The sequence below is a fragment of the Halosimplex amylolyticum genome (assembly GCF_051414035.1).
Lineage (GTDB): Archaea > Halobacteriota > Halobacteria > Halobacteriales > Haloarculaceae > Halosimplex > Halosimplex amylolyticum.
Genome location: NZ_JBLKNW010000012.1, coordinates 1 through 55,896 on the forward strand (window position 1 = coordinate 1; position 55,896 = coordinate 55,896).

General features: G+C 67.0%; 53 protein-coding genes, 3 tRNA genes and 3 rRNA genes. 34 read left to right on the plus strand and 25 right to left on the minus strand.

Translation table 11 applies throughout. The features are described 5' to 3' along the window. The 6 genes from ACMGFE_RS24435 to ACMGFE_RS24460 all read left to right on the plus strand — a co-directional run. Window positions 1-111, plus strand: a 16S ribosomal RNA gene (locus ACMGFE_RS24435); the annotation flags it as partial. A 91-nt stretch (window positions 112-202) separates the two neighbouring features. Further along, window positions 203-274, plus strand: a tRNA-Ala gene (locus ACMGFE_RS24440). 287 nt (window positions 275-561) lie between these two features. Beyond that, window positions 562-3,481, plus strand: a 23S ribosomal RNA gene (locus ACMGFE_RS24445). Between the two features lie 115 nt (window positions 3,482-3,596). Then, window positions 3,597-3,719, plus strand: a 5S ribosomal RNA gene (gene rrf, locus ACMGFE_RS24450). 278 nt (window positions 3,720-3,997) lie between these two features. Continuing rightward, a complete protein-coding gene (locus tag ACMGFE_RS24455; protein ID WP_436927885.1) occupies window positions 3,998-4,351 on the plus strand; it encodes a hypothetical protein in 354 nt (117 codons plus the stop codon). A gap of 84 nt (window positions 4,352-4,435) precedes the next feature. Next, a tRNA-Cys gene (locus ACMGFE_RS24460) sits at window positions 4,436-4,511 on the plus strand. A 380-nt stretch (window positions 4,512-4,891) separates the two neighbouring features. Here the strand turns inward: ACMGFE_RS24460 and ACMGFE_RS24465 are convergent. Next, entirely contained in the window at window positions 4,892-5,542 is a 651-nt protein-coding gene (locus ACMGFE_RS24465) for a hypothetical protein (protein WP_436927886.1), read from the minus strand. 2 nt (window positions 5,543-5,544) lie between these two features. After that, window positions 5,545-6,945 carry a permease gene (locus tag ACMGFE_RS24470; RefSeq protein WP_436927887.1) on the minus strand — a complete coding sequence of 467 codons (1,401 nt, stop codon included), beginning with the start codon at window positions 6,943-6,945 and terminating at the stop codon, window positions 5,545-5,547. A gap of 619 nt (window positions 6,946-7,564) precedes the next feature. Here ACMGFE_RS24470 and ACMGFE_RS24475 point away from each other — a divergent pair. The 3 genes from ACMGFE_RS24475 to ACMGFE_RS24485 are packed head-to-tail and all read left to right on the plus strand — an operon-like array spanning window position 7,565 to window position 9,863. Further along, window positions 7,565-8,386, plus strand: a complete 822-nt coding sequence (locus ACMGFE_RS24475; protein WP_436927888.1) for an ABC transporter ATP-binding protein — start codon at window positions 7,565-7,567, stop codon at window positions 8,384-8,386. Next, entirely contained in the window at window positions 8,383-9,129 is a 747-nt protein-coding gene (locus ACMGFE_RS24480; RefSeq protein ID WP_436927889.1) for a hypothetical protein, read from the plus strand. Before ACMGFE_RS24475 ends, ACMGFE_RS24480 begins: the two co-directional genes overlap by 4 nt. Then, window positions 9,129-9,863 carry a hypothetical protein gene (locus ACMGFE_RS24485; protein ID WP_436927890.1) on the plus strand — a complete coding sequence of 245 codons (735 nt, stop codon included), beginning with the start codon at window positions 9,129-9,131 and terminating at the stop codon, window positions 9,861-9,863. Before ACMGFE_RS24480 ends, ACMGFE_RS24485 begins: the two co-directional genes overlap by 1 nt. Window positions 9,864-9,874: 11 nt before the next feature. On the opposite strand, the gene ACMGFE_RS24490 is transcribed toward ACMGFE_RS24485, so the two are convergent. Continuing rightward, on the minus strand, window positions 9,875-10,081 hold the full coding sequence (locus tag ACMGFE_RS24490) for a hypothetical protein (RefSeq protein ID WP_436927891.1): 207 nt from the start codon (window positions 10,079-10,081) through the stop codon (window positions 9,875-9,877). 246 nt (window positions 10,082-10,327) lie between these two features. On the opposite strand from ACMGFE_RS24490, the gene ACMGFE_RS24495 reads away from it, so the two are divergent. Continuing rightward, window positions 10,328-11,386 carry a DUF8231 family protein gene (locus tag ACMGFE_RS24495; RefSeq protein WP_436927892.1) on the plus strand — a complete coding sequence of 353 codons (1,059 nt, stop codon included), beginning with the start codon at window positions 10,328-10,330 and terminating at the stop codon, window positions 11,384-11,386. A 230-nt stretch (window positions 11,387-11,616) separates the two neighbouring features. Here ACMGFE_RS24495 and ACMGFE_RS24500 read toward each other — a convergent pair whose 3' ends face one another. From ACMGFE_RS24500 to ACMGFE_RS24520, 5 genes are all read right to left on the minus strand, one after another. Next, entirely contained in the window at window positions 11,617-11,823 is a 207-nt protein-coding gene (locus ACMGFE_RS24500) for a DUF8123 family protein (RefSeq protein ID WP_436927893.1), read from the minus strand. A 50-nt stretch (window positions 11,824-11,873) separates the two neighbouring features. Further along, window positions 11,874-12,470 (minus strand): hypothetical protein, encoded by a 597-nt coding sequence (locus tag ACMGFE_RS24505; RefSeq protein WP_436927894.1) that lies wholly within the window; start codon window positions 12,468-12,470, stop codon window positions 11,874-11,876. Window positions 12,471-12,807: 337 nt separating this feature from the next. Beyond that, window positions 12,808-12,881: transfer RNA gene (locus ACMGFE_RS24510), tRNA-Lys, on the minus strand. 40 nt (window positions 12,882-12,921) lie between these two features. Further along, entirely contained in the window at window positions 12,922-13,593 is a 672-nt protein-coding gene (locus ACMGFE_RS24515) for a DUF7119 family protein (protein ID WP_436927895.1), read from the minus strand. 106 nt (window positions 13,594-13,699) lie between these two features. After that, the gene (locus ACMGFE_RS24520; RefSeq protein ID WP_436927896.1) at window positions 13,700-13,837 is read right to left on the minus strand and encodes a DUF8595 family protein; all 138 of its coding nucleotides are present in this window, start codon (window positions 13,835-13,837) and stop codon (window positions 13,700-13,702) included. Window positions 13,838-14,034: 197 nt separating this feature from the next. Here ACMGFE_RS24520 and ACMGFE_RS24525 point away from each other — a divergent pair, with 197 nt between their 5' ends. From ACMGFE_RS24525 to ACMGFE_RS24535, 3 genes are all read left to right on the plus strand, one after another. Continuing rightward, a complete protein-coding gene (locus tag ACMGFE_RS24525; protein WP_436927897.1) occupies window positions 14,035-14,373 on the plus strand; it encodes a DUF8134 family protein in 339 nt (112 codons plus the stop codon). A gap of 90 nt (window positions 14,374-14,463) precedes the next feature. Next, window positions 14,464-16,281, plus strand: coding sequence for a nitrite/sulfite reductase (locus ACMGFE_RS24530; RefSeq protein ID WP_436927898.1), 1,818 nt, complete (start codon window positions 14,464-14,466; stop codon window positions 16,279-16,281). 116 nt (window positions 16,282-16,397) lie between these two features. Then, window positions 16,398-16,685: a DUF6360 family protein gene (locus ACMGFE_RS24535; RefSeq protein ID WP_436927899.1), complete on the plus strand. Its 288-nt coding sequence runs from the start codon at window positions 16,398-16,400 to the stop codon at window positions 16,683-16,685. Between the two features lie 12 nt (window positions 16,686-16,697). Here the strand turns inward: ACMGFE_RS24535 and ACMGFE_RS24540 are convergent, their stop codons facing one another. Further along, window positions 16,698-17,126 (minus strand): DUF6069 family protein, encoded by a 429-nt coding sequence (locus tag ACMGFE_RS24540; RefSeq protein WP_436927900.1) that lies wholly within the window; start codon window positions 17,124-17,126, stop codon window positions 16,698-16,700. Window positions 17,127-17,224: 98 nt separating this feature from the next. On the opposite strand from ACMGFE_RS24540, the gene pheA reads away from it, so the two are divergent. From pheA to ACMGFE_RS24570, 6 genes are all read left to right on the plus strand, one after another. Next, window positions 17,225-18,031, plus strand: coding sequence for a prephenate dehydratase (gene pheA, locus ACMGFE_RS24545; RefSeq protein WP_436927901.1), 807 nt, complete (start codon window positions 17,225-17,227; stop codon window positions 18,029-18,031). 121 nt (window positions 18,032-18,152) lie between these two features. Beyond that, on the plus strand, window positions 18,153-18,557 hold the full coding sequence (locus ACMGFE_RS24550; RefSeq protein WP_436927902.1) for an Hsp20/alpha crystallin family protein: 405 nt from the start codon (window positions 18,153-18,155) through the stop codon (window positions 18,555-18,557). 113 nt (window positions 18,558-18,670) lie between these two features. Beyond that, on the plus strand, window positions 18,671-19,126 hold the full coding sequence (locus ACMGFE_RS24555; protein WP_436927903.1) for a peroxiredoxin: 456 nt from the start codon (window positions 18,671-18,673) through the stop codon (window positions 19,124-19,126). Window positions 19,127-19,346: 220 nt separating this feature from the next. Next, window positions 19,347-19,982: a protein sorting system archaetidylserine decarboxylase gene (locus ACMGFE_RS24560; protein ID WP_436927904.1), complete on the plus strand. Its 636-nt coding sequence runs from the start codon at window positions 19,347-19,349 to the stop codon at window positions 19,980-19,982. Window positions 19,983-20,117: 135 nt separating this feature from the next. Beyond that, window positions 20,118-22,202, plus strand: a complete 2,085-nt coding sequence (locus tag ACMGFE_RS24565; RefSeq protein ID WP_436927905.1) for a bacterio-opsin activator domain-containing protein — start codon at window positions 20,118-20,120, stop codon at window positions 22,200-22,202. Between the two features lie 35 nt (window positions 22,203-22,237). After that, window positions 22,238-22,579 (plus strand): DUF7344 domain-containing protein, encoded by a 342-nt coding sequence (locus ACMGFE_RS24570; protein WP_436927906.1) that lies wholly within the window; start codon window positions 22,238-22,240, stop codon window positions 22,577-22,579. A gap of 129 nt (window positions 22,580-22,708) precedes the next feature. On the opposite strand, the gene leuS is transcribed toward ACMGFE_RS24570, so the two are convergent. Then, a complete protein-coding gene (gene leuS, locus ACMGFE_RS24575) occupies window positions 22,709-25,462 on the minus strand; it encodes a leucine--tRNA ligase (RefSeq protein WP_436927907.1) in 2,754 nt (917 codons plus the stop codon). A gap of 136 nt (window positions 25,463-25,598) precedes the next feature. On the opposite strand from leuS, the gene ACMGFE_RS24580 reads away from it, so the two are divergent. Together ACMGFE_RS24580 and ACMGFE_RS24585 are read left to right on the plus strand one after the other, a co-directional pair. Continuing rightward, window positions 25,599-26,540: an ABC transporter substrate-binding protein gene (locus ACMGFE_RS24580; protein ID WP_436927908.1), complete on the plus strand. Its 942-nt coding sequence runs from the start codon at window positions 25,599-25,601 to the stop codon at window positions 26,538-26,540. A gap of 49 nt (window positions 26,541-26,589) precedes the next feature. After that, complete coding sequence (locus ACMGFE_RS24585; protein WP_436927909.1) at window positions 26,590-26,862, plus strand: hypothetical protein; 273 nt, start codon at window positions 26,590-26,592, stop codon at window positions 26,860-26,862. A gap of 231 nt (window positions 26,863-27,093) precedes the next feature. Here the strand turns inward: ACMGFE_RS24585 and ACMGFE_RS24590 are convergent, their stop codons facing one another. Both ACMGFE_RS24590 and ubaA read right to left on the minus strand, forming a co-directional pair. Further along, window positions 27,094-27,471, minus strand: coding sequence for a DUF5658 family protein (locus ACMGFE_RS24590; RefSeq protein ID WP_436927910.1), 378 nt, complete (start codon window positions 27,469-27,471; stop codon window positions 27,094-27,096). Window positions 27,472-27,594: 123 nt separating this feature from the next. Then, window positions 27,595-28,407 (minus strand): SAMP-activating enzyme E1, encoded by an 813-nt coding sequence (gene ubaA / locus ACMGFE_RS24595; RefSeq protein WP_436927911.1) that lies wholly within the window; start codon window positions 28,405-28,407, stop codon window positions 27,595-27,597. A 92-nt stretch (window positions 28,408-28,499) separates the two neighbouring features. On the opposite strand from ubaA, the gene ACMGFE_RS24600 reads away from it, so the two are divergent. Beyond that, window positions 28,500-29,105 (plus strand): Yip1 family protein, encoded by a 606-nt coding sequence (locus ACMGFE_RS24600; protein ID WP_436927912.1) that lies wholly within the window; start codon window positions 28,500-28,502, stop codon window positions 29,103-29,105. 36 nt (window positions 29,106-29,141) lie between these two features. Here the strand turns inward: ACMGFE_RS24600 and ACMGFE_RS24605 are convergent, their stop codons facing one another. The 5 genes from ACMGFE_RS24605 to ACMGFE_RS24625 form a co-directional block, all read right to left on the minus strand. After that, window positions 29,142-30,119 carry a methyl-accepting chemotaxis protein gene (locus tag ACMGFE_RS24605; protein ID WP_436927913.1) on the minus strand — a complete coding sequence of 326 codons (978 nt, stop codon included), beginning with the start codon at window positions 30,117-30,119 and terminating at the stop codon, window positions 29,142-29,144. Between the two features lie 74 nt (window positions 30,120-30,193). Further along, window positions 30,194-31,699 (minus strand): carboxypeptidase M32, encoded by a 1,506-nt coding sequence (locus ACMGFE_RS24610; protein ID WP_436927914.1) that lies wholly within the window; start codon window positions 31,697-31,699, stop codon window positions 30,194-30,196. A gap of 560 nt (window positions 31,700-32,259) precedes the next feature. Further along, on the minus strand, window positions 32,260-32,877 hold the full coding sequence (locus ACMGFE_RS24615) for a hypothetical protein (protein WP_436927915.1): 618 nt from the start codon (window positions 32,875-32,877) through the stop codon (window positions 32,260-32,262). A 219-nt stretch (window positions 32,878-33,096) separates the two neighbouring features. Next, window positions 33,097-33,750 (minus strand): DUF192 domain-containing protein, encoded by a 654-nt coding sequence (locus ACMGFE_RS24620; protein ID WP_436927916.1) that lies wholly within the window; start codon window positions 33,748-33,750, stop codon window positions 33,097-33,099. Between the two features lie 94 nt (window positions 33,751-33,844). Next, window positions 33,845-34,984, minus strand: a complete 1,140-nt coding sequence (locus ACMGFE_RS24625; RefSeq protein WP_436927917.1) for a M20 family metallopeptidase — start codon at window positions 34,982-34,984, stop codon at window positions 33,845-33,847. A gap of 656 nt (window positions 34,985-35,640) precedes the next feature. On the opposite strand from ACMGFE_RS24625, the gene ACMGFE_RS24630 reads away from it, so the two are divergent. The 3 genes from ACMGFE_RS24630 to ACMGFE_RS24640 all read left to right on the plus strand — a co-directional run bounded on the left by ACMGFE_RS24630 (window position 35,641) and on the right by ACMGFE_RS24640 (window position 38,013). Continuing rightward, a complete protein-coding gene (locus tag ACMGFE_RS24630; RefSeq protein WP_436927918.1) occupies window positions 35,641-36,663 on the plus strand; it encodes a DUF368 domain-containing protein in 1,023 nt (340 codons plus the stop codon). Window positions 36,664-36,765: 102 nt separating this feature from the next. Then, complete coding sequence (locus tag ACMGFE_RS24635) at window positions 36,766-37,326, plus strand: DUF6438 domain-containing protein (RefSeq protein WP_436927919.1); 561 nt, start codon at window positions 36,766-36,768, stop codon at window positions 37,324-37,326. A gap of 81 nt (window positions 37,327-37,407) precedes the next feature. Further along, window positions 37,408-38,013, plus strand: coding sequence for a DUF6438 domain-containing protein (locus tag ACMGFE_RS24640; protein ID WP_436927920.1), 606 nt, complete (start codon window positions 37,408-37,410; stop codon window positions 38,011-38,013). 7 nt (window positions 38,014-38,020) lie between these two features. On the opposite strand, the gene ACMGFE_RS24645 is transcribed toward ACMGFE_RS24640, so the two are convergent. From ACMGFE_RS24645 to ACMGFE_RS24675, 7 genes are read right to left on the minus strand one after another with little or no spacing between them, the layout of a single operon-like run. After that, window positions 38,021-38,710 (minus strand): urease accessory protein UreF, encoded by a 690-nt coding sequence (locus ACMGFE_RS24645; protein WP_436927921.1) that lies wholly within the window; start codon window positions 38,708-38,710, stop codon window positions 38,021-38,023. Next, the gene (locus ACMGFE_RS24650) at window positions 38,707-39,354 is read right to left on the minus strand and encodes an urease accessory protein UreE (RefSeq protein ID WP_436927922.1); all 648 of its coding nucleotides are present in this window, start codon (window positions 39,352-39,354) and stop codon (window positions 38,707-38,709) included. Before ACMGFE_RS24650 ends, ACMGFE_RS24645 begins: the two co-directional genes overlap by 4 nt. Then, entirely contained in the window at window positions 39,354-40,361 is a 1,008-nt protein-coding gene (locus tag ACMGFE_RS24655) for an urease accessory protein UreD (protein ID WP_436927923.1), read from the minus strand. The genes ACMGFE_RS24650 and ACMGFE_RS24655 overlap by 1 nt, the downstream gene beginning before the upstream one ends. A 1-nt stretch (window position 40,362) precedes the next feature. After that, the gene (gene ureG / locus ACMGFE_RS24660; protein WP_436927924.1) at window positions 40,363-40,986 is read right to left on the minus strand and encodes an urease accessory protein UreG; all 624 of its coding nucleotides are present in this window, start codon (window positions 40,984-40,986) and stop codon (window positions 40,363-40,365) included. Beyond that, window positions 40,983-41,375, minus strand: a complete 393-nt coding sequence (locus ACMGFE_RS24665; protein ID WP_436927925.1) for an urease subunit gamma — start codon at window positions 41,373-41,375, stop codon at window positions 40,983-40,985. The genes ureG and ACMGFE_RS24665 overlap by 4 nt, the downstream gene beginning before the upstream one ends. Before the next feature lie 10 nt (window positions 41,376-41,385). After that, the gene (ureC, locus tag ACMGFE_RS24670) at window positions 41,386-43,104 is read right to left on the minus strand and encodes an urease subunit alpha (protein WP_436927926.1); all 1,719 of its coding nucleotides are present in this window, start codon (window positions 43,102-43,104) and stop codon (window positions 41,386-41,388) included. Further along, complete coding sequence (locus ACMGFE_RS24675) at window positions 43,101-43,544, minus strand: urease subunit beta (RefSeq protein ID WP_436927927.1); 444 nt, start codon at window positions 43,542-43,544, stop codon at window positions 43,101-43,103. Before ACMGFE_RS24675 ends, ureC begins: the two co-directional genes overlap by 4 nt. Window positions 43,545-43,905: 361 nt before the next feature. Here ACMGFE_RS24675 and ACMGFE_RS24680 point away from each other — a divergent pair, with 361 nt between their 5' ends. The 9 genes from ACMGFE_RS24680 to ACMGFE_RS24720 all read left to right on the plus strand — a co-directional run bounded on the left by ACMGFE_RS24680 (window position 43,906) and on the right by ACMGFE_RS24720 (window position 53,736). Continuing rightward, window positions 43,906-44,739 (plus strand): HoxN/HupN/NixA family nickel/cobalt transporter, encoded by an 834-nt coding sequence (locus ACMGFE_RS24680; RefSeq protein ID WP_436927928.1) that lies wholly within the window; start codon window positions 43,906-43,908, stop codon window positions 44,737-44,739. A 364-nt stretch (window positions 44,740-45,103) separates the two neighbouring features. Then, window positions 45,104-46,408 (plus strand): urea ABC transporter substrate-binding protein, encoded by a 1,305-nt coding sequence (locus tag ACMGFE_RS24685; RefSeq protein ID WP_436927929.1) that lies wholly within the window; start codon window positions 45,104-45,106, stop codon window positions 46,406-46,408. Window positions 46,409-46,410: 2 nt separating this feature from the next. Beyond that, window positions 46,411-47,361, plus strand: coding sequence for an urea ABC transporter, permease protein UrtB (gene urtB / locus ACMGFE_RS24690; RefSeq protein WP_436927930.1), 951 nt, complete (start codon window positions 46,411-46,413; stop codon window positions 47,359-47,361). Then, complete coding sequence (locus ACMGFE_RS24695) at window positions 47,351-48,496, plus strand: ABC transporter permease subunit (RefSeq protein WP_436927931.1); 1,146 nt, start codon at window positions 47,351-47,353, stop codon at window positions 48,494-48,496. The genes urtB and ACMGFE_RS24695 overlap by 11 nt, the downstream gene beginning before the upstream one ends. A gap of 161 nt (window positions 48,497-48,657) precedes the next feature. Then, complete coding sequence (locus ACMGFE_RS24700) at window positions 48,658-49,368, plus strand: ABC transporter ATP-binding protein (protein ID WP_436927969.1); 711 nt, start codon at window positions 48,658-48,660, stop codon at window positions 49,366-49,368. Next, on the plus strand, window positions 49,365-50,066 hold the full coding sequence (locus ACMGFE_RS24705) for an ABC transporter ATP-binding protein (RefSeq protein WP_436927932.1): 702 nt from the start codon (window positions 49,365-49,367) through the stop codon (window positions 50,064-50,066). The genes ACMGFE_RS24700 and ACMGFE_RS24705 overlap by 4 nt, the downstream gene beginning before the upstream one ends. 147 nt (window positions 50,067-50,213) lie before the next feature. Continuing rightward, window positions 50,214-50,528 carry a DUF8106 domain-containing protein gene (locus ACMGFE_RS24710; RefSeq protein ID WP_436927933.1) on the plus strand — a complete coding sequence of 105 codons (315 nt, stop codon included), beginning with the start codon at window positions 50,214-50,216 and terminating at the stop codon, window positions 50,526-50,528. 64 nt (window positions 50,529-50,592) lie between these two features. Continuing rightward, window positions 50,593-52,515 (plus strand): PINc/VapC family ATPase, encoded by a 1,923-nt coding sequence (locus tag ACMGFE_RS24715; protein ID WP_436927934.1) that lies wholly within the window; start codon window positions 50,593-50,595, stop codon window positions 52,513-52,515. A gap of 312 nt (window positions 52,516-52,827) precedes the next feature. Further along, entirely contained in the window at window positions 52,828-53,736 is a 909-nt protein-coding gene (locus ACMGFE_RS24720) for an acyl-CoA thioester hydrolase/BAAT C-terminal domain-containing protein (RefSeq protein ID WP_436927935.1), read from the plus strand. A gap of 307 nt (window positions 53,737-54,043) precedes the next feature. Here the strand turns inward: ACMGFE_RS24720 and ACMGFE_RS24725 are convergent, their stop codons facing one another. Then, a complete protein-coding gene (locus ACMGFE_RS24725) occupies window positions 54,044-55,687 on the minus strand; it encodes an outer membrane protein assembly factor BamB family protein (protein WP_436927936.1) in 1,644 nt (547 codons plus the stop codon). Window positions 55,688-55,896: the final 209 nt, after the last annotated feature.

Sequence of the window (55,896 nt, forward strand, 5' to 3'; positions counted from 1 at the left end):
CCGAGTGGGGTCCGGATGAGGCTCGGATACCCGAGTCGAATCTGGGCTCCGCAAGGGGGATTAAGTCGTAACAAGGTAGCCGTAGAGGAATCTGTGGCTGGATCACCTCCTACTGACCGGGACTGGGGCGACGCCCCAGCCCACACGTAGCGTCCGCCGACCGTTCGCAGTCCGGGCACCTACGAACTACCAGGGCTAACACGGGCCCATAGCTCAGCGGCAGAGCACCGCCTTTGCAAGGCGGAGGCCCTGGGTTCAAATCCCAGTGGGTCCATGTCACGTACGGCGATTCGAACCGTGCCCCTTAAGTGGGACACGCCGTTCGAACCGTAGTACGAAGACCGGTGCACCATCCCGTGCGAGCGCGGATGGGAAGGGTCGATGCAGACACCACCTCACCCGTGGGTGTGCAGATGAGACTGTGTGTACGTGCGATCCAGGCGTCCACTGGACTCGTTCATCGAGTCCAACGATGACGTAGGAGATCCATCCGGATCTCCACACACTCGGAGGTCCCACGCGGGACCTCCACATTGAAGGTCCCTCACCGGACCTTCTCCACTAACGTGGCTGCTATGCCACCTGGTGAATAGCTCGGCTCGAGAGCCGACGAAGGACGTGCCAAGCTGCGATAAGCCTGCGGGAGCTGCATGGAAGCGAAGAACGCAGGATCTCCGAATGGGAATCCCCACCGCAATTGCTTCGCGCAATGGGGAACGCCGGGAACTGAAACATCTTAGTACCGGTCGGAAAAGAAATCAAACGAGATGTCGTTAGTAACCGCGAGTGAACGCGATACAGCCCAAACTGAAGGCTTCGGCCGATGTGGTGTATTGGGCCGGCGATCATCGTCGGACCGTTTCTGTGAAGTCTCCTGGAACGGAGCGCGACACAGGGTGAAAGCCCCGTAACAGAAACCAGTACGACGTGAGCCGGTTCCGGAGTACCGGGGGTTGGAAATCCCTCGAGAATACGGCAGGCATCTACTGCCAAGGCTAAATACTCCTCGAGACCGATAGCGAACAAGTAGCGCGAGCGAACGCTGAAAAGCACCCTCAGAAGGGAGGTGCAATAGGGCTTGAAATCAGGTGGCGATGGAGCGACGGGGCACGAAAGGTCCCGTGGAAAACGACCTATCCGCGAGGATACAGTAGGACCCACGGGAAGCCGGTGTTCCGTCGTACGTTTTGAAAAACGAACCAGGGAGTGTGCTTGTTTGGCGAGTCTAACCCGTTCATCGGGGAAGGCACAGGGAAACCGACATGGCCGCAGTGCTTTGCACCAGGGCCGCCGTGTTCAAGCGCGGGGAGTCAAACGGGCACGACCCGAATCCGGACGATCTACGCGTGGGCAAGGTGAAGCGTGCCGAAAGGTACGTGGAAGCCTGCTAGGGTTGGTGTTTTACAACACCCTCCCGTGACCTACGTGTAGGGGTGAAAGGCCCATCGAGTTCGGCAACAGCTGGTTCCGACCGAAACATGTCGAAGCATGACCTCTGCTGAGGTAGTTCGTGGGGTAGAGAGACTGATTGGTGTGACCGCCCTCGAGAGAGGTCGGCACACCTGTCAAACTCCGAACCTACGAACGCCGCTGACGCAGGGAATCCGGTGCGCGGGGTAAGCCTGTGTACCGTGAGGGAGACAACCCAGAGTCGGGTTAAGGTCCCCAAGTGTGGACTAAGTGCGATCGAAGGTGGTCTCAAGCCCTAGACAGCCGGGAGGTGAGCTTAGAAGCAGCTACCCTCCAAGAAAAGCGTAACAGCTTACCGGCCGAGGTTTGAGGCGCCCAAAATGATCGGGGCTCAAGTCCACCACCGATACCTGACCACGCCCGTCACAGGGCGATTGCGTAGGTCGGCGTTCTGATCGGGTGGAAGCACGGCCGAGAGTTCGTGTGGACCGATTAGAAACGAAAATCCTGGTCATAGTAGTAGCGAAAGTCGGGTGCGAATCCTGACGGCCAAAAGGGCAAGGGTTCCTCAGCACTGTTCGTCAGCTGAGGGTTAGCCGGTCCTAAGATCTATCGTAACTCGCGTAGATCGAAATGGGAAACAGGTTAATATTCCTGTGCCACCGTCCACTCAAAGTCGACGCCCTGGGGTAGACCGAGCCGGGCAATCGCCCGGTCGAACCGTCCAACTCCGTGGAAGCCGTAATGGCACGAAGCGGACGAACGGCGGGACAGAGCAATTCGGTTCAACCTGGGGCCCGTGAAAAGACGAGGACGGTGTCCGTACCGAGCACCGACACAGGTGCCCATGGCGGAGAAAGCCTAGGCCTGTCGGGAACAACCGGCGTTAGGGAATTCGGCAAGTTAGTCCCGTAAGTTCGCGATAAGGGATGCCTGCCCCGGGAAGGGGCAGGTCGCAGTAACTCGGAGGCTCCGACTGTCTAGTAACAACATAGGTGACCGCAAATCCGCAAGGACTCGTACGGTCACTGAATCCTGCCCAGTGCGGGTATCTGAACACTCAGTACAATGAGACGAAGGACCCGTTAACGGCGGGGGTAACTATGACCCTCTTAAGGTAGCGTAGTACCTTGCCGCTTCAGTAGCGGCTTGCATGAATGGATCAACGAGAGCCTCACTGTCCCAACGCTGGGCCCGGTGAACTGTACGTTCCAGTGCGGAGTCTGGAGACCCCCAAGGGGAAGCGAAGACCCTATGGAGCTTTACTGCAGGCTGTCGCTGGGACATGGTCGCTACTGTGCAGGGTAGGTAGGAGACGCTACACAGGTGCGTGCGCCAGCACGTCGCCGAGTCACTCATGAAACACTACCCGGTAGTGACTGTGACCCTCACTCCTGGCGGAAGACACCGATAGCCGGGCAGTTTGACTGGGGCGGTACGCGCTTGAAAAGATATCGAGCGCGCCCCAAGTCCATCTCAGCCGTGTCGGAAACGCGGCGAAGAGTGCAAAAGCAAAAGATGGACTGACAGTGTCATTCCCAACGAGTGACGCTGACGTGAAAGCGTGGTTTAGCGAACCCATTCACCCGCTCGATGCGGGCAATGGCTGACAGAAAAGCTACCCTAGGGATAACAGAGTCGTCACTCGCAAGAGTACATATCGACCGAGTGGCTTGCTACCTCGATGTCGGTTCCCTCCATCCTGCCCGTGCAGAAGCGGGCAAGGGTGAGGTTGTTCGCCTATTAAAGGAGGTCGTGAGCTGGGTTTAGACCGTCGCGAGACAGGTCGGCTGCTATCTATTGGGGGTGCATGGTGCTTGACGGGAACGTCCGTATAGTACGAGAGGAACTACGGATGGTGGCCACTGGTGTATCGGTTGTCCGAGAGGGCAGTTGCCGAGCAGCCACGCCACACGGGGTAACGGCTGAACGCATCTAAGCCGGAAACCCACCTGGAAAAGAAGCACCGCTGAGGTCGCTCGTAGAAGACGAGTTCGATAGACTTGGGGTGTACGCACCGAGGCAACGAGGTGTTCAGCCCGCGAGAACTAACTGACCGAAGCCACCAATCATACCGCATTGTGACTCGACAGAACGAGTCCAGGCGCAATCTGGATCGCACGTACACACGGTCTCGGAGACCACCGATCGCAGGCCACGCGCGGTTCGATTCCGCGGATCGGCGTTAGGGCGGCCATAGCGGCGGGGTTTACACCCGTACCCATCCCGAACACGGAAGTTAAGCCCGCCTGCGTTCCGGCGAGTACTGGAGTACGAGAGTCTCTGGGAAACCTGGTTCGCCGCCTCCATTCATCTCCGGCCACATCCGGCCGGACATCACTCATTACCCTCGACTAGTTTCACCGCTAGTCGGGGGTTTTCGTATTTATCGACGAGTGCCGACAGCGCGGCGTTCGGTCACTGCGTAGCGCGGATCAGAGACACTCTATTAGTCGCCGATGCAGATGGGGGTGCGGTGAATACATGTTACGAGCGACTCTGTCTCCAAACCGGGCTGACGTTCTGCCCTTCTTGCCACCCGGAGACGGGGACAAAGAACTACTGCTCTGAAACAGAAGACGGGCACATGGAGATCGAATCGGGGTCGATATACGACCATCGGGAGTATGGCGAAGTTCTCGTTCTCGGGATCCATCGACGGTACGAATCGTACGACCTGGATACTGATACAGGTGTAGAGTCAGGCGTAGTCGTCAGGTACGCCAGGGATTGGGATGAATACGGACCGATGCCGAGCGCCACAACTGTCGATCCGATCGACCAGTTCACGAGGGCAGCCGAGGAGAAAATTCGCGACGACGGGCGCACAGCGACGGGACCCGCAGAGTCCATCACTGAGTTTCGAGGGTCCGTAGACGCGGATGAATCGGCTCGGGATCTACTCCGAGAAGGGCGCGGTGAATCGGAAAACAATAATTGAGGCGGTACCGCCGGGAAACCACGAGAGAGCGGGGCAGTACTGTTCCGCTATGCTTAAGCGGGACAATCGAATAGGAGTACGTGCGCCAAGGTGGCAGAGTCCGGCCGAACGCAGCGGCCTGCAGAGCCGCCCATCGCCGGTTCAAATCCGGCCCTTGGCTTGTAACCTTTCGCACACAATCCGTGACAATAGGCGGGAGTGCATCCGGTTATTTCGGCATCCTCAGCGGGAAATGTGTGGCGTGGCCCGTCACTGTCCCCACTATGGGGTGCGTGTCAGGTTTGTATCGATCACCACGTTCGTCACTGCAGTGCATCGGGGCTGTGCGTGTGACACCGAACCGGAATTGATCGGTCCTGAAGATTCTGACCTCGAGTGGTCCCCTGCACAGGTAACGGCCCAACGCAAATCGACGGACTTCGAGCGAAGACGCTACCGGCGATCGGTTCGACGAGACTCACTAGCCCGCGCGTCGGGGCATATGGAGCGATGCAGTGACCCTCGCGTATCAGCGGTCCACTAGGGGGCGTCACGATTAGATTACCGTTGACCCGTCGTCGCTCGCCGATACGCGTCGAACAGCGCCGGCAGACCGAGCGGTAACGCCAGCGCGCCGAACGTAGCCTCCGCAGCGACGGAGAGTGACGACCCCCGAACGAGCATGCCGAATGCGATGACGCCGACGGCCGCGATAGCATACGCGAGATTGCTCCAGAGCGGATCGTAGGTGGAGCAGTACGCCCAGCAGACGAACGTGTAGGCCGGGGCGTTCCACGTCGCCGGCTGCGGTTTCGGCCAGAAGAAGCGGCAATACGTCGTCAACGCGATCATCGCGACGGTCGGTAGGCCGACGAGCCACGCCGTGGGACCGTACTGCCATCGTCCCGCGAATCGTTCGTATCCACGGAGAAAGAGCGCCGGTGCGCACGTGATCCACAGCCAGATCCCAACGGTGTAGCTCACCGGCCAGTGTTCGATCCGTGGCTGGGTGATCGGAAGGCCATACACTTCGGGCAGCGAGAACCATGGAAAGGACGGGTCGGGGACCGGGTTCGTGAACAGGGCGAGGAGACAGAGGACAGTCCCGACGCAGAGGCCGTAGAGGCCGAATTTCGTGTACGTTTCCAGCCAATCTGGGAGCGAACGGCCCGTGCGTGCGTCGGTCGGCGGTTCGGAAGTTCTCCCCTGCATGGTCAGTGGTGCTCGTGTCCACCAGACGCCGCGTTAGCGACGGGTTCGGTGGTCGCAAACTTCTCAGGCGTCTGCTCGAACGCGCGCTTGCAGGTGCGCGAGCAGAAGCGGTACGTCTCGCCGTCGTGGGTCGCGGTCGGCCCGTCGTCGTGGGTTCGCATCCCGCAAACCGGGTCGCGATACTGCCCGGGCGCTCCCAGTCCGCGCCGATAGACGTAGAGGAGGAACCCCGACAGAGCGAAGGCGATCAGATTGAGGTAGAACGTGTAGTTCAGTTCGAAGTAGGTCTGTTCGGTCGCCGTCTGGCCGCCGGCGAGGTTCGGGACGATGCCGAGCGCCTCGAACAGCTGTTCCATGAGGAAGCCCGTGAACGCCATCGTCACGAAGAACACGCCGAGGATGTACGCCATCACCTTCCAGCCGTAGTACTTGCGGTAGACGTTGAGGACGGGCACGGTGATGAGGTCGGCGTAAACGAACGCGATGACGCCGGCGAAGCTGACGCCGCCGCCCCACAGCGCCACGGCGAAGGGCACGTTGCCCATGCTCCCGACGAAGCTGATCACCGCGATGGCGACGCCCATGACCGCGTTTTCCGCACTCGCGAGTAAGCCATCGCCCTGGATGAACAGCGCGTTCCAGACCCACTGCGGAACGAAAACGATGACGAACCCAGAGACGAGAAAGCCCGCGATCACGTCCTTGTAGAGCATCGACCACTCCTTGCGGTACTGGTTGCCGACCTTGTACCACCCGCCCCATGACAGGAGTTCGTCCCGCCAGCCGCCAGTGCTCGCTACTTCTTGGCGATAGGTCTCCAGGCACCCTTCCGAGCAGAATCTCAGTGTCTCGCCGCCGTCGGTGACGATGGAGTATTCGTCTTTGCCCTCCATTCCGCAGGTCGGGTCCTCGGAGACGCCGTGCTCGTGGTCGCGCTCGTTGAGTTCCTCGCGAACGCGGTCGAAGAGATTCTCGGGAAGGGTCAGGTGGACGATGACCGCCATGACCGCGATGAGGATCACGCCGCCGAGCAGTTCGGCGACGAGGAACTCCCAGCCCAGTAGGAGCAGGATCATCAAGCCGAGTTCGACGATGAGGTTCGTCGACGCAAACATGAAGGCGAGGAAGTTGACGACGTGAGCGCCCTTCTTGAACAGGCCCTTGCCGATGGCGACGGCGCCGAAACTACAGCCGCTACTGGCTGCACCGAACAGCGTCGCCTTCGTGATACCCTCGATATCACCTTCGCCGAGAACCGCCGCCATCCGCTCTTTGGAAACGTAGACCTGTACGAGGCTAGTGATGACCAAACCCATGATGATCGCCCATACGGCTGTCCAGAGAAACCCGAACCCGATCCGAAGGGCCTCGAACAGTTGCGACCCGAGCGCCCCCTGCAGCATCAGCCCTCGACCTCCTGTTCCGGCCGAAGGATGCCCCGATCGTTCAATTCCTCGCCCGGTCCCGCGTAGTCTCCTACAAGTCGGCGCCGCTCGAAGTCGATACGATTGAATTGACGAGTTGTGTCTCCAGTGGTCATCGTTTCCCTCGTCCGCTCGATAGCGAACCCTGTTCGAAGAGACGCAACCATATTTCAATGCGATTCCTGTTTCGAGACCAAGGTCGAGGTGCGGGGAAGTCGTTGGAATACAAAGTGACTCTTCGGACTATACATTTCTGCAGCCGTTCTCGGGACGTATCCTGATTGTCACTGAAACGGCCAGAAACCGGCTGACAGCGGCGATTTCCTGTTAATCCACCCCTCGGGTGTGTACTCCGGGGAACGCGAGAGGATGTGGACGAAGAATCGAAAGCGAGCATAGCGGCAAGTCAGTCTCCATTCAGACCACTGAACTGGCGTCTTGAAGCGGGTCTTGTCGCCGAGAATCCATAACAGTGGCCCGCTCCGAGTAGCGAAACCTCCGGGACGGGATTTCATTCAAATCGAATGTATGGCTGGCCCCTTTCTAATGTTTCTTAAGGGAAATCGCATTAGAACATGTGTACGTCTATACGAGTGTAATGAACGAAGAACCCGATCGAAGAGACGCCGCCGCGGGTACCGCGATCAATCAGGGCGACGCCGTCGTCAGCGCGAACGGAGTCGAGAAAGCCTACGACTCCGCTCTTCCGTTCACTCGGTCCGTGGAAGTTCTCGACGGCGCGACCCTCCGGGTCGAACGCGGACAGGTCGTCGGGATCATGGGCGAGAATGGAAGCGGCAAGTCGACGCTTATGGGAATTCTCGCCGGCGTTCTCGACCACGATGCTGGCGAGGTCGACCGCGCTGGCTCGGTCGGCTGGTGTCCGCAGGAACCGCGGCTGTACGACCGGTTGACCGTCGACGAGACGTTCGAACTGTTCGGAACGGCCTACGGGATGAGCGACGACGAGATCGTCGAAGCCAGGGAATGGTTGACCGACGTGCTGGACTTCGAACGCTTTCGCGACCGACAGATCCGCCATCTCAGCGGCGGTAACCGACAGAAAGTCAACCTCTCGGTCGCACTGATGCACCAACCCGACCTCCTCCTGCTGGACGAGCCCTACACGGGATTCGACTGGGAGACGTTCCTGGCGTTCTGGGACCTGACCGAAGAGCTTCGGACCCGGGGGGTCGGCGTCGCCATCATCTCCCATATCATCAACGAGCGCGATCGCTTCGACGTCGTCTACGAGCTCCACGACGGCCACCTCCACAAACAGAATGTCAGCGACGGCGAGGGACTGGGCCCGGAGCCGACGGCCGACGACGTCACCTGTAAACGGACCGACTCGTTCGTCGACGGCGTCGGCGCCGGAACTGGCCAGCGGGCGACGGCTAGGCAGGGGGATAGCAAATGAGCGGTGTCAATCGGACCGTCACGGGAGTCCGGGCAAGCGCCCGCTCGTTCGTCCGGGAACCGTTCACCGTCGTCCTCTTAGTCGTTCTGCCAGCGGTGTCGATCCAGATCTACGGCGTCGGCATGGGGCAATTCCCCGACGTGGGTATTTTCGCAGTTGACGGGTCGGTCGCGACGGTCGGACGGATTACCGGCGCCGTGTTTGCTACCGGCGCACTCGCGGGCGTCCTCGGCCTCTTCCAGATGATCAGCGCCCGGTACGCCGACCGCAGGCTCGCGATCTGTGGCTTCCGTGGTCTCGAACTCGTCGCCGCGCGGTTCACGACCGTCGCCGTCGCCAGCGCCGTCGTCGGCATCGTCTCCACGGTCTCTCTGATGGCTCTCGTCGACGACCCGGTCGGAGCACCGGTCGTCGCGTTCGCGGGGCTCGCACTAGCCGGCGCCGTGTACGGCTTGCTCGGCATCGTCGTCGGGAGCGTGCTCCCCAAGGAACTGGAGGGGTCGCTCCTGCTCGTCATCCTGGCGGACGTGGACAACGTCTTCGCGAGCGGTCTGTTCCGCATCGAAGACAGTATCACGCAGTTCGCGCCGCTCGCGCACCCCCACGCCATCGTGACACAGGCCGTCGTCGAGGGCTCGCTGGCGACCGAACATCTGATTCCGGCCCTCGGGCACCTCTCGCTGTTCGCACTGCTGAGCGTCGCCGCCTACACCTACCAGGTCGAATCCGGAGGTGACGCCTGATGAACCGCCGCGTTACGACCGCCGTGACGATGGGCGTCCGGGAGTTCCGTCGGACGCCCGTCCTGCTCGCGCTGCTCGCGTTCCTGCCGGCGTACATCATCGGTGCGTTCGTCCTGCTCGTTCCAGACGTGGACGTTCCGGCGACGATCGAGGGGACGACCGTTGCAGTTCCCATGGCTGAGTTCGCGGCGGCGTTCATGACGCCCGTGACCGTCGCCATCCTCTCGGGCATCGTCGGGTTGTTCCTCGTCCAGACGTCGCAAGCGGCCGACGACAGGCTCCGCCTCGCCGGCTATAGCGCGGCCGATCTCGTCGTCTCGCGGGTCGGAACCCTCGGACTCGGAACCGTCGTCGTGACGGCGGCGTCGGTGCTCGTCGCCGCGCTGGCGTTCACTCCCGAAACCATCGTCCCGTTCGTCGCCGCGACGCTACTCGTCGGGCTCACGTACGGCATTCTCGGCGTCGTCGTCGGCATCGTACTCGGTCGACTGGGTGGCGTCTACGTGATGCTGTTCTCGCCGATGGTAGACGTCCTCATGTTCCAGAACCCGCTCGCGACCGACGCGCCCGAATGGACGCGGCTCCTGCCGAGCCACTACGCGACGAACGCACTCTTCGACGCGGCGTTCACGTCGAGCGCCGACGCGTTGGACTTCGGCGCTGCCGTCGCGTATGCCGCCGTCCTCCTCGCTATCGGCGTTCTGGTCTTCTATCAGGCGACGGACGTCGAGTGATCGAAAGTCGATCACTCAGGTGTCCACTCGCATGCGTTGCCAGCTGTGAGGTCGTTTTCGTCGACGTGAGCCGACAGGCACGCGTAGTTACAGAAGTAGGTCGGTGAGCCGCAATCGTCGGTGCAGTCCCGGACGCAGATCGGGTCGTGGTCGAAGATTCGGGACCCGCAGTACGCACAGGCCTCGTCCGCATCGGGCGTCGAAACCGTCGTGGACATATCTACACTACGGAGACGATTCGGGAAACCGTTTCGACGTCGGCCAGGGACGCCGGGGTAACTCACGCGAGCATCCGCGCGCGCGGTCGCCGAGAGCAGCGACGGCCTTCTCGATCACAGTCGGCGGGGGTGCCGTCGAAGTGGTTATCGGCCCGTGGTACGCGAACACATTCGTGCGGCGGTTCCACCCCCTGGTTTCGGCGGAATTGGTAATCATTATACGCGGGGGCGCCCGACCACCCGGGTATGCAACGACGCGCCGCGGCGATATATCTCGTGTTCTTCCTCGTCATCGGGGCCGGTGCGTACGGCCTGCTCCAGACGGCGGAAGAGCCGACCATCACGATGGACGGCGACGCGTACACCGCGGGCGACACGGTGACGCTCAACGACCGACAGTACACCGTCGCCTCGGCGGATTCGGGGAGCGGCGAGCTCTCGTGGGTCAACGAATCCGCCGTCATCTCGAACACGATCGACAACGGTTCCGAAGTGCCCGTGACCGACGTGCGCTGGGAGGACCAGTCCGCCCGTCAGGAGCAGACCTTCGAAGCCGGGTCGACGGTCGAGTACAACGGCAGCGAGTACCAGGTCAGCGTCAACGAGAGCGCAGGCTCGTTCACGCTCACGAACGCGGACGACGCGTCGATGAACGAGACCTATGCCACGGGTGACACGGTAACCTACCAGGGCAACGAGGCGACGGTGACGAGCGTCGACGCGGACGCGGCGTCGATCGTCTGGGGCGGCCCCTACCAGCTCCTCGTCCGAACCGAGAACGTGACGGACCCGACCGAGGCCGTGTTCGTCGAGCAGCGCGACATCCAGGCGATGGTCGAGGCGGACCCGGCGCTGTACGACGAGACGATCATGCAGGACGGCGTCGAGAAGGTCACCTACCGCGCGAACGACACCAACGTCCCGGTCGAGGAGTACTTCCCTGCGGTCGAGCGCCACACCATCGCTGAAGGCGAGACGCTCCGCTACCAGGGCAACGAGACGAACGTCGACGCGGTGACCAACGAGAGCGTCGAACTGACGCGCCCGGGAGAGGTGACGAACACCGTCAGCTTCGCCGAGGGTGAGAACTTCACCGTCGGCGACCAGCAGTACTTCGCGCACTTCCAGGACAACTCGTCGGTCCTGCTCGAGGAGACCGGCGAACGCTACGACGAGTACCGGGCGGAGGAAAAGGAGATCGAGTCCTACAACGACCGCGTGATCGGGCTCTGGGGCATCGCGGAACTCAGCCTCCTCGCCGCCATCCTGCTGCTCGCGACCGCGTACCTGCCCGTCCGGGGCTGACGTCGGCGGGACGCACAACGGCTACGGTCGCTTTTTCTTTGGTTCTGACGAGTAGTCCGTAGCGGCGCGACGGTGACACGCGACAGTGACCCACCACAGTGACACGCGACAGTGACCCACCACAGTGACCCACCACAGTGACACGCGACAGTGACCCACCACAGTGACACGCGAGAGGAACAGCGAACGGACTGACGGGGGTGAGTGACCGACGAGGAAAGGTGGCGCGCTCAGTCGGTTCGGCTGAGCCAGACGAGCAACACGCCGATGCCGGCGGTGGCGACGGCACCGAGGACCTGAATCGCGGAGGCGAGCATGTCGCCTTTGGTCGTCCACGGGGCGCCGGCGAGCGTCGTGAGGGCGACGAGCACCAGCAGGACGCCGAGGGCGATGCCGATCGGCTCCAGCCGATCCGAAAAGCGGTTCGTGACGTTCATACTCGTCACCTCGCGACTCACCGTGGTAAACTTCGTGGTTCGACGCCGGGTCAGCCCGAGCGGCGGCCGCCGTCGGGCGTCCAGTCAGGCGCGTCGGCGTCTGCTTCCGGTTCGTCGGTCTCGCTCGGGGACGCCGACCGGTCATCCTCGCCGGCGACGCTGTCGGCGACCAGCGCGGCGAGCGGGTCGATTGCGACGGAAAGCCGGGCCGCGACGACCGCCAGCGGGGCGAGCGCGAGCAACAGGAAGGCCACGTCGTACGTCCAGCGGGCACCGTCGAGCAGCGGCGTCACCGCCGGCGCCAGCCCGGCGTGGGCGACGAGGACGGCGACGAGCACGGCCAGCCAGTGGACGACCGACGCGACGTGTTCGACGACCGCGGCCGGTCCGTCGAGCGCCAGTCGGGTCAGCGCCGCCAGTCCGGACGCCAGATACAGCAGCAGGCCGACGACTGCCAGTGTCGCGAGCGCGCCGATGACAGCGGCCAGTGTCACGGGCGTCTCCGGGAGTAATCGGTCCAGTCCCGGCAGCAGGGACGCGAGCAGGAGGACGAAGACGAGCGCCCCCGTCCCGAGGAGAACTTTGCTGGCCGATTCCACCGTCTCCGGTCCGACGGCGCTCCGGAAGGTGTCTCTATCGATGTTCATGTCTGCATCCGATTCGACGTGTCGGGACCGATTATAGGGTCCCGTTCATGAGGCAGGATTTCGGCGGATTAAGGCGATTTAACGGCTAAGGGGCGGGGTCAACTGAGTGGTCGTTTCGGTCGCTCCCACCCCGTTTGTGATGACGCCGCTCGTCACGTCCGTTCACCGGAGTGGCTTCGCCGCTCTGAGCTGTGACTCGCCGTTCGTTCGCGACACAGCAACGGGCCGGGAGGGAGTTGAACCCGAATGCGAGACTCGCTTTCGCTCGTCTCGCGTGGTTCACCTCCTTCCGGGCCGGTTCGTTCACCGTCTCGTTGTCACTCGACGGTTCACTGCACGGGCCGGGAGGGAGTTGAACCCCCGACCATCTGGTTAAAAGCCAGACGCTCTGCCTAACTGAGCTACCGGCCCGCGTTAGCTTGTCCGGGAGTTCTCGATTAAGTCCTTACGATCACCCGCGCTCGAAGCGCCGTTCGAGCGCCGTCGCGACGATGTCGTCGGGGTCGACGTCCTCCAGCGCGGCCCGCCGGCGGAGTTCCCGATAGATCTCCGGCGGGAGCTCCATCGTCAGTTCGCCGAGGGTGATCCCTTCGGCGGCGAGCGCCCGTTCGACGGGGACGCCGTCGTTGACCTCGCTGGCGACCGAGCGGACCTGGCGGACGGTCATGTCGTGGTCGAGGGCGGCCCAGGCGAGCTGGAGGCGGGCCGCGCCGGCGACGCGAGCGATGTGCTTGGCGGCGGTGGGGGCGATCTCGCCCATCGCGACGTGTTTGCGGATCGAGCGGGGCAGGTCGTGGACGCGGGACCACTTGCGGATGAACGCGACGGTGGCCTCACCGCCGGCGCGCTCGGCGGCGGCCTTGTAGGAGCCTTCACCGCGGACGAGGGCGGCACAGGCGGCGGCGCCGCGGAGCATGAAGACGGTGTCTGCCTCGCCAGCTGCGTCGCTGGCGAACTGCCGGACGGTCTGGGCGGCGGTCTCGAGGCTCTCCGGGTCGTCGGGGTCGAACTCGACGGCCTCTTCGGGCCGCTGGCCGGTGACGCTCGGGTCGCCGCGGATGACCGGCGCACCGACCGGCGACTCGCGATCAGTCGGCGGCTCTCCTGGTCCCTCGTCGCTCATCACTCGCTCCTTCGGAATGGTCTGTCAAAAGGGTCCCGTCTGCTGGCACCGCGAACGCACGGCCGCGACGGTCGCCGCCGCGCTGGCATCGGGCTACCCCGCGCCCTCAGTCGTCGGCTTCCGCGCGCTCTTCGGAGAGGTGCTCCCAGACCTCGGCGCAACCGCAGCCGTCCTCCACGTCGTCGAGGTGGCTGGTGTCCGGCTCGGGCGCTTCGTCGTCGTGCGTGTCAGTTGCCTGCGTCATCTGTGCTTCGTGTCCCTCCCTATACCCCCTTCCCCCTTAACGCCGCGCGCTCCCGTAATTGCTACCCGGGCTTCGATGTAGCGGCAATCGCTTCACCTATCTCGGACGCCCGGATCCGGTGGGTGAGCCGGCCGATCCGCCGGCGAGTGTTGTATCGGCCGACAACCTCTGGGTGATCGGGGGCGTAGCGGCGACCAGTGACCACCGACGTTCACCAGCTCGACGACGGCGCCTGGATCAGCGTCAACGACCAGCGCCGGATCAGCGTCAGCGACCTGTGGCCGCTCGCCCGCCAGGACGTCTGTTCCTGCGAGACGGCCGACTTCCTCGTCGAGGGATTCGCCGAGGTCGGCGTCGACCACCCGGACGTCCAGACCCGGGTCGCCGGCCGCTGTATCACGTGCGGCACCGAAGGCGTCACCGGCTGGATCACGGTCGGCCGCGTCATCGACCCCGAGAGCGGCGACTTCTCGCCGGTCGACCCCCAGAGCGTCCGCATTCCGGACAGACGCCACCGCCTCGCTCGGCCCGAATAACCGGCAACACGATCCGGTTTACGCGAGAGGTGGGGTTGCTTGTCGAGATACGCGTTCGTATAAGTACGGATGGCTTTGGGAGAGGTACGAATGCCGACGAAAGTCGAAAACTGGAAAGACGAGATCTATGGGAACGAGATACGCGAGCACCTGCTGGAGTTCGCCGAAGAGGGCTGGGATTCGATCCCCGAGGACGAGCACGACGCCTGGTTCGAGCGCTTCAAGTGGTGGGGGCTGTACCACCAGCGGAAGGGCCAGGAATCGTACTTCATGATGCGCATCGGGACGCCCAACGGCGTCCTCGAACCCGGGCAGCTGCAGGTCGTCGGGGAGATCGCCGACGAGTACGCCCGCGGCCCGGTCGACAACCCGGAGTTCGGCGGCGCCTACTGCGACTGGACGACCCGCCAGTCCATCCAGCTGCACTGGATCAAACTCGAGGACATCCCGGAGATCTTCGAGAAGCTGGAGGCCAACGGACTGGGGACCCAGCAGGCCTGCGGCGACTCGTGGCGCAACATCGTCGGCTGTCCCGTCGCCGGCAAGGACAAACACGAGCACATCGACGCCTGGCCGGTCGCCGAGGAGCTTCACGAGACGTTCAAGGGCAACGACGACTACGCCAATCTCCCGCGCAAGTGGAAGGTCGCCGTCACCGGCTGTGACCAGGGCTGTGGGCAGGGCGACATCAACGACCTGGCCTTCGAACCGGCCACGAAGGAAGTCGACGTCTCCGGCGAAGCCGGAGGCTCGTCGGACTCGTCCGACGGTGGCGAGGAGAAACTCGGCTTCAACGTCCGCGTCGGCGGCGGACTCTCCCGCAAGGAACCCCGCTTCTCGCGCTCTATCGACGTCTGGGTGCCGCCGGAGCAGGCCGCGGACATCGGCGCCGGCATGTCCGCGCTGTTCCGCGAGTACGGCGACCGCGAGGACCGCTTCAACGCCCGTATCAAGTTCCTCGTCGACGAGTGGGGGACCGAGAAGATGCGCGACGTGCTCCAGGAGGAGTTCGTCGACTTCGAACTGAAGACCGCGGGCGAGAACATGCGCGAGAGCTACACGTACAACGCCGGCGGCGAGGAACACGGCGACCACGTGGGCGTCCACGAACAGCCCGACGGCAACTACTACGTCGGCCTCGACGTCCTCGTCGGCCGCATGGGCGTCGACGACGTGCTCGAACTCGCCGACCTCGCAGACGAGTACGGCTCCGGTGAGGTCCGCCTGACCCAGCGCCAGAACGTCATCGTCACGGACGTCGACAGCGACCGACTCGACGAGTTCCTCGACGAGCCGCTGCTGGAGACCTACTCGCCGGACCCGCACCCGTTCATGCGCGGCTCCATCGCCTGCACGGGGACGGAGTTCTGCTCGCTCTCCATCGTCGAGACGAAGAACCGGCAGGTCCGCTACGCCCGCTGGCTCAAGGACAACGTCGAACTCCCCGAGGGCCTCACGGACTTCCACATCCACCTCTCGGGCTGTACCGCCTCCTGCGCCCAGCCGCAGATCGCCGACATCTCCCTGCGCGGGATGAAAACGCGCAAGGACGGCGAACCGGTCGAGGCGCTCGACATCGGCCTCGGCGGCGGCCTCGGCGAGAACCCCCACTTCGCGGACTGGGTCGAGATGCGCGTCCCCGCCGACGAGGTGCCGGGGTACATCGAGAACCTGCTCGCCACCTTCGAGGACGAGCGCGCCGAGGGCCAGACCTTCCGCGACTTCGTCGCCGAGCGCGACGAGGACGCGCTCCAGGACCTGGCCGAGGCGGAGGAGACCGACTACGAGGACCCGTATATGCACAACACGAAGATGACGTGGTACCCCTACGCCGACGAGGACGACATGGCCGACTCGCCCGCCCCGACCGACGGCGAGGGCAAGTCGCTCGCGCCCGCCGACGACTGAGGGCGTCGGCTCGCGGTTCGACTTTCGCCGGGTAGGCCCCTGCTGGGTCGCTAGTTCCGCGCGGTGGCTTTTGCCAGTCGACGGCCGTTTAAGTAGTTGCGTCGCCGAGCGACGGTATGGTCGACCGCATTCTCAAGGTCAACGCCTACACCACCTTCGACCTGCTCGACGGCGTCGTCGAGGGTCACGGGTTCGACGAGGAGGCGCTGGCAGTCCTGAACGTCACGACCGACACCCGCGACGACCCGAACCACGTCGAACTCCAGGTGGAGATGGACAACACCGACCTGGAGGAGGTACAGGCCCACGCCGACAAAGTGGAACTGTCCGCCGAACAGGCCCGCGAACTCGCCGGCGAACTGGAGAAGTACGCCGGCCGCGTCGAGGCCGCAGGCGAGGAGTGAGCGATCGACTCGTCAGAGCGGTGTGTACCGGTCGGTGAGGACGGCCACGGCGACGACCGCGGCCGTCAGGTGCAGCAGCGCGAGGAGGGCCACGCCGGCGGTCGTCGCGCCCGGGAGCGTCGGCGCGTAGGTGGTGTCGGGGACCCACGACACGACGAGTACCACGGCGGCGACGACCACGAACGCCCGGTCGGGGTCGGCGAGCAACCGGTCGAGTAGCGCGTACGTGATCGCCGCGCCGGTGACGCCGACCGCGGTGAAGACGACGACCGGGCCGACGGAGAGCGGGTCGAACCCCGGTGCGACGCCGGCCAGGTCGGTCGCGAGCGTCAGGCCCGCGTTCACGGCGGTCGCGACGGCGACCGCGACGAGGCCGCGCTTGCCGAGTTCGCCCGGGGTGAGCGTCTGTCGGTCCCGCCCCGTCGCACGTTCGGCGCTCATGTCGGTCGATCGGATCCCGCGGGGCTTGAGTCCACGCCCGGCGTTCGCCGGTGCGGGTACCACGAGGCTTTTCACGGCGACCGGCAAATCAGGGGATAATGGAAGCGCTCACGCTCGGTCCGGCGGGGACCTACTCGCACCGCGCGGCGAAGGCGGTCGCCGACGAGGTGTCCTTCGCGGAGTCGAAGACGGGCATCGTCGAGGCGGTCGCCAGCGGCGAGTACGACCGCGGCGTCGTCCCGGTCGAGAACAGCACGGAGGGGTCGGTCACGGAGTCGCTCGACGCCTTCGCCGACTACGAGGTGGCGGTCGTGAAGGAACTCATCACGCCGATCCGCCACGCCCTGCTCGCGCAGGGGCCCGAGTTCGACACCGTCGCGAGCCACCCGCAGGCGCTCGCGCAGTGCCGGGACTACCTCGGCGAGAACTACCCGAGCGCGACGCTAGAAGCCGTGGCCTCGACCGCGCGCGGCGTCGAGCGAGCCCGCGAGGACCCGACCATCGCAGCCATCGGCCACCCGGAGAACGCGGGCGACGAACTGCGCGTCGTCGCCGAGGACATCCAGGACGAGTCGTCGAACGCGACCCGCTTCGTCGTCGTCGCGCCGGCGAGCGAGCGCAGCGAGGCCGGCTCGAAGACCTCCTTCATCGTCTACCCGGACGTCGACTACCCGGGGCTCCTGCTCGAACTGCTCGAACCGTTCGCCGAGCGGGACATCAACCTCACCCGCGTCGAGTCGCGGCCGAGCGGCGAGCGCCTGGGCGACTACGTCTTCCACATCGACATCGCCGCGGGTCTCTACGAGGAGCGCACCCAGGAGGCGCTCGCGGAGATCGAGGCCATCGCCGAGGAGGGGTGGGTCCGGCGGCTTGGCTCGTACGACAGCGAGACGGTCCTGGACTGACGGCCGCGCCCGCGGTCGGCGCGCCTACTCGTCGCGGGTCGCGAGCGGACGCGTCTCGACCTGCTCGCCGCGAGTCCCGGCACGCGCCTTAAGGCCGACGGGGGCGTACGGTCGAAGTGACATGGCACGCGGAACCGATCCCTTCGGCGATATCGAGGAACTGATCGACGTGATGACCGGCGGGTTCGAGGCGGGCGGCGACGTGCCCGTCGACGTGGCCGACGCCGGCGACGAGTTCGTCGTCGTCGCGGACCTGCCCGGCTACGACCGCGAGGACGTCCAGGTGCAACTCACCGACGCGACGACGCTCTCGCTGTCGGCGCGGCGCGAGACCGAGACCGTCGAGGAGGCCGACCGCTACGTCTCCCGGGAGCGGACCAGCCAGTCGGTGAGCCGCAGCGTCGGCCTGCCCGAACCGGTCGTCGAGTCCGAGGCCGTGGCCACCTACGAGAACGGCGTCCTGACGGTCACGCTGCCCAAACAGATCACCGAGTCCGAGAGCGGGACGGACATCCCGGTGAACTGACGGGGCGAGCGAGCCGCGGTCTCGCCGCGACGCTGCGTCGGTACCAGCCCGCATGGCCCGGCGAGGAGGCCCGGAACCGCAAACGGCTTTCACCGGGCGGCCGTCGAGCGGGTATGGCACTCGAACCCGGCGACCCGGCGCCCCAGGTGCGCGCACCGAACCAGGACGGCGACCCCGTCGAGCCCGACTGGACGGGCGTCTCCGTGGTCTACTTCTACCCGAAAGACGATACGCCCGGTTGCACCACCGAGGCCGAGCAGTTCCAGGCCGAACTGGCGAGCTACCGCGACGCCGGCGTGACCGTCTACGGCGTCTCGACGGACGGCGTGGACTCGCACGCGGACTTCGCCGACGAGTACGACATCGAGTTCGACCTGCTGGCCGACCCCGACGGCGAGGTGGCCGACGCCTTCGACGTGGACCGGTCGGGCGGCGTCGCGAGTCGGACGACGTTCGTCGTCGTCGGCGAGTCGATCCAGGCGGTATACACCGGCGTCGACCCTGACGGCCACGCCCGGAACGTGCTGGCGGACCTGATCGAGACGGGCGTCGTCACGCTCGACGACTGACGGGCGGGCAACCGCGCGGTCGTGGCCGTCGATGCGGACGCGACAGTCGCGGTCGTCGATGCGGACGCGACGGTCCGCTCTCGGTGCGGACGCGACAGTCGCGGTCGTCGATGCGGACGCGACGGCCCTCTCTCTCTCGGTGCGGACGCGACCGGCCGCCGTCTGTCGATGAGCGTGCGCTCCGGAAGACTTATTGCCGAAACGCGTCGCTATTCTGACAGTGAGGATCGCACGCCCGAGCTACCGGTACGCGCTGCTCGCGGTGGTCGTCGCCGGGATCGCGTTCCCGTTCTCGCGGATCGCGAGCGCGGCCTGCGTCGTCGCGGCGGTCGGCGTCGTCTACTTCCACCGCGACCCCGCGCGCGTCGTCCCGCCGCAGGGGGTCGTCTCCCCGGCCGACGGAGAGGTGACCGTCGTCCGCGAGGAGGACGACGGCCTGCGCCTGGGCATCTACATGAGCGGCTGGGACGTCCACGTCAACCGGGCGCCGATGGACGGCGTCGTCGAAGCGGTCGAACACGTCCCCGGCTCGAACAAGCTCGCGTTCACCAAGGACTCGAAGCACAACGAGCGCCTGCGCTTCGAGTTCGAGGACTACACCGCCGAACAGATCGCCGGCACCTTCGCCCGGCGGACGTACTCGTACGTCGAACCCGGCGACGAGGTGGCTCGCGGCCAGCGCATCGGGCACATCTCCTTCGGGAGCCGCTTCGACCTCGTCTTCCCGCCCGAGTACGACGCAGAGGACCTCACCGTCGACGTCGGTCACCGGCTCTACGCCGGCGAGACGGTCGTCGCACCGCAGCGGGCGGCGGTCGACGACGACGCCGAACGCTCGGTCACGGCCTCGGCCTGAGGGCGCGACCTTCCCGCCGCTTCCTTGCGAGTCACTCCCGGACTGTCTGCCACGTGGGTGCGGCCTGTTCAGATAACACTCATAGCATAATATCCTGACATATTTAGGCGCGGAGCGAGCAGTAGCGGCCGAGTGATGCCTGGGACTGGTGAGGGGGGCAAGCGAGCGCGTTCGAGCGGGGAGTGCGCGTACGACCCGTCCGTGGTCGCGCACGACGACACGTTCTTCCGGACGCTCGTGGAGAGCGCCTCCGACGCGATCGTGACGGTCGACGAGACGGGCGGAATCGTCTTCGCCAACCCGGCGGTCGAACCGACGTTCGGGTACAGCCCGACGGCGCTGGTCGGGCGCTCGGTGACGACGTTCGTTCCACAGGAGCAGCGCGCGCGCATCCGCGGAGCCTTCGAGGCGTTGCAGTCGAACCCCGAGATCGGGACGGAGTGGGAGAGCGTTGAGACCGTCGGTCGCCACCGGGACGGGAGGTTGATCCCGATCGAACTCTCACTGCGCACGCACGAGCACGAGGGGACGCCGTTGCTGACGGCAATCGTCAGGGACGTCTCGGACCGTCACGAAGAGCGCATCGAGCGCCGGCGCGAGCGAGACCTGACCGAACAGATCCTGCGGACGGTGCCGACGGGGCTGCTCGTGCTCTCGACCGACGGCGTCATCGAGCGGATGAACGACCGCGCGGGCGAGATACTCGGGGCGGACCCGGCTGGCGTCGTCGGCGACTCGCGGGAGACGGACGCCTGGCGGCTGCTCGACGCCGACGGCGAACCGGTCCCGCCCAGCGAGCGGGTGTTCCAGCGCGCTCGCGACACCGGCCGTCCGGTCACCGAAGTCGAGCAGCAGGTCGTTCGCGCGGACGGCGGCCGCGTCTGGGTCCAGGTCAGCGCCGCCCCGCTCGCGGGCGGGGAGGGCGGCGACCGCGTCGTGCTCGCCGTCGAGGACATCACCCGCCAGAAAGAGCGCGAGCGCCGCCTGCGCGAGCAGAACGAGCAACTCGAACGACTCGACCGCATCAACGCCGTGATCCGCGAGATCGACCAGGCGCTCGTGCGCGCGACGACGCGACGGGAGATCGACGACGCCGTCTGCGACGCGCTCGCCGCGGCCGACCCGTACACGGCCGCCTGGATCGGCGACGTGACCGCCCGCAGCGACGAGGTCGAACCGCGGGCGACCGGCGGTGATATCGACGCGTACCTCGAGGCGATCACGGTCACCCGGTCGGAGGAACCGCACGGCAACGGGCCCGCGGGGCGGGCCATCCGGTCGCGGTCGGTGCAGGTCACCCACGACGTGGCGACCGACGGCGCCTTCGATGGGGTGCGCGAGGCGGCGGAGGCCCACGGCGTCCGGTCGGCGGCGAGCGTCCCGCTCGTCTACGACGAGACCGTCTACGGCGTGCTGACGGTCTACGCCGCCGACGCCGGCGTCTTCGACGAGACCGAACAGGACGTGCTCGCCGAACTCGGCGCGACGATCGGCCACGCGATCAACGCCGTCGCGACTCGCCAGGCGCTGGTCGCCGAGCGCGTGACCGAACTCACGCTCGCCGTCGACGACGAGTCGAACTTCTTCTCGGCACTGTCGGCCGCGGAGGACTGCGAGGTCGCCTTCGAGGGGGCGACGGTCCAGTCGGACGAGGCCTTCCGCTACTACCTCACCGTCGCGGGGGCCGACCCCGACGACGTAGTCGCGTTCGCCGACGCGCACCGCTCCGTCGCCTCCGCCCGCGTCGTCAGCGTCGGTCCGGAGGGTGACTGTCTCCTGGAAGTGTCGCTCGAAGGGACCACCGTGTTCGGTGTCGTCGCCCGCTACGGCGGGACGGTCCGGTCCGTCCACGCCGCAGACGGCGAGTGCGAGCTCGTCGTCGATCTCCCGCTCTCGGCGAGCGTGCGGACCGTCGTCGACGCCCTGCGATCGCGCTTCGACGGCGTCACGATCCGCGCCCAGCAGGACCGAACGCGCGCCGAGGACGGCCCGCTCCCCTCCCGGGCCACGCTCGGGACGGACCTGACCGACAGACAGCGCACGGCGCTCGAAACCGCCTACTACGCGGGATTCTTCGAGTGGCCGCGCGAGTCGACCGGCGAGGACGTCGCGGAGACGCTCGGCGTCTCGGCCCCGACGTTCCACAAACATCTCCGGGTCGCCGAACGGAAACTGCTCGACGCGCTGTTCGACGGCGAGCGGACTGTCGATCGACACTAACCGTTTAGCCACGCAACTGAAGGCGGTACACGGGTATGGTCGAGACACACATGGGACGAAGCCACCACGATGCCCTCGAACCGGGAGCGGACGCGACCTCCACCGCCGAGACGGACGAACTGTTCGCCGTCCTCTCGGACGCGAACCGGCGATTCGTCCTCTCACACCTCTCCCAGCGGGAACACCCGCCCGCCCTCGACCCGCTCGCCGCCGCGATGGCCGAGTGGAACGACGACCTCGACCGCGAGGACGCCCGGATCGCGCTCCACCACGTCCACCTCCCGAAACTCGAGGAGGCCGGCTTCGTCGAATACGACGACACCGTCGAACTGACTGACGACGCACCCGACTCACTCGACGTCGTCGAGCGGCTGTAGGGCACCGCGGGGGGACGCGGGACCTGCGGCTCGGCCGTTCTTTTCGTGACGCCGCCCGTTCCCAGCGGCGGGTTCGGCCACGCGGACAGCGAGGGTACGGGCCGGCCGACGGGAACCGGAATCCGCGTCTCAGTCGATGCGGATCGCCGGCCGACCGGGCTGGGCATTCCCGGCCAGGTCGCCGTCGGCTTCCTCGGCCGACTGGACGACCACCTCGGCGTCGAACTCGTCTTCGACCAGCCACGCGGCCCGCTCCAGCGCGGCCTCCTCTTCGTCGGGCGCGAGCACGTCGCCCAGCGCCTCGCGCTCGGCCTGCAGGTCCTGTGCGAACGAGGCGGCGGCGTCGCCCTGCTCGCGGATCTCGTCGTGGCCCATCAGGTCGCCGATCAGGTTGTCGGCGTCGGACTCGCGGGCGAGTTCGTGCGCACGCGTCTTCCACTCGGGCGCAACGGCGAGGGTGATCGTCTCGGGGTCCTCGATGCCGACCGTCTCGACGATGTCGCGCACGTCCTCGCGGGTGTTCTCGACGAGGCGACGCGCCACGTCGTAGTCCGCGGGCAGGTCGGCGCTCGGCCACTCGGCCTCGGCGAGCAGGCCCTCGCCGTCCAGCAACTCCCAGACCTCCTCGGTAACGTGCGGCGCGACCGGACCGAGCAGTTTCGCGACCGCGTCGACGCCGCGCTCGACGGTGGCCGGGTCGGCGCCGTCGCGCTCGTGGTAGCGCCGCAGCAGCGAGACGAGGTCGCGGACCGCCTGGAGCGCGTGGTTGAACCGGAAGGCCTCGAACTCCTCGGTCGCGCGTGCGGCGGTCGCCGCGACTTCCCGCTCGACGTAGGCCGCGACAGGGTCCTCGTCGTCGGCGTCGTCCGCCTCGCCCCCGTCCTCGGCGACTTCCTCGGCCAGGCCGTAGACGCTCTGGAGGAACTGGTGGGCCGAGCGGACGCCCTCGGGGCTCCAGGCGAACTCCTTCTCGGGCTGGGCGGCCTCCATGATGAACAGCCGCGCGGTGTCGGCCCCGTACTCGTCGACGATGCGCTGGGGCGAGACGCCGTTGCCCTTGGACTTGGACATCTTGTTACCGTCGGCACCGAGCACCATCCCCTGGTTGGTCAGGTTCGTGAACGGCTCGCGGACACCGTCGGAACGGAGTTCCGACGAGCCCCCGCTCGCTTCGCTCGCGGGGACCCCCTCGAAGAGGCCGATGTCGTCGAGCACCTTCGTGAAGAACCGGGCGTACAACAGGTGCATGACGGCGTGTTCGATGCCGCCGACGTACTGGTCGACGGGCATCCAGTCGGTGGCGCGCTCGGTGTCGAACGGCGCGGAATCGAGATCCGGCGAGAGGAACCGCAGGAAGTACCACGAGGAGTCGACGAACGTGTCCATCGTGTCCGTCTCGCGCTCGGCGGGGCCGCCGCAGTCGGGACACTCGACGGACTTCCACTCCTCGGCGGCGTCCAGCGGGTTCCCCGTGGTGTGGACGAACTCCGGCAGTTCGACCGGCAGGTCCTCGTCGGGCACCTCGACGTAGCCACACTCCTCGCAGTGGATCATCGGGATGGGCGTGCCCCAGTAGCGCTGGCGGGAGATGCCCCAGTCCCGGAGGTTGTACTCGGTGCGGTGCTCGCCGTCGAACTCCCCGACGAAACGGTCGCGAGCCTCTTCGCTGGTCAGGCCGTCGAACTCGCCGCTGTCGACGAGCACGCCGTCCTCGGGGTACGCCGCTTCCTGCACGTCGATATCCGCCGGATCCACGTCTGCATCGGGTTTCGGCTCGACGACCTGTACGATATCGATGTCGTGGGCCTCGGCGAACTCGTGGTCGCGCTCGTCGTGGGCCGGCACGGCGTACAGCGCGCCCGTCCCCACGTCGGTCAGCACGTAGTCGGCCACGTACACCGGGATCTCCTCGCCGGTGGCTGGGTTCACGGCGTACTCGCCGGTGAACACGCCGGAGGTCACGTCGAGTTCGTCCTCGTCGGCGGCCTCGGCCTCGCGGATGTACTCGGCGACCTCGTCGTTCTCCTCGGCGATCTCCTGTGCGACCGGGTGGCCGGGGGCCAGCGAGAAGAAGGTCGCCCCGTAGATGGTGTCGAGTCGCGTCGTGAAGATGTCCACGTCGCCGTAGCCGGGGATCTCGAAGGCGACGCTCGCGCCCTCCTGGCGGCCGATCCAGTTGCGCTGCATCTCGCGGACGTTGTTCGGCCACCCCTCCAGGTCGTCGAGACACTCCAGCAGTTCCTCGGCGTAGTCGGTGATCGTGAAGAACCACTGGTCCATCTCGCGGTGGTCGATGGGGGTGTCACAGCGCCAGCAGATCTCGGCGCCGCCGGGGCCCTCTTCGACCTGCTCGTCCGCGAGAACGGTCTCGCAGGACGGACACCAGTTGAGTTCGGCGCCCTGCCGTTCGACGAGGTCCTCGTCGCGGAACCGTTTAAATAGCCACTGGTTCCACCGGTAGTAGTCGGGGTCGCAGGTGGTGACCTCGCGCTCCCAGTCGTAGCCGAAGCCCATCGACTTGAACTGCTCGGTCATCGAGTCGATGCACTTCATCGTCCAGTCGCGGGGGTTGGTGTCGCGCTCCTCTGCGGCGTTCTCGGCGGGGAGGCCGAAGGAGTCCCACCCCATCGGGTGGAGGACGCTCTCGCCGCGCATCCGCTCGAAGCGGGCGTAGGCGTCCGTGATCGTGTAGTTGCGGACGTGGCCCATGTGGAGCTCCCCGGAGGTGTAGGGGAACATCGCGAGGACGTACTCGGGGTCCTCGGCGTCGTCGGGGATGCGGAACACGTCCTCCTCGTCCCACGTGCGCTGCCACTTGGGTTCGACCTCGGCGTGGTCGAACCCCCGCTCTCGCTCGCGTTGCTCTCCAGTCCCGGCGGTCATGGTCTCACGTCGGACAGCGACGTTGCTATACCTTTCCCTTCGCTGGGACGGGTACACACGGCCGAACCGACCGAACCCGTCGGCCCCACGTCGACAGCCACCGTGGTTTTACGTCCGACCGCTGCCTCGAACCGGTATGCGCGTCGTCTCCCTGCTGCCGTCGGCCACCGAGATCTGTTACGCTCTCGGGGTCGAACCCGTCGGCGTCTCCGACGAGTGCGACTGGCCTCCGTCGACGGAGGGGATCCCGTCGATCAACCGCTCGCGGATCGACCCCGACCAGGACAGTGTGGCGATCAACGAACAGGTCGCCCGGGTCGAGCGCGAGCACGGCGGCGTCTACGAGATCAAACTCGACGCCCTGGAAGCGGCCGATCCCGACGTGATCGTCACGCAGGGCGTCTGCGACGTCTGTGCCGTCGACACCCTGCTCGTCGAGGACGCCCTCGCGCAGACGGACGTTGACGCGGAGGTCGTCACTAGCGACGTCCACAGCCTCGGCGACCTCTTCGCCGACGTGGAGCACCTCGGGGGCGTCCTCGACCGCGAGGAGCGCGCCGCGGAGGTCGTCGACGACCTGCGGGCGCGCGTCGAGGCCGTTCGCGAGCAGACGAGCGGTATCGACCCCGCTGACCGGCCGAGCGTCGCAGTGCTGGACTGGCTGGACCCGGTGATGGTCGCCGGCCACTGGATGCCCGAAGTGGTCGAGGCCGCCGGCGGGACGTACCCGATGGCCGACACCGGCGACCGCTCGCGCCCGCGCGAGTGGGCGGAGATACGGACCGTCGATCCGGCCGTCCTCGTCGCCGCGCCCTGCGGGTTCGGCCTGGACCAGACGCTCGACACCCGCGACGACCTCACCGGGCGGCCGGGGTTCGGGGACCTCGATGCGGTCGAATCGGGCCGCGCCTACGCGATGGACGGCCACCACTACGTCAACCGGCCCGGCCCCCGGCTCGTGGACACGCTGGAACACCTCGCGGGACTGCTCCACCCCGATCGGTTCGACGCGCCGGACGCCGACGTCGCCCGCGACCTGATCGCCGACGAACCGGTTCGAGCGGAGCCGAGACCCTGACGATCGGCGACCGGGAACTACTTACGGCCGCCGGGGGACCGCAGAGTGAATGCCCTCCGCCAAACCGTTCATCGATCCGACGACGGGCGACCCGGACACGGACCAGATCCTCTCGGAAGCGATCCCGCTCGGCAAGCTGATCGGCGTGTTCGTCGCGCTCAGCCTCGTTCCGTTCGGCCTCGCGTTTCTCGCCCTCGGGAACTCGCTCCTGGGCGCAGTACTGGTGGCGATCGGGCAGTTCGTTCTCGCGGTCGGGGCCGTGATCGTGCTCACGTACGCCGTCGCTCGCGGGATCCAGCTGTCGGGCGAGGACGCACCGTGAACTGACCGATCGGAGTCACCTGTCGGTCCGTCGGCACGGCCAGCCGGGAAACAGTGGAGGGGTGTGGTGGAATGGGGAGTGACCCCCGAACGAAGTGGATGGCTTCGTTGACCCGTGTGTGCGGGCATGTTTTCAATTGCCTGCAGTTGGCATCAAGATTGGGCCAATTTACTTAGGTAGTGCCACCAGTCCCACGCCGCCGACCGGTTTCCGGACGGCGAACGCGACCGATCAGACGGCCGCGACCGCGACCAATCCGACGTAGACGTTCGTCAGCACGACGACGGTGCCGAGGCCGATGACGCCGAGGAACCACGCGCGCCAGCCGGGCACGCGCTCGACGACCGACCGGCACTCGAGCAACACGACGCCGGCGTACAGCACGACGGCGGCCTTCAGCGCGACCATCAGCATCGGGTCGTGGACCAGCAGGAGGCGGATCCACGGGTTCGCTTCCAGCGACGGGCCGGCGAACGTCGCGGCGACCAGCGTCGACACGGCGTCGCCGAAGCCCCAGACGATGACCAGCGACAGCACGAGCTCGACGTACCCGGGCGATTCGAACCGTATCTCCGAGAGGTCCAGCGCTTCCGAAATGGTCTCTGTCATGACGTTCGAAACGGGTGCCGCTCCGGTCGCTACTCTCGATTGCCCCCGCATAAATCCTCGCGACGGAGTATCACCGTTGAGAGCCGGGGCCGGTGGCGGGACGGCTGTCCGGGTGCGAACGCGTCAGTCGCCGACAGCGCAGCTCTCGGCGTACTCCACGTCCCGCACGGACTCGATCGGGTCGTCGCCGCAGATGGGACAGTCGGGATTCGGCCGGACGGTCACTTCCTCGAAGGTCATCTCGGCGGCGTCGTAGACGACCATCCGGCCGTCGAGCGACTCGCCCACGCCGACGACGTGTTTGACCGTCTCCGTGGCCTGGATCGCGCCGACGGTTCCGGGCAGGACGCCCAGCACGCCCGTCGTCGCGCAGTCGGGGACCGCGCCCTCGGGCGGGGCCTCGGGGAAGAGACATCGGTAGCACGGCCCCTCGCCGGTGAAGGTCGTCACCTGTCCCTCGAAGCGGTAGATGGCGCCGTGGGAGAAGGGGACGCCGGCGAGCGTGCAGTAGTCGTTGAGGAGGAATCGCGTGGGGAAGTTGTCCGAGGCGTCGACGACGAAGTCGTACCCGTCGACCAGGTCGGCCACCGTCTCCGGCGAGACGGCGGTCTCGTGGGTCTCGACGGTCACGTCGGGGTTGAGTTCGCCGACGAACTCGGCGGCGCTGTCGACTTTCGGCCGGCCCACGTCGGCGTCGCCGTGGACGACCTGCCGCTGGAGGTTCGAGCGTTCGACGACGTCGTGGTCGGCGACCCCGATGGTTCCGACGCCCGCGGCGGCGAGGTACTGGAGGACGGGCGAGCCGAGGCCGCCCGCGCCGACGACGAGGACGCGCGCGTCGAGCAGGTTCGCCTGCCCCTCGGGGCCCACGTCGTCCATGATGATGTGCCGGGAGTACCGATCGAGCTGTTCGGGGTCCAGGTCCGGCGCGCTCATACCCCCGAGTACCGGGCCGAGCGGAATAAGCGGTCCGCTCCCGCGAGCGGGAGCGACGGAAAACTTATCGTCGCGTCGTCACCAATCGGGGTATGGCGCCCTCCACCCCGCTCGTCAGCCCGAGTCGTTACTTTCGCCGCCACGACCGTCCCTCGCTGACCGTCGCTACTGGGGTCGTCTTCGCCCAGGCGATCGGAGTCTCCGTCGCGATGTGGCTGTTCCTCCAGCGCGTGATCGCACACGTCGACGCCCCGCCCGAGGAGAAGGCGCGTGTCCAGGGCGCGCTGTTCGGTGTGCTCGTCGGCGTCTTCGTCGCCATCTTCGTCGGCTGGCTCCTCGTCGCCGCGATACTGCATCTCTTCGTCTGGCTCGCGGGCAGCCAGCGCGGGTTCGGAACGACACTCGCCGTCGCCGGCGAAGCCGAACTACCCGGGATCATCCTGCTGCCGCTGACTGCGGTCGGTCTGTTAACCCTGCTCGGGCAGGCCCCGTCGGAGCCCGCCGCGTTCACGGACTTCTTCGAGCGAGCGACCTCGTTCAGTTCGCCGGTGTTGCTCGCCTCGTCGCTCCTCGGGACGCTCTGGACGGCAGCCCTTCAGGGATTCGGGCTCGCCGAGGCCCACGACCTCCCGGTCGAGAAGATGCTCGCGCTGGCGTTCGTCGTCGGAATCGTCGGGTTCTTGCTGAACCTGATCTGAGGAGGCGCCCGGGCGGTCGAGAGAGCGCGTCCGCGGTCAGTCGTCGACGAGGCGGTCGACCGCTTCGTTGATGTCCGTCACCTGGTCGGTCTGGTCGTCGGCTTCCCGGGCGATCTCCGCGGTCGAGTCGGCGATCTCCTCGGCGGCGCCGGTGGACTGGTCGACCATCGACGCAACCTCCTCGGTGGAGGCGGCCTGCTGGTCGGTCGCGGCGGCGACCTCCTGGATCCCGTCGTTGACCTCTTCGACGGCCCGGTGGATGTCTTCGAGCACGCCGATGGCTTCCTCGACCATCTCGATGCCCTCCTCGATCTGCTCGTTCGACTCCTCGATGGTCTCGACGGCGTTTCGCGTGTCGTCCTGGATCCCCGAGACCATCGTCTCGATGGTCCCGGCCTGGCTCTGGGACTCCTCGGCGAGGCTCTTGACCTCGTCGGCGACGACGGCGAAGCCCTCGCCCGCCTCGCCGGCCCGCGCCGCCTCGATCGACGCGTTGAGCGCCAGCATGTTCGTCTGGTCCGCGATGTCGTTGATCACCTCGACGATGTCGTCGATCTCGCTCACGCCGTCCTGGATGGTCAACACGTCCTCGGCGACGCTCTCGGACGCGCCGTGGATGTTCTCCATCGCCGCCGAGATGTCCGCCGCCGACTCCTGGCCCTCCTCGGCGAGTTCGCGGGCCGTGGTGCTGGCCGAGGACACTTCCTCCGACGAGGAGGCGATCTCCTCGACGGCGGCGCTCAGGTTCGATACCTCGTTGGCGACCTGGGACATGCCCTCGTACTGCTCGGCGGCGTGTTCGCGGATCGCGTCTATCTCCCTGGCGATTTCGACCGAGGAGTCCTGCAACTCCGCGAGCGAGGTCTGTATCTCGCTGGCCGCCGCGGAGTCGTACCCATCGTCGCGGTCGACCCCTTCCGCGATGTCGTCCTGAATGTCCCTGTCGATGTCTTCGTCGATGCCACCCTCGACGTCGAGCTCCGCCTGCGCCGCGGTCGTACCCTGGTCTACCATAGTACTCGGACCGCAGGAGTATCCCTCCTAAAAAGTACGCACCCGATTATTGAGCGTGAAAATGCGACGACCGCTCAGACGTCGTAGAGGGCGCCGAACTTCTCGGTCGCGTAGTCGAGGAAGTAGTCCGCGGTGAACGACTCGCCGGTCGCCTCGCGCACGAGGTCGTCGGTCTCGTAGCGACAGCCGTGGCGGTGAACGTGCTCCGTGAGCCACTCGTGGAGCGGGTCGAACTCGCCGGCGCGGACCTTCCCGTCGAGGTCCGCGATCTCGTCCTCGGCGCTGGCGTACAGCTGCGAGGCGAGCACGCTCCCGAGCGAGTAGGTGGGGAAGTACCCGAGCGAGCCGTGCGTCCAGTGGATGTCCTGCAGACAGCCCTCGCTGTCGGTCTCGGGGCGCACGCCGAGGTACTCCTCCATCTTGTCGTTCCACACCTGGGGCACCTCCGCGACGTCGAGATCGCCCGAGATCAGGTCGCGTTCGATCTCGAAGCGGAGGATGATGTGCATGTGGTAGGTCAGCTCGTCGGCCTCCACCCGGATGAGGTTGTCCGGGTAGATCTGGTTGGCCGCCTCGTAGAACTCCCGGGGCGTCGCGTCGACGCCCAGCGTCTCGTTCACGGTGTCTGCGAAGTGCTCCCAGAACGGCAGCGACCGGCCGACGTGGTTCTCCCAGAGCCGGGACTGGGATTCGTGGACCGAGAGGTCACGCGACTCCCCCAGTGGCGTCCCGTAGTGCTCGTCGGGCAGTCCGAGCGTGTAGGTGGCGTGGCCGAACTCGTGGATGGTCGAGCCGATGGCGCCCATCGGGTCCGCGGGGTCGAAGCGAGTGGTCACCCGCGCGTCGAACTGTGTCCCCGTCGAGAACGGGTGCGCGGCGGTGTCGAGCCGCCCGCGGTCCCAGTCGTAGCCGAGCGTGTCCAGCGCGGCCCGCACCGTCTCCTCCTGCGCCTCGGGGTCGTACTCCCCGCCCGCGAAGGGGTCGGCCAGGTCCGCGTCGCTGTCCTCGATCTCGTCGATGAGCGGGACGAGTTCGTCGCGCAGGCGCTCCAGCACGCGCTCGGCGGTGTCGAGGCCCAGGTAGGGTTCGTACTCCTCGAAGAGCACCTCGTAGGGGTCCCGGTCGGGGTCGATCGCCTCGGCGTACTGGCGTTTGAGGTCGATCATCTTCTCCAGCGTCGGCGCGAAGGCGTCGAAGTCGTCCTCGGCCTTGGCCTCCTCCCAGACGGGCAGCGCGTTCGAGGACGTCTCGGAGATCTCCGAGACCAGTTCCTCGGGGACGTTCACGGCGCGCTCGTGCTGGCGGCGGATCTCGCGGACGACCGCCCGCCGGCCGTCGTCGAGGTCCGCGTCGTCGAGTTCGTCGAGCCACTCGCCGACGCGGTCGTCGGTCAGTCGCTCGTGGGTGACGGCTGAGAGGGCGGCCGACTGCTTCGACCGGGCGGGCGTACCGCCCTCGGGCATCGTCACCTGCTGGTCCCACCCCAGCACCGAGCCGACGTTGTTCAGGTACGTGAGCTGTTTGACGTGCTCCTCGAACTCCGCGTAGGGTTCGGGCGCTTCGGAGGGTTCGGTCGCCATGGTCCTCGATTGCGCCCCATGGCGTATCAATGCCATCTTTTTGCGACCATCTTTTCGCCGGGGGTCGCGAGCACCGCGAGCGACCCCCGTCTGCTCACGGGCGGCGGGAGACGGCGATAGCGAGGGAGCGAAACTCCCTCGGACCGTTGGCGCGGCTGCGCCGCGCCAAGATGCCGTCTCCATCGAGGCGGTTGCACCGCTTCGCAGCGCCCGTTCGCACGGTCCGAGGGACCTCCGATCCCTCGCTAGCCAAAAACAGGGGTGAAAATGCGCGGCTCGTTCGCCTCGCTCACTCGCCGCGATGAACCGCGCCTCACTTCGTCCTCGTGAGCGGAGCGAACGAGGGCACGGAAGTGCAAGATTTTCCGGCGTTCCGCGTCGGATGCTCAGTACTGGAGAACGATGGAACACAGTGACGAGAGGCGTATCCAATATCTGTCAAAGATCGTCTGCGAGATATACGGTGTGTGCAGCATCGGGTACCATTATTGTTCGCAACGATGGCTACTCCGAGGTCGAATTGGAATAGCTGAGATCGACAGTCGAGACCTCACCAGTGATCACCAATCAATTTGTGCAATGCCTCCAGCCAAGACCGATGCGACAGCGACCCCTTTTGAAATAACTGGTTCCGGTACGAATACACATGCCAAGTTTACCGCGCCGAGATAAGCACCGAACTCTTTCACGCCTGGTGATTGGTGACTGTCGAAAACAGATAGAGCGCTAAAGGGTCGCTGCGTCCCGCGCGCATCCTGTTGGAGCTGATCCAGGAAATTCCCCCGATGATCTTCCGCCTTCTCGACCACCTCCACGATATCATCGCGCGTTAGCTGTGACTGGGGGAAATATTCCGTGATGACTTCAGTCTCAATGTCGACAAATTCTTCATTTTCGAAGGACATATCGCTATCCAAAAATTCAGGTGCTAAATCGATCACTTGCTGACTAAACCCAGACTGATCCGCTCGGTGGTAAGCTTCTCTCATCGAACGGATCCAGGCACCCCGAGCATGGGTAGGTATACCGACCTGCGACCGGTCTTCCATGACCGCCAGAGACGCGCCTGCAATATGCGTGTTTTCTAACAAAGAGCCACTATCGAGGACGGCGCCTGCTTGGTTAACCTCCTGAGTGTCGTCAACTATCTGGGTGAATTCTTCGAATGGATCTTCCATTGTTGCAATTCCTTATCAATAACTCCTTGTCTGATGACCTGTTCTTCCGTTCAATTGCCTCCGATAGGCAATAGTAACACTAGAAAGTCAATACAAATAAGAATTTTCCAGGGATAACGTCGAGGTGAACGAAGACGTCGAATTCTATCGTTTCTTCCGGCGTTCAGTTCGGAGATACGAGTGAGCGGGCGCGCAGCCATCTCGCTCTGGTCGACTCACTCACAACTCGAACTCCAGCACGTCGCCTTCCTCGACGTCGCGCTCGGTCGTCCACCCCTTGTTCACTTCCAGCACGTACTGGCCGCGGCCGGGATAGGTCTGGTCCTCGCCGTCCTCGTCGGGGCCGGGCGCGGGCGCGTGATGGATGCGCGTGATCTCCCCCTCGTCGTCGGCGTAGACGATGTCGATGCCGAAGTCCATCTCACGCATCACGTACGTGTGGTCGTCGACCTCCTCGTAAACGAACAGCATCCCACGGTCCTCCGGCAGGTCCTCGGTGTCGCTCAGTCCCGTGTACCGCAGGTCGCCCGTGTCGGCGATGGCCGCCGAGACCGACCCCAGCCGGTCGCCCTCCGGCGTCGTCACCCGGACCTCGGTGGTCTCGTAGCCCGGGAACAGCGGCGTCCCCGTGGACGTCGACCGGGTGGGTTCCGGCGTGGGCGTCGGTGACGGAGTCGGAGCCGGCGTCGGACTCTCCGTCGGCGTTTCGGTCGTCGTCGCTGGTGCAGTCGTCGTGGCCTGTCCGGGACCGTCCGCCGTTTCGGCGGTCGTCGCGGCGCCCGGGCCGGCGTCGCCGTCTGACTCCGTCCCGTCCCCCAGACAGCCTCCGACTCCGGCGGCGGCACACGTGGCGAGAAACGCTCGACGTCGCATACCCGCCGGTAGGAGGTGTCGACTGATAAGAACGACGGGTCGGCCGGTTCTGCGACGCCGGAACCGACCTAGAGGCGATGTCGCCGACCGGCGCTCACCCGGTCCAGGACTCGGCGAGGCCCCGGTAGATCCCGTAACACCGCTCCAGTACGGCGATCGAGACGCTCTCCGACGCGGTGTGTGCCTCGCCGGGTTCCGCCGGGCCGCAGACCACGCACGTCGTCCCGGCCGCGGCGAGCCACCCCGCGTCGGTGGCGTGGGGCTTGACGACGTGTTCGGGCGCTCCGTCGCCGGGCGTCTCCGCCCCGTCCGAATCCCCAGCGGCCTGCGCGTCGCGAGCGGCCGCCAGCACCGCATCGGCGAATTCGGGGTCGTCACACGACATCGGCGGGAGATCCTGGTCGACGGTCCAGGTCACGCCCTCGACGGCTTCGGTGTGTTCGAGCGGCGCACGCTCGCCGGGCACCGTCCGCTCGTCGACGGTCACCTCGCAGCGCTCGGGGATGACGTTCCAGGCCGATCCGCCCTCGATCTCCGTGACGGCGACGCTTCCCGACACCTGGTGCCCCATGACCGCGGTCTCGGGGAACTCGAGATCGCGGACGACGTCGACGGCGTCGGTGGCGCGGTAGACCGCGTTCGCGCCGCTCTCGGGTTCGCTCGCGTGCGCGGCGCGCCCCTCGGCGACGAGCGTCGACCCGCGGCGGCCCTTGTGCGCGACGGCGACGTCGGTGACGCCGGGCGCGGAGTAGCCAGTCGACCCCTCGCCGACGACGGCGTAGTCGGGCGCGAACCCGCGGTCGATTGCCGCCCGCGCGCCCACGCCGCCGACTTCCTCGCCGACGAACGACGCGAAGACCAGTTCCAGGTCCTCGGCGGGGTCGGCGTCGCGGAACGCACACAGCGCCGCGGCGACGGCGCCTTTCATGTCCGCGGTCCCGCGACCGCGGAGGCGGCCGTCGGACGCCCGGACGACGTAGCCGCCGTCGTCGGTGACCTGCGACTCGTCCGGCGGGACCACGTCGTGGTGACCGACGAGCGCGAGCGACGTCTCGCCGGTCCCCTTCCGGGTGACGACGTTCCCGCCCCGTCCCTCGTCGGCACCGGCGTCGTCGCGCGTCACGCTCGCGTCGGTGTGTTCGCGGAGCCATTCCTCGACGAAATCGCCCGCTGCCTCCTCGCAATCGTGGCTCGGAATCGACGCGAGTTCGCGGGCGACGTCGGCCACCTCCATAGGTACGCCGTGGGGTGGCGCGGACTTCAACCCCCGCGGCGGTCGGGCACCGACGGGACGACGATGCCGTCTCGCCCCGACCCCGTCGATCCGGTCGCCGCGATCCCCCGCGCCGGCGTTCCGAGCACGTCGGGCCATCACGGCGTCGCTTTCGCCGGGCCCGCCACCCCTCGTCGTCGAGATCGCCAGATAGTTTCAACGAGACAACCTATCACGGACGTCTTTCAGTAAGCTTTACATTACCACGCAACTCAATCAGAGTTGGGATGGTAGTGCGCGAGTCCACCGCATCACCCGGGACCGCGAAGCGGTCAGGGGGGGACTGGCGCGTTCGCTCCGTCGACGGGACGGGCGAACGCGTCGGTGATCGTATCCCGCTACCGCCGGCCCGGGGACCGCGCGGGCTCCGAAGCCATTCCGAATCCACACCCATTCCGAACCCACTTCCGTTCCGAATCCGACCCACTCCGAATCCACACCCGCTCCGAACCTGACCCGTTCCGGACGCGGACCAGGTCCGGGCCCACCCCCGGACCTGTCGGTCGCCGGATCGGCTCCGCTTACATCGATCGGCCGCGGCCGTTCGAGGCCGGCCGGGGCCATTCGGTAGCCGACTCCACAAGAGACTTCCCGCCCATAGACGAACGTATCTATCAATGACAACGGCCCCTGAGCGGGCGCGCGACGACGTGTCGCTCCGCGAGTCGATACCGCCGGTACGCCAGTGGGCGAAGACGTTCGTCGTCGGCCTGTTCATGGGCACCGCCGACGGGGTCCCCGGCGTCTCAGGCGGCACTATCGCCCTCATCGCCGGCGTTTACGAGCGCCTCATCGCCGCGATCACCGCCGTCACGCCCGGTCGCTTCGTCGACGGCGTTCGCGCGCTCACCCCGCTCGACGGCGGCGTCTCGCTCGACCGCGCCGCCGCCGTCCTCGAAGAGGTCGACGGCTGGTTCCTGATCGCCTTGATCGGCGGCGTCGCGACCGCTGTCGTGTTAGTCGGGCAGGCCGTCGAGTGGGCCGACGAGCACTATCCAGTCCTCATGTTCGGTCTCTTCTTCGGGCTGATCGGCGCGTCGGCAGTTATCCTCCTCCGGGAGGTCGCGATCCGCACCCTCCCCGAGGCGGTCGCCGCTGTCGCCGGCGTGGCCGTCGCTTTCGTCGCCTCGGGATACTCGGAGGCGCTCCTCTCGGGGAGCGGCTTCCTCGTGATCTTCGTCGCCGGTGCGATCGCCGTCAGCGCGATGATCCTTCCGGGCCTCTCGGGGTCGCTCCTGCTCGTCATCCTCGGGCAGTACACCTTCATGTACGACCGTCTGGGGGCGTTCGTGGACGCCGTCGGCGCGCTCCTCACCGGGGGGCCGCTCTCCCGAGTGACGGGCCCGGGGGTCGACGTGGTCACGTTCATCTGCGGCGGTCTCGTCGGACTGTTCACTATCGCCCGCGTCATCCGCAAGGCCCTCGATGTCAACCGCGAGGTGACCTACGCGTTCCTCGTCGCGCTCGTCCTCGGGGCGCTCCGGGCGCCCATCACGACGCTGAGCGATCCCGTCGAGTACCCGTCGGTCGTCTGGAACACTGCGACGATACAGGCGTTCGCCGGCGCTGCCGTCGTCGGCGCCGTCTTCGTCTTCGTCCTCGACTGGTACGCCGTCGACATCGACCTCGACGCCGTCTGACCGGGCGAACCGGCGGCGCTGTCGAGCGCTCGCCTCGCTACCCGATCAAACGACAGTTTGATAGTCCGACAGGTTATCCCTCTTTCCCGGTGACTTCCGGCCATGCGCACCGCATTCGCTGCCCTGGCGGCCCTCGTCCTCCTCGTCGGCTGTCAGGGGATCCTGGGAGAGCGACTCGTCGACGATCCAGCCGAACCCACGTACCCCGATGACACCGACGCGGTGTCCATCGAGTACCGGAACGGTCTCTGCGATGGGAACTGTCCTTCGTTCTCTGTCGAGATCTGCGGGAACGGGACGGTGTTCTACACCGGGTTCGCGAACGTGAACGCGACCGGACTTCACCGCTACAGCGTCCCGCAGTCGAACGCGACCGCGGTGCTCAACGCCTCCTATCGCGCGGACTTCTTCGAGCTGAACGAGAGCTATCCCGCGCAGGCCGACGGCGTCTCCTCGCGGTGGACGCGAGTCTCTATCGGGAACAACTCGCACAGTATCCGGGACTACGGTTCATCGTGGGGAACGTCGCCGGAACGACTCGGCGAGTTTCAGGCGACGCTTCTCGAACGGGCGGCCGTCGACCCGCTGATCCGCGGCGACAGTCGGGACGTCGACGACGAACGGTACGACGAACTGGAGGGGCGGAAGCCGTTCTGCGCATGATGGTGAACGTCCGATGTCGGCGTCCGAACTGTTCCGGGCTGTCACTCACCGGTCGGTCGTTTCCGAGGGAGGGGTGACAGGATGTCGACGCGACCACAGGCGCTCGCGCTCTGTTTCGCGGGCCTGTTCCTGCTCTCGGGGTGTCTCGGTGTCGGCCTCTCCGGCGACGAGACGGCGACAGCGTCGTCTTCGGCGGAAGCGCTGGGCGCACGGTCCGGCGTCCCGGACTATCCGGACGGGACCGAGAACGTCTCGATCCGCTACGAGTCGAGAATCTGCGGCGGCGGCTGTTCGGCGTACGTGATAGAACTCTGCGGGAACGGGACCGTCTACTTCGCGGGCTTGAAAGACGTGAACGCGACCGGGCTCCACCGGTACGAGGTTCCCCAGCGGAACGTCACTGCGGTCCTCAACGCCTCGTATCGGACCGAGTTCTTCGCGAAGGACAAGAAGATAGGCGGCGACGGCGAAGCACACGTCGAGCAGTTGACCGTGCGGGTGGGAAATCGCTCGAAGGCGGTCTACTACGTCCATCCCTGGCCGTCGGAGTCGACCGGGGACCTCTCCGCACTCGAGTCGACCTTGGTCAACCGAACGAACGCTCGACCACGCATCGGTGACAGCCCCGACACCGAATTCGCGGGGGACGGTCGAGCGCTGTACGAACGGATGCCGTTCTGTTCGTAACCGCCCTTCAACTCAGGAACAGCCGCCGATCGGCCCGCTCGTGCTCGGCCGAGCGGACGTCGACGAGCGGTGCGAACGGCGTCATGTCGTCGAGCGAACGGTCGGCGCTCTCCTCGACGGCGTCGATCATCGCCGGCCGGAGGTCGTCGAGGACGCGCTGGACGTCGGTGTGCCCCAGTCGGAGCAGCCGCTGGGCCGCGGCCAGTTGCGCCGTCGCGAACTCGTGACAGGCCAGCAGGCAGGCCTCGCGGACGGGCACGCCGGCCAGCCCCGCAACGACGCCGAGCGCGACGGCGTAGTTTCCCGGCGCTTCGCCGGCGTCGACGGCTTCGCCGTATCGCTCCAGCAGGTCGTCCTCGCGGAGGTCTCGCTGGAGCGCCAGCAATCGGTTCCCCGTCCGTTCGGCGCTCTCGCGGAACTCCGCGGGGAGCGTGACCGCGGTGAGCCGGCGGTCGGCCCGCTCGATAGCGGTTGGGTCCCCGTCCGACGCGGTGGCGTGGGCCGCGCGGAGCGCGACCAGATCCGCTCGCCCGTGCTGGCGGCGCAGCACCGTCTCGACGTGCGTCCGCAGGTCGTCGGCGTCCGCGACGCTGTCGGCGGCGACGAACTGCTCCAGCCCGTAGGAAACGCTGTCGGTCCCGACCGGGAGGAACGAGTCGGCCAGTCGCAGCGATTCGAGGGTCGCCTCGTCGCTCACGACTGATCACCCCCGTCGGAGTCGCCCCCTGGTTTCGGGTCGAGCGACCGCACGCCGTGGCCGTGGGTATGGGAATGGCCGGCCCCGCTGTGGTCGTGCGAGTGGCCGTCCTCGCCGTGGCTGTGCGAGTAGCCGCTTTCGCCGTGGCTGTGCGAGTGGTCGGCAGCGTCACCTTCGTCGAACAGCGTCGGCGGGACCTCGTCGTATTCGATCGTCGCGCCGTCCGGGAGGTGCGGTTCGACGGTCGATTCCATCCGCTCGCGGGTGTCGGCCAGCGGGAGGTAGGCGCACTCGCCCTCGACCGCGAGATCCCAGTGGCGGTTCCCGACGGCGTGGCCGAGTTCGAGCGCCGTCGTCACCGCCGCTCTGTCCGGGTCTGCGACGCCGCCGAAGTCTAGGGCCATCGCCTCGACCGCTTCGAGCGAGACGACGACCAGCCGGTCGCCCGTCGAGAGCACGTCGCCGTCGCGCAACTCGCGGGCGACGACGACGCCAAGTTCGGTCCCGTCGTCGGCCGTCGTGCGGAAGCGCGAGCGCCGGCGTTCGGTCCCGTCGACGGTGACGGTGAGGGGGTCGCTCGACTCGACGCGCTCGGCGACGGCCGGGTCGTCGAGCGTCCCCACGAACGCCTCGGCGACCAGCATCAGGGCCTCCGGGAGTCGGGAGCGCCGACGCCGAGCAGTTCGGTTCTGGCCTCGTCCCACGCGGCGCGGAGCGCGGCCGTCACCGTCTCCGCGCGGTGACCGAGCGCGCGCACGGCGACGCCGGCGTCGTTCGGCAGGCGCGTCGCGCCCGCGCGGACCGCATCGGCGTCTTCGTCCGCGCGGTCTCCCGAGTCTGCCTCGGCGTTCGCGACTTCGTGGAGTCGGTCGCTCAGGCCGGCGCCGTCGGGGGCGTCGTCGCCGGCGGGTGTGAGGACGTACAGCGTCCCGAGGACGGCGAACTCGCCCATGACGCCCGGCGCCGACGGGTCGGCGTCGGCGGGTCGGAGGTGGGTGGCGTCATCGACGAGCAGTGTCCCCTCGCGCCGGACGCGCAGGCGCGAGAGGTACCGCTCGAAGTCGAAGCGTTCGCCGCGGGCCAGTCGACCGGGGACCACTACGTCGCCGACGACGGCGCTCGCGTCGGGGTCCAGTTCGAGGGCCACCGACTGGAAGAACCGCGAGTCCTCGTGGAGGATCGCCGGCTCTGGGACGTAGTCGAGGTGGCCGCCGCTCCCCACGGAGAGCGACACGTCCGCGGCGGCGTAGTTGCGCGCCATCGAGAGCACCTTCTGGGAACTCTGCGTGGAGACGTGCGCGACGGCGTCCGCACCGACCCGGATCGCTACCGCGTGGCGGTCGCCCTGTGCGACGCCGCCGGTCGGCGACTGGACGTACACCGTCTCGGCTTCGGGCAGCGGGTCGTGACCGAGCGTCCCGCTGACGTGGAACGGCGCCCGGGCGAGGTCACGGACGAGGTTCGTCTCGCCGTCGGCGTCGGCAGCGAAGGCCAGTTCGAGGCGGCCGTCCTTGCCGGGCGAGCCGACCGCCACGGCGGGGACGGACTCGGCGGCGTACTCGGCGAACGCCGGATGGGGCGGCTCCGGGTTCGATTCCCCGGGAGGTTCCCCACGCGCTCCTCCGGCGGTGTCTGGCGTGTCGGCCGCCATCTCAGGCGAACAGCACCCCGTCGCTGACGTGCTCCTGTACCTGTTCGACGCCCTCGCCGGCCTTGCAGTTCGTGAAGACGAACGGGCCCTCCCGCACGTCGTCGGCATCTCGCTCCAGTACGTCTAGATCCACGTCGACGTAGGGGGCCAGGTCGGTCTTGTTGATGACGAGGAGGTCACAGTCGACGACGCCGGGGCCGCGCTTGCGCGGGATGTCCTCGCCCTCGGCGACGCTGATGACGTACAGCGAGTAGTCGGCGAGTTCGGGGTTGAACGTCGCGGCGAGGTTGTCGCCGCCGCTCTCGACGATCACCAGATCGAGGTCGGGGTGGTCGGCGAGGAAGTCGTCGATCTGCGCGAGGTTCATCGACGGATCCTCGCGGATGCCTGTGTGGGGGCAGGCGCCGGTCTCGACGCCCGCCACCAGGTCCGGGGGAACGACGCCGGCGAATCGCTCGCGCAGCGCGTCGGCGTCCTCCTGGGTGAGCACGTCGTTGGCGATGACGCCCACGTCCAGCCCCGCGTCGCGGAGTCGGGGGACGAGTTCCGTCACGAGCGCGGTCTTGCCCGAGCCGACGGGGCCGCCGATGCCGACCGTCGCCACGTCACGGTGGGTGAGACTCACGAGTCGGCCCCCTCCGGGGAGTCGCTCGCGTTCCCCCCGTCGGCGGCCGTCTCGTCTGGGTCACTGGACGACTCAGCCGCGGCCGACGACCGGATCGGGTCGTGAACGGTCACCAGCTTCGTCCCGTCGGGGAAGACGGGTTCGACCTGGATCACGTCGACCATCTCGGGGACACCGGGCATCACGTCGTCGGGGTCCAACAGTTGGGTGGCCTCCGCCCGTATCTCGGCGACGCCCCAGCCGTCGCGGGCGCGCTCGACGCACCAGTCGGAGACGTAGGCGACCGCCTCGGGGTGGTTCAGCCTGACGCCGCGCTCGCGGCGGCGCCGGGCGAGCTCTGCGGCCATGAAGACCGTCAACCGCTCCTCCTCTTTCGGTGTAAGATTCATTCTGGGGCTCCTAGAGCATGTATCGCTGCGCGAGTGGCAGCTCCTCGCTCGGTTCGCAGGCGACGACCTCGCCGTCGACTTTCACTTCGAAGGTCTCCGGGTCGATCTCGATGTCGTCTGGGCAGTAGTCGTTGTAGTGCATGTCGTCCTTGCCGGGCGTGCGAGCGCCCGAGACGGGGACGACCGGCGTGTCGAGGCCGTACGCTTCGCCGACGCCGGCGTCGGCGGCGGCCCCGCTGACGAACGACAGCGAGAGGGCGTGCTTGGCCTTCCCGACGGCGCCGGCGCGCGGCCGCTGTTTGATCGGTTCGCAGGTCATCAGCGAGCCGTTGGCCTCGCCCATCTCCGAGTAGACGGGGAACCCGCCCTTGAACGTCATCGCGGGCTTGATCCCGAAGAAGGCGGGGTCCCACAGCACCACGTCGGCCAGCTTTCCGGGTTGGAGCGTCCCGACGTACTCGTCGATGCCCGCGGAGATGGCGGGGTTGACCGTGTACTTGGCGAGGTAGCGCTTCGCCCGGAAGTTGTCGGAGCCGTCGCTGGTGTCGGCCCTCTCATCCTCCGGCAGGGGCCCGCGCTGGGACTTCATCTTCGAGGCGGTCTGCCACGTGCGGGAGACCACCTCGGCCTGCCGGCCCATCGCCTGCGAGTCGGAGGTCATCATCGAGATGGCGCCCTCGTCGTGGAGGACGTCCTCGGCGCCGATGGTCTCGGCGCGCACCCGGGACTCGGCGAAGGCCACGTCCTCGGGGACGTCGGGGTTGAGGTGGTGGCAGACCATCACCATGTCCAGGTGCTCGTCGAACGTGTTCACGGTGTAGGGCATCGAGGGGTTCGTCGACGAGGGGAGCATGTTCGACTGGCCGACCATCTCCATGATGTCCGGCGCGTGGCCGCCGCCCGCGCCCTCGATGTGGAACAGGTGCATCGTCCGCCCGTCCACGGCGGCGAAGGTGTTCTCGACGAACCCGGCCTCGTTGAGCGTGTCCGTGTGCATGCACACCTGCACGTCCGCTTCCTCGGCCACGTCGAGGCAGGTGTCGATGGCGGCGGGCATCGACCCCCAGTCCTCGTGGAGTTTCAGTCCGCAGGCGCCGGCTTCGACCTGCTCGCGGAGGGGGCCGGGTTTCGAGGCGTTGCCCTTGCCGTAGAAGCCGACGTTGACCGGCCACTCGTCGGCGGCCTGCAGGAACCGCTCGACGTTCTTCGGGCCGGTCGTGCAGGTGGTCGCGCCGCCGCCGTAGCCGCCGCCGAGCATCGTCGTGATCCCGGAGGCGAGCGCGTGATCGGGCAACTGCGCGGAGTTGAAGTGGACGTGGATGTCCAGCGCGCCCGGTGTGGCTATCTTCCCTTCCGCGGGGTAGACGTCCGTCGAGGGGCCGACCACCATGTCGACGCCGTCCATCGTGTCCGGGTTGCCGGCCTTGCCGATCCCCGCGATCTCGCCGTTCCGGATGCCGACGTCCGCGGCGACGATCCCGAGGACGGGGTCCATGACGAGCGCGTTCGTCAGCACCCAGTCCATCGCACCTTCCTCCTGGGTAGTTCCGGGGGACTGCCCGAGGCCGTCTCGCAGCGTCTTCCCACCGCCGAAGACGGCTTCGTCGCCGGGCGTCCGGAGGTCCTCCTCGACTTCGACGAACAGTTCCGTGTCGCCCAGGCGGACCCTGTCGCCCGTCGTCGGCCCGTACAGCTCCGCGTAGGCCTCCCGGTCGACTTCGCGCGTCACGGCTCGTCACCTCCGGCGGACCCGCCGCCGGCCGCGTCCTCGCCGTCGAGTTTCCCGGCCTGCGACGGGATACCGCCGAAGCCCTGTCGCTCGGCGCGCCCGACCGCTGCCGCGGCGTCGCCGTCGACGCTGCCGTTCACGAGGCCGTTCATCCCGTGGGCGACGCGTTTGCCGCCGATGGCGACGAGCTCGACCGTCTGCTCGTCGCCGGGCTCGAACCGCACCGCCGTGCCCGCGGGGATGTTCAGGCGCATCCCGAAGGCGGCCTCGCGGTCGAACGCCAGCGCCGCGTTGGCCTCGAAGAAGTGGAAGTGCGAGCCGACCTGCACCGGGCGGTCGCCGGCGTTCCCGACCGTCACCTCCGCGGTCTCGCGGCCCTCGTTGATCGTCACCGTTCCCTCGCCCGCGATGACTTCGCCGGGGACGACCCCCTCACTCACGCTCGCTCACCTCTCGAGTGGGCATTCGTTTCGTTTCGGCCGTCGGAACTACCGGTTCGTAATCCATCTATCGACGACGTTGCGAGCTATCGGATATAGCGCTACCGTTCAGCGAAATACTCGCGACTCTTGTCGGCATCTGTGGACGACTGTCCGATTACGATCGGATTATTGCGTGTATTTCAACCGGAGATCGACCGAGCCCCGAGTCGTGCGGCAGCGGGCGTCGGGCGACGGTGGCCGGCGTCGACAAGGATTGCGCGACTGCCAACCTATTTGACGCTCGTGGATAAACGGTGGGTGAAATGAAAACGTTCGACAACTACGATGCGGACGGGTTCGAATACGCGGGAGTGGCGTGATGAGCGCGCCGCTCTGGGGTGCGCTGGCGACCGCGGGCGTCCTCGGCGTCACGCACGCGATCGAACCCGACCACGTCGCCGGCATCTCGTCGGTCACGAGCCAGTACGGCGACTCGCGGCTCTCGGCGCTCGTGGGGGCCTGCTTCAGCCTCGGTCACGTCGCGCTCGTGGTCGTCTGGCTGATCGGGGGCTACCTGCTCCTGGGCCGCACCGAGTTCCCGGCCGTCTTCGACACGGTCGGGACGCTCGGCGTCGCGGTCCTGCTGGGCGCCCTCGGTGCCGCGATGGCCGTCGGCGGGCTACGGTCGATGCGCCACACGCACGTCCACGAACACGACGGCAGGGTCCACGCGCATCCGCACATCCACCTGCCGCTCGTGGGAAGCGACCACGACCACGGGGAGACGGGTGACCCCGTCCACGGGGAGACGGACCGCCACGCTCACGACGGCCACGACGCCGACTCGCGCGATGCCGACTCGCACCACGACGACGGACCGGCCGACGGCGTCGTCCCGCACGCCCACGGTCACGGCGTCGGTGCGTACCTCAAGACCGGCGTCGTCGGCGCGCTGTTCACGCTGTCGCCGCCGATCTCGATGATCGTCTTCGCGTCGACGCTCTTCCCCGACTACGGGGGCGGCGCCGTCGCGCTCGCGGTCGGCGCGTACGCCGTCTCGATCACGGCGACGATGAGCGCCATCGGCGCCGGCGTCGGGACGCTCTTCGGCGTCACCGCTGTCAGTCCTCGACTCCACGCAGGCGCCCGCGTCCTCGGCGGCGTGATCGTCGTCGGGTTCGCCGTCTCGATGCTCCCCGGGACGCTCCTCTGAGCGCGTCGGAATCGACGCTTCGTTCTGATCGTTCGTTCACTGTCACGTTCTCTCCAGCGCCACCCGGCAGTGCGTGCGAATCCTCTCTCGCGCTGTCTTCCCTCAGAATGAAACATCTCTACTACTATTGCCAAATACTTTCGAAGTTCCACTGTTTCTGGCACATCCTATCATGTCCTAATATTCAAAGCAGGGGTATTGGACATCTATAATACGGGAGTGAAAACCCTTATTTACCGTCTACAAAATCGAAGGAATGTACGAAAATGATGGACGCTCGTGCGGGAATGGTCCGTGACAGTGCTGAAAATGGTGAAAATCTGGCCGTAATTAGTTCAGATCGTTGTGTCGGGGGTGCGGGCGAATGAGCGGTGACGGGATCAGCCGTCGCCAGTTCGTCACCGCAGGCGGCGCGGCGATGGTCGCCGGGCTGGCCGGCTGTTCGGAGACCGGGGGCGCGACGACGGACACGATGAGCAGCGCGGACACGGTCAAGATCGGCGTCCTGGAGGACCAGTCGGGCAACTTCGCGCTGGTCGGCGATCCGAAGTACAAGGCCTCGATGCTGGCTATCGAGGAGATCAACAACGACGGCGGCATCGACGGCAAGCAGATCGAACCGGTCACGCGGGATCCGCAGTCCGACAACCAGCGCTACCAGGAGCTCACCCGCGAGTTCATCAACGAGGAGGGGGTCGACGCCCTCTGGGCGGGGTACTCCTCGGCGACGCGCGAGGCGATCCGGCCGATCATCAACCGGAACGAGCAGCTGTACTTCTACACGACCCAGTACGAGGGCGGGGTCTGCGACAAGACGACCTTCGCGATGGGACCGACGGCCCGCCAGCAGCTCGGCACCGTCCTCCCGTACCTCGTCGAGGAGTACGGCCCGAAGATCTACACGATCGCCGCGGACTACAACTTCGGTCAGCTCTCGGCGGACTGGGTCAAGGTCCTGGCGAACGAGAACGACGCCGAGGTGCTCGACGAGGAGTTCATCCCGCTCAGCGAGTCCAGTTTCGGCTCGGTCATCAACAACATCCAGGACGCCGACCCCGACTTCGTGATGTCGATGCTCGTCGGCGCGAACCACACGTCGTTCTACGAGCAGAAGGCCTCCGCGGGGCTGGACGTGCCCATCGGCACGTCGACGGCGATGGCGCAGGGCTACGAGCACGAACGGCTCGACCCCCCGGCGATGGCCAACATCTACGCCGGCGTCAACTACATGCAGGAGGTCCCGACGACGAGCAACACCGAGGACGGCGGCTTCGTCGACCGCTACTTCGAGAAGTACCCCGACGCCCCCTACCTCAACGAGGAGGCCGAGACCAACTACTTCTCGACGTACATGTACAAGGAAGCCGTCGAGCAGGCGGGGACGCTCGAACAGCCCGAGGTCATCGAGGCGCTCGAATCCGGGATCAGCCTCGGCACCGACCGCGCGCCGGAGGCGCCCGAGGGCGAGACGATCGAACTCGACGGCGCGACCCATCACGTCGACCACCACATGTGGGTCATGCGCGCCGACGAGCAGCACAACGTCGAGGCGGTCGAGAACCGCAAGGTGCCCGAGCAGTTCCTCACGGAGACGGTCGGCTGTAACCTCCCCGAGGAGTCCGAGCAGACCCAGTACACGCCGGTCGACTACTTCGAGGAGGCCGAATAGGGATGGTCAACGGCCTGAACCTCGCGTTTCAGTTCATCGATAGCTTCGCGTTCGTCGTGCTGGCGGCGGCGGGGTTGGCCGTCATCTTCGGCATCATGGGCGTCATCAACCTCGCCCACGGCGAGTTCATCCTCGTCGGCGCGTACGCGACGACCAAGTCGGTCACCGACCTCGGCCTCCCGCTCCCCGTCGCGATGGTCGTCGGGTCCCTGGTGACCGCCGGCTTCGGCGTCGCCGTCGAGCGGGTGATCATCTCGGGGTTCGTCCCCAACTGGGTCGGCCAGCGGACGGTCGGCCGCGACCTGGTCGAACCGCTGTACGACCGGCTGGCCGACTCGATGGTCGCGACGTTCGGCCTGAGCCTCGTCATGGTTCAGGGCGCACGCATCGTCTTCGGCAACTCCATCGAGACGGTCGGGACGCCGTTCGGAAACGTCGCCTACGGCGCGTTCTCGTACTCGACCTACCGCCTCGTGCTCGCGGGCGTCAGCGTCGCCGTCCTCGCCACGACCTACGTCGTGTTCACGCGCACGACGTTCGGCACGCGCGTCCGCGCGACGATGGCCGACGAGCAGACGGCGAAGGCGCTCGGCGTCGACACCGAGCGCACGTACATGCTGACGTTCGGGATCGGTTCGGGCCTCGCCGGGCTGACCGGCGCGCTGTTCGCGCCGGTCCTCTCGATGCAGCCGACGCTGGGCGGCCAGTTCCTCATAGAGGCGTTCGTCGCCGTCGTCGTCGGCGGCCCGAGCGTCGTCCTCGGGACCGCGCTGTCCGGCGGCGTGCTCGGCGCGGTCAGCGCGTTCGTCACGAACGTCACCGACTCGACGACCTTCGGCCGGATCGCCCTGCTGCTGGCGGCGATGCTGGCGCTCCGGTTCCTCCCCGGCGGGATCACCGGGTTCATCGAGCGGGTTCGCGCGCGCCGCCAGGAGGGAACCGATGGCGACTGAATCGAAGCGGGGCGCGCCCGACGCCGACCGCTCGCTCGCGACGCGCGTCCGCGGCCGCCTCGAAGGGCCGAACACGGTCGGCAACTCCCGCGGGTTCTGGGCGGGCTTCGCCGTGGCCGTCCTCGCGCTCGCGGCCCTGCCGGCGTTCGCCAGCGGCGCGCAGTTCTCGCTGTTCCTCGTGCTCGCGCTGCTGGGCCTCTCGCTGTCGGCCGTCTGGGGGTACTCCGGCGTGTTGAGCTTCGGACAGGTCGTCTTCTTCGGCGTCGGCGGCTACACCTTCGGCGTCGTCTCGATCAACTTCCCCGACCCGACGGGGATCACGGTCGCCGCCGTCGTCGGCGTCGCGCTCGGCGCCGTCGTCGCCGCGCTGCTGGGCTACTTCATGTTCTACGGCGGCGTCAGGGACGTCTACGTCACCATCATCACGCTGGTCGCGACGATGGTGATGCACACGTTCATGGCCCAGACCGCCGGCTCGGAGTGGACCATCGGCGAGGCGCCGCTCGGCGGGTTCAACGGGATGCCGGGCATCCCGCTCCTCGAACTCGGGATTTCTGGTGTCGCCTCCTTCCAGTTCGTCTTCAACGAGCTGTCGTTCCTGGGCCTGTTCGCGTTCGACCCGTTCTACTACCTCGCGCTCGCGGTCCTGGTGGCGACGTACCTGGGACTGCGCGCGCTGGTCAACTCCGACTTCGGCCGCGTGATGGTCGCGGTCCGGGAGGACCAGGACCGCACCCAGATGTTCGGCTACGACGTCGAGCGCGTCAAGCTGCTGACGTTCACGCTCGGCGGCGCGCTCGCCGCGCTCTCGGGCGTGCTCTACGCCGCGCGCAACGTCTACATCGACCCGCAGGTGTTCGCGCTGTGGTTCGCCACGCTGCCCGTCATCTGGGTGAGCGTCGGCGGCCGCAAGAGCCTGCTCGGCGCCGTGATCGCCACGATCGGCATCGAGTACTTCCGGCTCTCGATCGAGGGCGAGATGGCGCTGGTCGTCCTCGGGGCGCTCCTGCTCGTCTTCATCCTCGCGCTGCCCGGCGGGATCGTCCCCTGGGTCAGCGACCGGCTCTCGGGCGGCGCTGTCCCCGTCTCGGAGATCGACGACGCCGACGCGCCCAGGGAGGTGACCGACTCGTGAGCAGCGATGCCGAGCGCAGCGAGGCATCGGAGAACGCGAGCGGTGCAACCGCGAGCAGCGAGCCCGAACGAAGTGAGGGCTCGGGAAGTGCGAGCGACGTCAGCGACCCGAACGTCCGCGAGACGCCGGCCGGGAAGGCCACGGGCGAACGCACCGACACGCTGCTGCAGACCGACGACCTGGTCAAGCGCTTCGGCGGCTTCACCGCCACCGACTCGGTCGACTTCAGCGTCGACGAGGGCGAGCTGCGCTGCCTGATCGGCCCCAACGGCGCCGGGAAGTCGACGCTGCTCAACCTCGTCGTCGGGACGCTCCGTCCCTCGGAGGGCAGCATCTACTACGGCGGCCGGGACCTCACGGACCTCGACCCGAACGAGCGCGTCCGGCGCGGCATCAGCATGAAGTTCCAGGTGCCGTCGGTGTACGGCGACCTCTCGGTCCGCGAGAACGCGCGCCTGCCGATCCAGCAGTTCGCCGACGGCGAGGAGCGCCGCCGTCGGGTCGACGAGGCCATCGCCGACGCCGGCCTCTCGGGGTACGAGGACGTCGAGGCCAGCGCTCTCTCGCACGGCCAGCAACAGCAGCTGGAGATCGGCATGGCCGCGTCGCTCGAACCGGACCTCCTCCTGCTCGACGAACCGGTCGCCGGCCTCTCGGTCGACGAGCGGGCGGAGATCGCCGACCGGATCCAGCGGCTCAACCGCGAGGAGGGGATCGCCTTCGTCGTCATCGAACACGACACGGAGTTCGTCGCCGAGATCGCGGACAAGGTCACCGTCCTCCACCAGGGCGACGTCTTCCGGGAGGGCTCCATCGAGGAGATCGAAGCCGACCCGGAAGTCAGGCGGATCTACCTGGGGGGCGAGCAGTGACGCTCCTCGAACTCACCGACGTGACGGTCGGCTACGACGCGCCGGTGCTCCGGAACGTCGACCTGTCCGTCGAAGACGGCGAGATCGTCGGCGTCGTCGGGAAGAACGGCGTCGGCAAGACCACGCTCATGAAGACGGTCATCGGCCTCCTCGAACCGGACGAGGGGACCGTCACTTACGATGGCGCCGACGTGACCGGCCAGTCGGCAGACGACCGCGCCCGTGCCGGGATCGGCTACATCCCACAGGGTCGGGACATCTTCCCCGGGCTGACCGTCGAGCAGAACCTGAAGATGGGCGAGCACGTCAACGCCGACGGCACCGAGACGCGCTACGAGGAGGTGTACGACCTGTTTCCCGTCCTCGACGAACGGGCCGACCAGGACGGTGAGACGCTCTCCGGGGGCCAACAGCAGATGCTCGCCATCGGGCGAGCGCTGGTCGCCGACCCCGACCTGCTCCTGCTCGACGAGCCCTCGGAGGGCGTCCAGCCCTCGATCGTCGACCAGATCAGCGAGGACATGCGCGCCATCAACGAGGAGTTCGGGACGACGATCCTCTTCGTCGAGCAGAACCTCGGCGTCATCCGCTCGATGGCCGACCGCTGTTACGCCATGGAACGGGGCGAGCTGGTCGACGAACTCGGCGCGGAGGCGCTCGCCGACGAGGACACGATCGCGAACTACCTCGCGGTCTGAGTCGAGCCGCTCGGCGACCGGTGGTCCCCGGCGTTGCGGGCGCCGGTATCGGCCGCGCGTGGTATGCGTTTTCACGCCGAGACGGTCTCTACCGAATGATGATGGGCAAAAGGGGTTATCCGTCTCCGGTCGTTACTTTCAGGTACAGTGACCGTCCACACCCCCTCCACACCCGGGCCCGACCGTTCCCGGAAAGCGGTGCTGTTCTGCCCGGAATGTGGACACGAGAGCGAGACGAACGGCGACTGGCGAGTCCGCGAGGCCGACCGTCGGAAGGCCTCGGACCGAGCGAGCGGGGACGAAGGACCCGCGAGCCGCGAGGCCGACCGTCGGAAGGCCTCGGACCGAGCGAGCGCCGACGGCGCGAGCCGCGAGCGCGCGGGCGACGCCGTCTACGAATGCCCCGACTGCGGCACGGAGATAACGACCCGCCGTCGGACCGAACTCCCGCAGTACGCCTGACCGGTCGGGATCGGCCGCCGGGCGCATCAGGGCCCTTTTCACCACGGGACGCCGTACGAACGGTATGAACATCGTCCCGGACACGAGCGTGGTCATCGACGGCCGCGTGTCCGAGCAGATCGAAGCCGACGCCGACCCCGAGTCCGAAGCCGTCGGCGAGGGGTTCGCCGGCGCCACCGTCTACGTCCCCGAAGCGGTCGTGGGTGAACTCGAAGCGCAGGCCAACGACGGCCGCGAGAGCGGCTGGGACGGCCTGGCAGAACTCCAGCACCTCGCCGAACTCCACGACGAGGGCACCGTCAGCGTCGAGTACGTCGGCCGCCGCCCCGCCGAGGTCGAACAGCGCGAGGCCGGCGAGGGCAAGATAGACGCGATCATCCGCGACCTGGCCGAGGAACACGACGCGACGCTCGTCACCAGCGACGTGGTCCAGAGTGAGGTCGCGAAGGCCAAGGGCCTCGACGTGGTGTACCTCGAACCCCGCGGCCGGGACACCGAGTCGCTCGACATCGAGCAGTTCTTCGACGAGACGACGATGAGCCTCCACCTCAAGGTCGGCGTCGCGCCGATGGCCAAGCGCGGCGAGATCGGCGACATGCACTACGAGACCATCAGCGAGGAGGTCTCGACCGAGACCGACCTCAAGGAGTGGGCCCAGGACATCGAGAACTCGGCGCGCGCCAGCGCGAACGGGTTCGTCGAACTCGACGAACCGGGCATGACCATCGTCCAGTTCGGCCAGTACCGCATCGCCATCGCGCGCCCGCCGTTCTCGGATAAACTGGAGATCACGGCCGTCCGCCCCATCGTCAAGACCGACCTGGACGACTACGAGCACGCCGACGAACTCCGCGAGCGCCTGCTCGAACACCAGCGCGGCGTCCTCATCTCCGGCGCGCCGGGGGCCGGCAAGTCCACCTTCGCCCAGGCCGTCGCGGAGTTCCTCGCCGACTCCGACTTCGCCGTCAAGACCATGGAGAAACCCCGCGACCTCCAGGTCGGCGACCGGATCACCCAGTACACCGAACTCGGCGGATCGATGGCCAAGACCGCCGACTCGCTGCTGATGGTCCGGCCGGACTACACCATCTACGACGAGGTGCGCAAGACCGACGACTTCGAGGTCTTCGCCGACATGCGCCTCGCCGGCGTCGGGATGGTCGGCGTCGTCCACGCCACCCGCGCCATCGACGCGCTCCAGCGCCTCGTCGGCCGCGTCGAACTCGGGATGATCCCGCAGGTCGTCGACACCGTCGTCTACATCGAGGCCGGCGAGGTCGACACCGTCTACGACGTGACGACCGAGGTCAAAGTCCCCGAGGGACTGATGGAGGAGGACCTGGCCCGCCCGGTCATCATGATCCGCGACTTCGAGACCGGTCAGCCCGCCTACGAGATCTACACGTTCAACCGGCAGGTCGTCACGGTCCCGCTCGGCGAGAACGCCGCCGACGGCGGGGCCGGCGCCGAGAGCGGCACCGAGCGCATCGCCAAACAGGAGGTCGAACGGGAGATCCGCTCGATAGCGCACGGCCACGTCGAAGTCGAGATCCGCGATCCCAACACCGCGGTCGTCTACGTCGAGGACGACGACATCTCCGCGGTCATCGGCAAGGGCGGCGGCCGCATCTCCGACGTGGAGAACCGCCTCGGCATCGACATCGACGTCCGCACCTTCAGCGAACAGCCCCAGGGCGCGGGCGGCCCCGGCGGAAGCGGAGGCGGCGACGCGGGCGGAGGAAGTTCGGGCGGCGCCGGCGGCGGGGGCGGCGAGATCGTCACTCCCGAGATCACCTCCCGGCACGTCGTCATCCCGATGGACGGCTACGAGGGCGACACCGTCGAGGTGCAGGCCGACGGCGAGTACCTCTTCACCGCCACGGTCTCCCGCGGCGGCGAGGTACAGGTCTCACGCGGTTCGGCCATCGCCGAGGAACTCGAACGGGCGATCGACCGCGGGAAGACGATAACGGTCACCCCGTCGTAACTGGCTGGTAGTGTCCGACGATCGGAGGAGCCGGTTCGCCGTCAGAGCGAAGCTCTGACGAGCCTGCGGTCGTTCGCGGTGTCTACTCCCGCAGACACCGAACTCGCGCTCCGCGCGAGTTCGGCCGTTTTCGCCCACGTTTTTGCACGAGGGGTCGTGAGCTTCGCGAACGACCCCGAGCGGAAAAAGTGGTGGCGACTCGAACGGGTGGTCCCCACCGTCGCGAGGGGGTTCCGACACAGTCGTCATAGTCTCGACGGTGACCACGTTGTCAGCACAGCGACTATCACGTCCGTGACCGGAGACCACGGCATGACGGAGCGATTCGTCTCCGGTGAACGGATCCGGACCGAGACGGCGACGGGCCGCCTGTATCGCGGACTCGGTTCGGGTCCACACCCGGGCGTCCTCGTCTTGCACGGCGGCGGTGGCGCGGGCGGCTACGAACGACGATACGCCGCACTGCTCGCCGAACACGGTTACACCGCGTTGTGTGTGGAGTACTTCGGGGCACCCGGGGTAGCAGACGTGCTCGAACGGGTCCCGCTGGAGACGTTCGGCGACGCGGCCCGCTGGCTCCTGGACCGGCCGAACGTCCGCGACGCGCCGGTCGGCGTCGTCGGTTTCTCTCGCGGCGGTGAAGCGGCGTTGCTGACCGGCGCGCACTTCGACGCCATCGGTGCGGTCGTCGCGTACGTCCCGAGTTGTTACGCGTTCCCGGCGCCCTCGTGGATGGACGGCGTCGCCGAGGGACGAGCGACGTGGACGCTCGACGGCGAGCCGGTGCCGTTCCTCCCCATCGACGAACACGTGACCGATGCGGACGGGATCGACGCGCCGATCGGGGGGGAGCCGCCGAACGCGGCGACGCTGGCGCTCGAACGATCCACGCCCGAGGAACGAGAGCGTGCGGCCATCCCCGTGGAGGACATCGACGGGAGCGTGTTGCTGGTCTCCGGTGGACGAGACGCGGTGTGGCCGGCTACCGAGTTTTCCGAGCGCGTCGTCGACCGGCTCGAAGCGACCGCTCACCAGTGGCCGGTCGAACACCGCTCGTACCCCGACGCGGGGCACGCGATCAGAGTCCCCTACCGGTTCGACGGGAGTGACGACCGTGCCGACGAGCACTGGCTGGGCGGGACGAACGAGGCGAACGCGCACGCCGCCGCGGACGCCTGGCGGCGGACACTGGACGCGCTCGCCGACGGTCGCGGCGAGTGACAGACCGGCGGAAGCGAGCCGGATCCCAGAGCGGAACGGTGCGAGGCGCGACTAGTGAGGGACCGAAGGTCCCTCGTACTATGCGAACGGGCGGCTTCGCCGCCCGTGAGCAGACGCAGTGAGCGCCTTGACGTGAACGGGGAACGGAGTGAGGGCCTCGATGCGAACGACGAAGCCGTCCGAGGAATCCCCGAGCCGAAAAAGGTGGTGGCGACTCGAACGGGCGATCGACCGCGGGAAGACGATCACGGCTAGCCCGTCGTACGGCGGTACGGCGTGACTTCGGGCCAGTCGGAGTCGGTCCGTCTCAGTCCGATTCCTCGTCGCCGCTGCTCAGTCGAACGAGCGTGTGTTCGTCCGCACCGGGGGCGTAAATCGTCCCGTCCAGCGCCAGGACGTCTCCCGGGATCCATTCAGCGCCGGCCCAGTCCGCGTGTGAGGCCTCGTCGGTCTGCCAGCGCAACTCGCCCGAGTTTCGGTCGAGCGCCTTCAGCGGGGCGTCCGTGGATTCAGTCGCGAACCCATAGAGGGTGTCTTCGGTGGCGGCCTCCGGAATCATGCCTTCGTCGAACGTCTCCGCGAGGTCGCCCGTCTCCGCGTCCACGATCTGGACTTCGTCGGCGTCGCCGCCGTAGAGCAGGCCGTCGGCGAGCACGTGGACGTTATCGACCCTCTGCCGGCTCCACTGGAGGTCACCGGTCGCGGCATCGAAGGTCTTCAGCGCTTCTTCAGCGTGGTTGAACGCGGCGTGGACGACGCCGTCGCCGGCGACGATCGTTCTGGGTTCCGTCCCGTCGAACTCGACTCTCCACTCCGTGTTTCCGGTCGCGGTCGAGAGGGCGACGAGGTCGTCGGAGTTTGCGAATAGGCGATCGTCTTTCACCGCGAGTTGGACGTAGGGGGTGTAGCTGACCGATGTACTCCACTGCTCCTCGCCCGATTCGAGGTCCAGTTTCCGGATGTGGCTGGCGGCACCGCTGTTGAGGGAGTACACCGCGTCCGCGACGATCAGATCTTCGAGGATGACGTCGTAGTAGGTGATCGTCGTCCGCCACCGTTCGCTACCGTCGTCGGCGTCGATCGCGACGATGTCCCCCGTGTCGACGCTGTCCGACGGACTGTTCCACAGCTGGACGTACACCACGCCGTCGTGGACGGCTCGCGGGTACAGCCGATCGCCGCGGTCGTAGTTCGCCTCCCATTCGACGGACCCGTCCGTCGCGTCCAGCGAGAGGAGCCGCGCGCCCAGGTCACCCGTCGATTCGGCCACGTAGACGGACCCGTCGGCCGCGACCGCGGCTGAGTGGTCGAACACGCGGTCTTCGGTGGTGGTCAGGTCGTACTCCCAGTCGACGGACGGCTCACCGCTGATCCCCGACGCGTCGGGGTTGAAGTTCGTCCGCTGGGCGTCAAACTCCGTCATCGGCCACGCGTCATCCTCGTCCCCGTCTCCGTCGGCCGGCGACTCGAAGACCTCGCAGTCGCCGACGGAGAGCTTCCCGTGGCAGACGTCGACGGTGTCGTCGTCGTTCAGGTCGTCGATGATCTCCTGGGGGTCGTCGTAGTGGTTCGCGGCGCAGTCGTTGGGATTCAGACAGAGCGTGCAGCCGTCGCCGGCCTTCTCGTCCCCGCGGTAGACGTCTTCCTCGACGAACCCGACGACGTACTCGTCGGCGGACGCCGCGTAGCAGTACGTGTTGTCGTGGGTCCAGCCGACGTCGTCGCGCTCGGCCGCCGCCGTGAGCTCTCGCCCCTCGTACCCTCCGTCGACGCTGACGACGGCGAAGTTCCCGTCGGTGTCGGTGCAGACCTCGTTGCACCCGAAGAAGTGCATCTGGTGTGCGCTCGCTCGACCCGTGGCGCCGGCCCCGCCGACCACCGCGACGCCCGCCGCCTTCAGGACCGTTCGCCGTTTGATTCGCTCGTTGGTCTCCCCCTCGTCCGAAGACATGCGGTGTTCGTCGAACGGTGTCTCATTAGTTACCAGTAGATTATCGGCGTTAAATGCCGAATACTTTCGAATTCGGGGAGTTCGAGCGACCGACTCGAACGGTGATTTCGCCGCAGGTGGAGTGCGAGGTCGAGGCGAACGCGGACACCCGCGCCACCGGCACGACGCGCCCGATCGGTCGTATCAACAGACTAATTTATTTCGCCGTT

Coding starts and splice junctions, on each gene's coding strand:
- ACMGFE_RS24725 (WP_436927936.1), bottom strand. CDS start 55,687: ATGTCTTCGGACGAGGGGGAGACCAACGAGCGAATCAAACGGCGAACG.
- ACMGFE_RS24485 (WP_436927890.1), top strand. CDS start 9,129: ATGAACCGCCGCGTTACGACCGCCGTGACGATGGGCGTCCGGGAGTTC.
- ACMGFE_RS24475 (WP_436927888.1), top strand. CDS start 7,565: ATGAACGAAGAACCCGATCGAAGAGACGCCGCCGCGGGTACCGCGATC.
- ACMGFE_RS24625 (WP_436927917.1), bottom strand. CDS start 34,984: ATGGAGGTGGCCGACGTCGCCCGCGAACTCGCGTCGATTCCGAGCCAC.
- ACMGFE_RS24505 (WP_436927894.1), bottom strand. CDS start 12,470: ATGAACATCGATAGAGACACCTTCCGGAGCGCCGTCGGACCGGAGACG.
- ACMGFE_RS24715 (WP_436927934.1), top strand. CDS start 50,593: ATGAACATCGTCCCGGACACGAGCGTGGTCATCGACGGCCGCGTGTCC.
- ACMGFE_RS24535 (WP_436927899.1), top strand. CDS start 16,398: ATGGTCGACCGCATTCTCAAGGTCAACGCCTACACCACCTTCGACCTG.
- ACMGFE_RS24540 (WP_436927900.1), bottom strand. CDS start 17,126: ATGAGCGCCGAACGTGCGACGGGGCGGGACCGACAGACGCTCACCCCG.
- ACMGFE_RS24665 (WP_436927925.1), bottom strand. CDS start 41,375: ATGAATCTTACACCGAAAGAGGAGGAGCGGTTGACGGTCTTCATGGCC.
- ACMGFE_RS24635 (WP_436927919.1), top strand. CDS start 36,766: ATGCGCACCGCATTCGCTGCCCTGGCGGCCCTCGTCCTCCTCGTCGGC.
- pheA (WP_436927901.1), top strand. CDS start 17,225: ATGGAAGCGCTCACGCTCGGTCCGGCGGGGACCTACTCGCACCGCGCG.
- ubaA (WP_436927911.1), bottom strand. CDS start 28,407: ATGAGCGCGCCGGACCTGGACCCCGAACAGCTCGATCGGTACTCCCGG.
- ACMGFE_RS24470 (WP_436927887.1), bottom strand. CDS start 6,945: ATGCTGCAGGGGGCGCTCGGGTCGCAACTGTTCGAGGCCCTTCGGATC.
- ACMGFE_RS24580 (WP_436927908.1), top strand. CDS start 25,599: ATGCGCGTCGTCTCCCTGCTGCCGTCGGCCACCGAGATCTGTTACGCT.
- ACMGFE_RS24495 (WP_436927892.1), top strand. CDS start 10,328: ATGCAACGACGCGCCGCGGCGATATATCTCGTGTTCTTCCTCGTCATC.
- ACMGFE_RS24565 (WP_436927905.1), top strand. CDS start 20,118: ATGCCTGGGACTGGTGAGGGGGGCAAGCGAGCGCGTTCGAGCGGGGAG.
- ACMGFE_RS24500 (WP_436927893.1), bottom strand. CDS start 11,823: ATGAACGTCACGAACCGCTTTTCGGATCGGCTGGAGCCGATCGGCATC.
- ACMGFE_RS24555 (WP_436927903.1), top strand. CDS start 18,671: ATGGCACTCGAACCCGGCGACCCGGCGCCCCAGGTGCGCGCACCGAAC.
- ACMGFE_RS24600 (WP_436927912.1), top strand. CDS start 28,500: ATGGCGCCCTCCACCCCGCTCGTCAGCCCGAGTCGTTACTTTCGCCGC.
- ACMGFE_RS24615 (WP_436927915.1), bottom strand. CDS start 32,877: ATGGAAGATCCATTCGAAGAATTCACCCAGATAGTTGACGACACTCAG.
- ACMGFE_RS24530 (WP_436927898.1), top strand. CDS start 14,464: ATGCCGACGAAAGTCGAAAACTGGAAAGACGAGATCTATGGGAACGAG.
- ACMGFE_RS24590 (WP_436927910.1), bottom strand. CDS start 27,471: ATGACAGAGACCATTTCGGAAGCGCTGGACCTCTCGGAGATACGGTTC.
- ACMGFE_RS24520 (WP_436927896.1), bottom strand. CDS start 13,837: ATGACGCAGGCAACTGACACGCACGACGACGAAGCGCCCGAGCCGGAC.
- ACMGFE_RS24695 (WP_436927931.1), top strand. CDS start 47,351: ATGGCGACTGAATCGAAGCGGGGCGCGCCCGACGCCGACCGCTCGCTC.
- ACMGFE_RS24640 (WP_436927920.1), top strand. CDS start 37,408: ATGTCGACGCGACCACAGGCGCTCGCGCTCTGTTTCGCGGGCCTGTTC.
- ACMGFE_RS24720 (WP_436927935.1), top strand. CDS start 52,828: ATGACGGAGCGATTCGTCTCCGGTGAACGGATCCGGACCGAGACGGCG.
- ACMGFE_RS24630 (WP_436927918.1), top strand. CDS start 35,641: ATGACAACGGCCCCTGAGCGGGCGCGCGACGACGTGTCGCTCCGCGAG.
- ACMGFE_RS24680 (WP_436927928.1), top strand. CDS start 43,906: ATGAGCGCGCCGCTCTGGGGTGCGCTGGCGACCGCGGGCGTCCTCGGC.
- ACMGFE_RS24480 (WP_436927889.1), top strand. CDS start 8,383: ATGAGCGGTGTCAATCGGACCGTCACGGGAGTCCGGGCAAGCGCCCGC.
- ACMGFE_RS24465 (WP_436927886.1), bottom strand. CDS start 5,542: ATGCAGGGGAGAACTTCCGAACCGCCGACCGACGCACGCACGGGCCGT.
- ACMGFE_RS24655 (WP_436927923.1), bottom strand. CDS start 40,361: ATGGCGGCCGACACGCCAGACACCGCCGGAGGAGCGCGTGGGGAACCT.
- ACMGFE_RS24515 (WP_436927895.1), bottom strand. CDS start 13,593: ATGAGCGACGAGGGACCAGGAGAGCCGCCGACTGATCGCGAGTCGCCG.
- ACMGFE_RS24585 (WP_436927909.1), top strand. CDS start 26,590: ATGCCCTCCGCCAAACCGTTCATCGATCCGACGACGGGCGACCCGGAC.
- ACMGFE_RS24570 (WP_436927906.1), top strand. CDS start 22,238: ATGGTCGAGACACACATGGGACGAAGCCACCACGATGCCCTCGAACCG.
- ACMGFE_RS24685 (WP_436927929.1), top strand. CDS start 45,104: ATGAGCGGTGACGGGATCAGCCGTCGCCAGTTCGTCACCGCAGGCGGC.
- ACMGFE_RS24610 (WP_436927914.1), bottom strand. CDS start 31,699: ATGGCGACCGAACCCTCCGAAGCGCCCGAACCCTACGCGGAGTTCGAG.
- leuS (WP_436927907.1), bottom strand. CDS start 25,462: ATGACCGCCGGGACTGGAGAGCAACGCGAGCGAGAGCGGGGGTTCGAC.
- ACMGFE_RS24455 (WP_436927885.1), top strand. CDS start 3,998: ATGGAGATCGAATCGGGGTCGATATACGACCATCGGGAGTATGGCGAA.
- ACMGFE_RS24550 (WP_436927902.1), top strand. CDS start 18,153: ATGGCACGCGGAACCGATCCCTTCGGCGATATCGAGGAACTGATCGAC.
- urtB (WP_436927930.1), top strand. CDS start 46,411: ATGGTCAACGGCCTGAACCTCGCGTTTCAGTTCATCGATAGCTTCGCG.
- ACMGFE_RS24490 (WP_436927891.1), bottom strand. CDS start 10,081: ATGTCCACGACGGTTTCGACGCCCGATGCGGACGAGGCCTGTGCGTAC.
- ACMGFE_RS24605 (WP_436927913.1), bottom strand. CDS start 30,119: ATGGTAGACCAGGGTACGACCGCGGCGCAGGCGGAGCTCGACGTCGAG.
- ACMGFE_RS24620 (WP_436927916.1), bottom strand. CDS start 33,750: ATGCGACGTCGAGCGTTTCTCGCCACGTGTGCCGCCGCCGGAGTCGGA.
- ACMGFE_RS24650 (WP_436927922.1), bottom strand. CDS start 39,354: ATGCTGGTCGCCGAGGCGTTCGTGGGGACGCTCGACGACCCGGCCGTC.